Raw genomic sequence first — 55,380 nt, forward strand, 5'->3', positions numbered from 1 at the left:
TGGCTCACGAACAGCAGCTCTACGCCAAGCGCCCGCGCATTTACCGCCTGAACGCCGCCTCGACCATGCGCGACAAAGGCGCCTGGTATAAGGACGAATGGCGCAAGAAAGTCGAGCGCATCGGCAACCTCAACTATCCGGAGGAGGCGCGCCGCCAGCAGATCTACGGCAATTTGCGCTTGCTGGTGTCGATCAACCGCGATGGTTCGCTGTATGAAGTGCAGGTACTGGAGTCGTCCGGCCAGCCCTTGCTGGACCAGGCCGCCCAGCGCATCGTGCGCCTGGCCGCGCCCTTCGCGCCTTTTACGGGCGACTTGAACGATGTGGACCGCCTGGAAATCATCCGCACCTGGAAATTCGCCAAGGGTGACCGCCTTTCCAGCAACTGACCGCCGGATCGTTCCCACGCTCCGCGTGGGAATGCTGCCCCGGACGCTCCGCGTCCTGTTTTAAAGCCGCGACGCTGAGCGTCACCGGATACATTCCCACGCGGAGCGTGGGAACGATCAGCACTGACCCTCGCCACCAGGAAACTCCCAGCTTGTCAGTTCGCCCCTCCAACGCCACACTAGTGGACATGAAAAATGTCAGCCCGACCTACCTCAAGCACCACTTCCTGATCGCCATGCCACATATGGCCGACCCGAACTTTGCGCAGACCTTGACCTACATCGTCGAGCACACGGCCAATGGTGCCATGGGGTTGGTGGTGAACCGCCCGCAGGAGCTGAACCTGGCCGATATCCTTGAGCAGTTGCGGCCGGAAATCGATCCGCCAGCCAGCTGTCAGGATGTGCCGATCTATATCGGCGGGCCGGTGCAGACCGATCGTGGCTTCGTGTTGCACCCCAGCGGGCCGAAGTTCCAGGCCACGGTAGACCTTGAGGGCGTCTCGCTGTCCACGTCCCAGGATGTGTTGTTCGCGATTGCCGACGGCGTCGGCCCCGAGCAAAGTGTGATCACTCTGGGATACGCCGGTTGGGAAGCCGGGCAGTTGGAGGCCGAACTGGCCAGCAATGCCTGGCTGACCTGCCCGTTCGACGCCGACATCCTCTTCAATACCGCCAGCGAACTGCGCCTGGAAGCCGCCGCCGCCAAGCTGCGGGTCAACCTCAGCCTGTTGACCAGCCAGGCGGGGCACGCCTGATGGCTTTGCGTCTGATCCTGGGGTTCGACTACGGCACCAAACAGATCGGCGTGGCAGTGGGCCAGGTGATTACCGGCCAGGCCCGCGAGCTGTGCACATTGAAGGCCCAGAACGGCGTGCCGGACTGGAACCAGGTTGAAGCGCTGATCAAGGAATGGAAGCCCGATGCCGTCGTGGTCGGCCTGCCCCTGAACATGGACGGCACGCCCAGCGAAATGTGCCTGCGCGCCGAAAAGTTCGCGCGCCGCCTCAATGGCCGCTACAACCTGCCCTTCTATACCCACGACGAGCGCCTGACCACCTTTGAAGCCAAGGGCGAGCGCCGTGACCGTGGCGGGCAGAAGGGCAGTTACCGCGACAACCCGGTGGACGCCATCGCCGCCGCCCTGTTGCTGCAGGGCTGGCTGGATGAAAACACCGCTTTATTTGAATCCTGACTGACGCGGCTTGCTGCTTTGCCGCTTTTGTAGGAGCGAGCTTGCTCGCGAAGAACTCACAGGCACCGCGTACATCCAGGCTTCACGCGTTATCGTTGACGTTTTCTCGCGAGCAAGCTCGCTCCTACACACTTAATGAGGAGCCACCATGAGCCTGCCCAATCCCGCCGAACTGATCAGCCAGATGGCGATACGCCTCAAGGCGCACCTGGAACACCGTGCCATCAACGAACCGCGCTTTATCGGCATCCGCACCGGCGGTGTGTGGGTGGCCCAGGCATTGCTGGAAGAGTTGGGCAGCGACTCGCCCCTGGGCACGCTGGATGTGTCCTTCTACCGTGACGATTTCAGCCAGAACGGCCTGCATCCGCAAGTGCGCCCCTCGCAGCTGCCATTCGAGATCGAAGGCCAGCACCTGGTGCTGATCGACGACGTATTGATGAGCGGCCGTACCATACGCGCGGCCATGAATGAGCTGTTCGACTACGGCCGCCCGGCCAGTATCACCCTGGTGTGCCTGCTGGACCTGGAGGCTGGGGAATTGCCGATCAGCCCGGATGTGGTCGGTGCGACGCTGTCTTTGCAAGCCCGCCAGCGGGTAAAATTGTCCGGTCCAACGCCGCTCGAACTCGAACTGCAAGACCTTGCCCTTTAACCCGCCTTGTAAAAGAGTCCCCGCGATGACGCCTCTAGATGCCAAGCGCCCGCTGCAGCTCAATGCTCAGGGTCAGTTGCAACATTTCTTGTCCCTCGATGGTTTGCCCCGCGAACTGCTCACCGAAATCCTCGACACCGCTGACTCGTTCCTCGAAGTCGGTGGCCGGGCGGTGAAGAAAGTCCCGCTGCTGCGCGGCAAGACCATCTGCAACGTGTTCTTCGAGAACTCCACGCGCACCCGCACCACCTTTGAGCTGGCCGCCCAACGGCTGTCGGCCGACGTGATCACGCTGAACGTATCCACCTCGTCGGCCAGCAAAGGCGAAACCCTGCTCGACACCTTGCGCAACCTGGAGGCCATGGCCGCCGACATGTTCGTGGTACGCCACGGCGACTCCGGCGCGGCGCATTTCATTGCTGAACATGTTTGCCCGAATGTGGCGATCATCAATGGCGGCGATGGCCGCCACGCCCACCCGACCCAGGGCATGCTCGACATGCTCACCATCCGTCGGCACAAAGGCAGCTTTGAAAACCTCTCGGTGGCCATCGTCGGCGACATCCTGCACTCGCGGGTCGCGCGCTCGAACATGCTGGCCCTGAAGACCCTGGGCTGCCCGGACATTCGCGTGATCGCGCCAAAAACCTTGCTGCCCGTTGGGGTCGAACAGTACGGCGTGAAGGTCTACACCGACATGGCCGAAGGCCTCAAGGATGTCGACGTGGTGATCATGTTGCGCCTGCAACGCGAACGCATGGCCGGTGGCCTGCTGCCGAGCGAGGGCGAGTTCTACCGCCTGTTCGGCCTGACCACCGCGCGCCTGGCCGGTGCCAAGCCGGATGCCATCGTGATGCACCCCGGCCCGATCAACCGAGGGGTGGAAATCGAGTCGGCGGTGGCGGACGGCCCGCAGTCGGTGATTCTCAACCAGGTGACCTACGGCATCGCCATCCGCATGGCCGTGCTGTCCATGGCCATGAGCGGGCAAACCGCGCAACGTCAATTCGAGCAGGAGAACGCCCAGTGAAGCTCAGCATCCTCGGCGCCCGCGTCATCGATCCGGCCAGTGGCCTGGATCGCGTTACCGACCTTCATCTGGACGCCGGCAAGATCGTCGCCATTGGCGCAGCGCCGGCAGGCTTTCTTGCCGTCGAGAACATCGACGCCAAAGGCCTGGTGGCCGCGCCAGGGCTGGTGGACCTTAACGTCGCCCTGCGCGAGCCGGGCTACAGCCGCAAAGGCAACATCACCAGCGAAACCCGTGCGGCCGCCGCCGGTGGCGTGACCAGCCTGTGCTGCCCGCCGAACACCAAGCCGATCCTCGATACCTCGGCGGTCACCGAGTTGATCCTCGACCGTGCTCGTGAAGCGGGTAATTGCAAAGTGTTCCCTGTCGGCGCCTTGAGCAAAGGCCTGGAAGGCGAACAACTGGCTGAGCTGATCGCCTTGCGCGACGCCGGTTGCGTGGCGTTCAGCAACGGCCTGGAAAGCTTTCGCAGCAGCCGTACCTTGTGCCGTGCCCTGGAATACGCGGCCACCTTCGACCTGACGGTGATCTTTCATTCCCAGGACCGCGACCTGGCCGAAGGCGGCCTGGCCCATGAAGGCGCGGTGGCCAGCTTCCTCGGCTTGCCGGGCATCCCGGAAACCGCAGAAACCGTGGCCCTGGCCCGTGATTTGTTGCTGGTGGAACAAAGCGGCGTACGCGCGCACTTCAGCCAACTGACCAGCGCCCGCGGCGTCGCCCTGATCGCCCAGGCCCAGGCGCGCGGCTTGCCGGTGACGGCAGACGTGGCGCTGTATCAGCTGATCCTGACCGACGAAGCGCTGATCGACTTCTCCAGCCTCTATCATGTGCAGCCGCCGCTGCGCACCCTGGCCGACCGTGAAGGTTTGCGCGCGGCGGTGAAGTCGGGCGTGGTCTCGGCGATTTCCAGCCACCACCAGCCTCACGAGCGCGATGCCAAGCTGGCGCCGTTTGGCGCCACCGAGCCGGGAATCAGCAGCGTCGAGCTGCTGCTGCCGCTGGCGATGACCTTGGTGGAGGATGGCTTGCTGGACCTGCCTACGCTGCTGGCACGGCTGAGCACCGGCCCGGCCCAGGCCTTGCGCTTGCCGGCGGGCCAGCTGGCGGTGGGTGCGGCGGCGGACCTGGTGCTGTTTGACCCGGCCAGCTCCACGGTTGTCGGGGAGCACTGGCTGTCCAAGGGGGAGAATTGCCCGTTCATTGGCCACAGCCTGCCGGCAACGGTGCGGTACACATTGATGGATGGGCGGATCAGCTACCAGGCCTGAAGCGGGCACGGTAAAAAATGTGGGAGGGGGCTTGCTCCCGATCGCGGTGGATCAGCTACAGATAAGCTGACTGATCCACCGCTATCGGGAGCAAGCCCCCTCTCACATTGGTTCTCTATTAGGCTTAAGCAATCAGCGCCCGTTGTTGCGCTCGGCATTGCGGATCGAAATCTGGCTGTTCAACGTCCAGAAGTCATACAGCACCCCCACCAGGAACAAACCACCGGTCAGCAGGTAGATCAGGCCGGTGATCCATTTGCCCTGGTACATCCGGTGCACACCGAACACGCCCAGGAACGCCAACAGAATCCAGGCCACGTTGTACTCGATGGGCCCGGCGGTAAAACGCAGGTCGGCTTCACGGTCCATGGCCGGGATCAGGAACAGGTCGATCAGCCAGCCGATGCCGAGCAGGCCGAAGGTAAAAAACCAGATCGTGCCGGTGACCGGCTTGCCGTAATAGAAGCGATGCGCTCCGGTAAAACCGAAAATCCATAGCAGGTAACCGATCACCTTGCTGTGGGTGTCTTGCTGCGAAGTAACCTGTTGATAGGTGTTCATGAACTACCTCTTTTCACTCAATAGATAAATTTGTTCATTTTTTTTGTGACTTTTTTACGAGCGCCCGACGTACGGCAAATGGTATCTTCCTGCCCTCAAAGCCTTATGCCGCCTGACTTGTGTCGGACAATTGCGACGAATCGTCGCGTTTTTGCTGAATTTGACCCCAAGGTTCAGTCGACAAACGGCCTGAGAACGACACCAAAACCTGTTATAAAGTTGCGCGCAAACCCATAAGAGCCACGCCTAATGCGACCATTTTTCAAGACATGGCTAACCATTTGCCTATTAATGCCACTGGCCGCCCACGCCACCAATCGTGAGCAACGTCTTCCAAACGTTAACGGTTTTACCCCTAAAGTTCATAGCACGCCCAGCACCGCCAAATCGGTAAAGCCGACTGTCAGCCGCCCGACTCAACTGAGCAAGGCCCACGGTAAAACGCTTTCCAGCCAACTGGCCGTGAATACCAAGCAAAGCAGCGATGTTCTCAGCCGTGCCGTCAACGTGCTCGGTACTCCTTATCGTTGGGGCGGCAGCAGCCCAAGTAAAGGGTTCGACTGCAGCGGCCTGGTGAAATATGCGTTCAACGATGTCAAAGCCGTGGATTTGCCGCGTACATCCAACGCCATGGCCGCCGGCCACGGGTTGAAAGTCGATCGCAAAGACCTGAAGCCGGGCGACTTGCTGTTCTTCAAGCTCAAGAGCCGCCAGGTTAACCACGTTGCTATCTATCTGGGCAACGACCGCTTCATCCACGCGCCGCGTCGTGGCAAGTCGGTGAGCATCGACACGCTGAAAAAGCCGTTCTGGGACAAGAACTACGTGATCGCCAAGCGGGTGCTGCCCAAAGAGCAGAACAGCAACCTGCGGATCGTGCAGCGCTGATTCCAGGCTGAAATGCAGTCAATGTGGGAGGGGGCTTGCTCCCGATAGCAGAATGTCATTCAACAGATTTGTTGGCTGATCAACCGCTATCGGGAGCAAGCCCCCTCCCACATTTGGTTTCATTGTTTGCTGAATCTCATATGTCTCCTGGCACCCTCGCCTTTTCCCGTGCGTCGTCCCGACTGATCACGCCCTGCGCGACCAACGCCTTCAAACTCATATCCAGCGTTTTCATCCCCACTGCCCCACCGGTCTGGATGGCCGAGACCATCTGCGCCACCTTGTCTTCGCGGATCAGATTACGAATGGCCGGCGTGCCCAGCATGATCTCGTGAGCCGCTACCCGTCCTCCGCCGACCTTCTTCACCAGCACTTGGGAAACCACCGCCTGCAGCGACTCCGACAGCATCGAGCGGACCATGGCCTTTTCCCCGGCCGGGAACACGTCCACCAGCCGGTCTACCGTCTTTGCCGCCGAGGTGGTGTGCAAGGTGCCAAATACCAGATGGCCGGTCTCAGCGGCCGTCAGCGCCAGGCGGATGGTTTCCAGGTCGCGCAGCTCGCCCACCAGGATCACATCCGGGTCTTCGCGTAGCGCCGAGCGCAGGGCCACCGAAAAGCTGTGGGTATCGCGATGCACCTGGCGCTGGTTGATCAACGCCATTTTCGGCCTGTGGATAAATTCAATGGGGTCTTCCAGCGTGAGGATGTGCTGGCGCCGATGCCGATTCAGGTAATCGATCATCGCCGCCAACGTGGTGGACTTGCCCGACCCGGTGGGCCCGGTCACCAGCACCAGGCCACGGGGTAACAGCGCGATACGCTGGAACACCTCGCCCAAGCCAAGGCTTTCCAGGCTCTGGATGTCGGTGGGGATGGTGCGAAACACCGCGCCAACGCCACGCGCCTGCTGGAACACATTCGCGCGAAAGCGCGCCACGCCAGGCAGCTCGAACGCAAAATCCGTTTCAAGAGATGTTTCGAAATCCTTTTGTTGGTATTGGTTGAGCAAAGGGCTGAGTAAATCCGCCACTTGCGTGCCGGCCAGTATCGGGCTGTCCAGCGGCCAGACCTCGCCATCGATGCGCAGCATCGGCGCCAGGCCGGCCGACAAACGCAGGTCGGAGGCGCCTCGGCGCACGCTGGCCGTCAGTAATTCAGTGATATCCATAGGGCTTTCCATTTCCAGTAGAATGCCGCGGACTCCATATCCACGGGCGCAACTTGAATGTCGACGATAGCAGACAACATCGGCCTGGTTAGCCAGCGCATCCGCGCCGCCGCCGACGCCGTGCAGCGTGACGCAAGCAGCATCCACCTGCTGGCCGTGAGCAAGACCAAACCGGCGCAAGCCGTGCGCGAAGCCTTTGCCGCCGGGATGCATGACTTTGGTGAAAACTATCTGCAGGAAGCCCTGGGCAAACAGGCCGAATTAACCGACCTGCCCTTGAGTTGGCACTTCATCGGCCCCATTCAATCGAACAAGACTCGCGCAATCGCCGAGAACTTCGCTTGGGTGCATTCCGTGGACCGCCTGAAAATCGCACAACGTCTGTCCGAACAACGCCCTGCCGACCTGCCGGCGTTGAATATCTGCATCCAGGTCAACGTCAGTGGCGAAGCCAGCAAGTCCGGCTGTACGCCCGCCGACCTGCCGGCCCTGGCCAACGCCATCAGCGCCCTGCCGCGCCTGAAGCTGCGGGGCCTGATGGCGATCCCCGAGCCGACTGACGATCGCGCGGCGCAGGATGCGGCGTTCGCCACGGTGCGCGAGCTGCAAGCCAGCCTGAACCTGCCACTCGACTCACTTTCCATGGGCATGAGCCACGACCTCGAGTCGGCCATCGCTCAAGGCGCCACCTGGGTGCGGATCGGTACCGCGCTGTTTGGCGCCCGCGACTACGGCCAGCCGTGAAATGGCTGACGTTCATCTAGCTAAGGACCTGTCATGAAAGACATGCGTATTGCCTTTATCGGCGCCGGTAACATGGCAGCCAGCCTGATCGGCGGCCTGCGGGCCAAGGGTCTGGACGCTGTGCAGATTCGCGCCAGCGATCCCGGTGCCGAAACCCGCGCCCGCGTCAGCGCCGAACACGGCATTGAAACCTTTGCCGACAACGCCGAAGCCACCCAGGGCGTCGACGTCATTGTGCTGGCGGTCAAGCCCCAGGCCATGAAGGCCGTGTGCGAAAGCCTGCGCCCGAGCCTGCAGGCGCATCAGCTGGTGGTGTCCATCGCCGCCGGCATCACCTGCGCCAGCATGAACACCTGGCTTGGCGCCCAGCCGATCGTACGGTGCATGCCGAATACGCCGTCCTTGTTGCGTCAGGGCGTGAGCGGTTTGTACGCCACCGCCGACGTCAGCGCCGCACAGCGTGACCAGGCCCAGCAACTGTTATCCGCCGTGGGCATCGCCCTGTGGCTGGAGCAGGAGCAGCAACTGGACGCGGTCACCGCCGTTTCCGGCAGCGGCCCGGCGTACTTCTTCCTGTTGATCGAAGCCATGACCGCCGCCGGCGTGAAACTGGGCCTGCCTACCGACGTTGCCGAGCAACTGGCCGAGCAAACCGCCCTGGGCGCCGCGAAGATGGCGGTGACCAGCGAGGTGGATGCGGCCGAGCTGCGCCGTCGCGTCACGTCCCCGGGCGGCACCACCCATGCCGCCATCGAATCATTCCAGGCCGGCGGCTTTGAGGCCCTGGTGGAAAAAGCACTGGGTGCTGCGGCACACCGTTCCGCCGAAATGGCTGAGCAACTGGGCAAATAGTCGTCACTTACCAAGGTAAACAAACATGCTCGGAATCAATGACGCTGCCATCTTCATCATCCAGACCCTGGGCAGCCTGTACCTGCTGATTGTGCTGATGCGCTTTATCCTGCAACTGGTGCGGGCGAACTTCTACAACCCGTTGTGCCAGTTCGTGGTCAAGGCCACCCAACCGCTGCTCAAGCCGCTGCGCCGGGTGATCCCGAGCCTGTTCGGGCTGGACATGTCGTCGCTGGTACTGGCACTGCTGCTGCAGATCCTGCTGTTCGTGGTGATCCTGATGCTCAATGGCTACCAGGCCTTCACGGTGCTGCTGTTGCCATGGGCGCTGATCGGTATTTTCTCGCTGTTTTTGAAGATCATCTTCTGGTCGATGATCATCAGCGTGATCCTCTCGTGGGTCGCCCCCGGCAGCCGCAGTCCGGGCGCCGAGCTGGTCTACCAGATCACCGAACCGGTGCTGGCGCCGTTCCGTCGCCTGATCCCCAACCTGGGCGGCCTGGATATTTCGCCGATCTTCGCGTTTATCGCGATCCAGCTGATTCAAAGCTGGGTGATTCCACGCCTGGCGTTCTATGCGTTCATGCCTAAAGAACTATTCGGCCTGATCTGACAATACGCTGGAAAATGTGGGAGGGGGCTTGCCCTAATGCCAGTCAGTTAAGGACGAACACTGTACCTGTGGCGAGGGAGCTTGCTCCCGCTGGGCCGCGAAGCGGCCCCAAAAATGGGACTGCTGCGCAGTCCAGCGGGAGCAAGCTCCCTCGCCACAGGTTACTTTTTACCCTTTCTACTTCTTAACTGACTGGCATTAGGGCAAGCCCCCTCCCACATTTTGTATCTGTGTACCGGCGCAGGCCTTTGCTTGCCGCTGGGTCCAGCGGTCTTTAGACTTACGCCTCATTTAAACGAGAGCAGGGTCGATGCCAACTGCCTTCCCCCCCGATTCCGTTGGACTGGTCGTGCCCCAAATGGCGCACTTCAGCGAACCCTTGGCCCTGGCCTGCGGTCGTTCGCTGCCCGCCTACGACTTGATCTACGAAACCTACGGCCAACTCAACGCCACGGCGAGCAACGCCGTGCTGATCTGCCACGCCTTGTCCGGCCACCATCACGCTGCGGGTTTCCACAGCGTCGACGAGCGCAAGCCCGGCTGGTGGGACAGCTGCATCGGCCCCGGCAAGCCCATCGACACCAACAAGTTCTTCGTGGTCAGCCTGAACAACCTCGGCGGCTGCAACGGTTCCACCGGCCCCAGCAGCCTCAACCCGGAGACCGGCAAGCCCTTCGGCGCCGACTTCCCGGTACTCACCGTGGAAGACTGGGTGCACAGCCAGGCGCGCCTCGCCGACCGGCTGGGCATCAGCCAATGGGCGGCCGTGATCGGTGGCAGCCTGGGCGGCATGCAAGCCCTGCAATGGACCATCACCTACCCGGATCGCGTGCGCCACTGCCTCGCGATCGCCTCGGCGCCCAAGTTGTCGGCGCAGAACATTGCCTTCAACGAAGTGGCGCGCCAGGCCATCCTCACCGACCCGGAGTTCCACGGTGGTTCGTTCCAGGAAGCGGGGGTGATCCCCAAGCGTGGCCTGATGCTGGCGCGGATGGTAGGGCACATCACCTACCTGTCCGATGATTCCATGGGCGAGAAATTCGGCCGTGGCCTCAAGAGCGAGAAGCTCAACTACGACTTCCACAGCGTCGAGTTCCAGGTGGAAAGCTACCTGCGTTATCAGGGCGAGGAGTTCTCCGGGCGTTTCGACGCCAACACCTACCTGCTGATGACCAAGGCGCTGGACTACTTCGACCCGGCCGCGAACTTCAATGACGACCTGGCGAAAACCTTCGAGCAGGCCACGGCCAAGTTCTGCGTGATGTCGTTCACCACCGACTGGCGCTTCTCGCCGGCGCGCTCCCGCGAGCTGGTGGACGCCCTGATGGCTGCACGCAAAGACGTCTGCTACCTGGAGATCGATGCACCGCAAGGCCACGACGCCTTCCTGATTCCGATTCCCCGTTATCTGCAGGCGTTCAGTAACTACATGAACCGTATTGCACTGTGAGAACGCCATGAGAGCCGACCTGGAAATCATCCAAGACTGGATCCCCGCCGGCAGCCGCGTGCTCGACCTGGGCTGCGGTGATGGCGAGCTGCTGAGCTGGCTGCGCGACAACAAGCAAGTCACCGGCTACGGCCTGGAAAACGACCCGGACAACATCGCCCAGTGCGTGGCCAAGGGCATCAACGTGATCGAGCAGGACCTGGACAAGGGCCTGGGCAACTTTGCCAGCGACAGCTTCGACATCGTGGTGATGACCCAGGCCCTGCAAGCGGTGCACTACCCGGACCGTATCCTCGACGAAATGCTGCGCGTCGGCCGCCAGTGCATCATCACCTTCCCCAACTTCGGGCACTGGCGCTGCCGCTGGTACCTGGCCACCAAGGGCCGCATGCCGGTGTCGGACTTCCTGCCGTACACCTGGTACAACACGCCGAATATCCACTTCTGCACCTTCGAAGACTTCGAGGCCCTGTGTGGCGAGCGTGAGGCCAAGGTGATCAACCGCCTTGCCGTCGATCAACAACATCGCCACGGCTGGGCGAGTAAGCTATGGCCCAACCTGTTGGGCGAAATCGGTATCTACCGGGTCAGCAGCCCTGGCCTGACCGACCACAAGATTGCCGTCTAATCATTATCAAGAGGGACGCTCATGAGTCGTTTGGCTGTTTTTCTCCTGACCGCCTGCCTGGGCGCCAGCGCCATGGCTGCGGACGCTATCGACGCTAACCGCAAGAAAGACTTCGGCGATATCACCGTTCACTACAACACCTTCACTTCAAGCTTCCTGTCGCCGGAGACCGCCCAGAAGGTCGGCGTGGTGCGCAGCAAGGACAAGGGCTTGATCAATGTGACCGTGATCAAGGGCGTAACCCCCGTCGCCGCCCAAGTGACCGGCACCATCAAGGATTTGGGCGGCAAGAGCGAAATCCTGACGTTCAAGCAGATCGAAGAGAAAGGCGGTGTCAGCTACCTTGCGCCTTACTCCGTGACCCAGCGGGAATACAAGACGTTTACCATCAATGTTGAAACCGGCGGCAAAGCCCATGGTTTCCAATTCAACCAAGAACTGTTTCCGGCCGACTGATGAACCTCACTCAACTCGTACTCGCCAGCCATAACGCCGGCAAACTCAAAGAATTGCAGGCCATGCTCGGTGACGCGGTGAAGCTGCGCTCGATCGGTGAGTTCAGCAAGGTCGAGCCGGAAGAAACCGGCCTGTCATTTGTCGAGAACGCCATCCTCAAGGCGCGCAATGCCGCGCGTCTCTCGGGCCTGCCGGCCTTGGCGGACGATTCGGGCCTGGCGGTGGACTACCTCGGTGGCGCACCGGGCATCTATTCGGCGCGTTATGCCGACGGCAAGGGCGATGCGGCCAATAACGCCAAGCTGCTGGAAGCGCTCAAGGATGTGCCGGACGCGATGCGCGGTGCGCAGTTCGTCTGTGTGCTGGCATTGGTGCGCCACGCCGATGACCCCTTGCCGATCCTCTGCGAAGGCTTGTGGCACGGGCGCATCCTGCATGCAGCCAGCGGTGAGCATGGCTTTGGCTACGATCCGCTGTTCTGGGTGCCGGAGCGCAATGTCTCCAGCGCCGAACTGAGCCCGGCCGACAAGAACCAGATCAGCCACCGCGCCCGCGCAATGGATTTGCTGCGCCAACGCCTGAGCCTGAAATGACCCACCACACCCAGGCGCTGCCACTGATCCACGGCGGCGCGCAAACACCCCGGTCGGCGTTGCCTGTGCTGCCGCCCCTGGCGCTGTACATCCACATCCCGTGGTGCGTGCGCAAATGCCCTTATTGCGACTTCAACTCCCATACCGCAAGCACCGTGCTGCCGGAAGAAGCGTATGTGGACGCCTTGCTGGCGGATCTGGACCAGGACCTGCACGCCGTTCATGGCCGCAAACTGAGCTCGATCTTCTTTGGCGGCGGCACCCCGAGCCTGTTCAGCGCCGCCGCGTTGGGGCGGCTGCTCGAAGGGGTGCAAGCGCGCATCGCGTTTGCCGACGACATCGAAATCACCCTGGAAGCCAATCCTGGCACCTTCGAACAAGAGAAGTTCTTGGCGTACCGCAAGCTGGGGATCAATCGCCTGTCCATCGGCATCCAGAGCTTCCAGCAGGCCAAGCTCGAAGCCCTGGGCCGCATCCACAACGGCGATGAAGCCATTCGCGCTGCGGGTATGGCGCGCCAGGCCGGGTTCGATAACTTCAACCTGGACCTGATGCACGGCTTGCCCGATCAGTCCCTGGACGACGCCCTGGCCGATCTTCGCCAAGCCATAGCATTAAAGCCGACGCACCTGTCCTGGTACCAGCTGACCCTGGAACCCAACACGGTGTTCTGGAACCAGCCCCCTGCGCTGCCGGAAGACGACACCCTGTGGGATATCCAGGAAGCCGGCCAGGCGCTGCTCGCCGAGCACGGCTACACACAATATGAAGTGTCGGCCTATGCCCAACCCGGTCGACCGGCGCGGCATAACCTCAATTACTGGAGCTTTGGCGACTTCATCGGTATCGGCGCGGGCGCCCACGGCAAGCTCAGCCATCCGGACGGGCGCATCGTGCGCACCTGGAAAACCCGCGCACCGAAGGACTACCTCAACCCGGCCAAAAGCTTCCAGGCGGGGGCCAAAGAACTGACCAATGAAGAGCTGCCGTTCGAGTTCCTGATGAACGCCCTGCGCCTCACCGAAGGCGTAGACGCCAGGCTATACACCGAGCGCACCGGCCTTGACCTGGCGAGCCTCGCCGAAGGCCGCCGCGAGGCAGAACAAAGTGGCTTAATGCAGGTCGAACCGTCACGCCTGGCGGCGACCGACCGCGGGCAACTCTTTCTCAATGACCTATTGCAGACGTTTTTGAGCTGATCGCTCTTAAGGAAATCGAATGGATTTGGTACTCGACCTGCTCGCCACCGTATCCCGCTGGAGCCGTAGCAACCTGTCGGAAATCTCCCTGGCGCTGGTCGGCTGTTTGCTGGTGCTGTTCGGCGCTGACATCAAGGGCTGGGTCGAAGCCCGCCTGGGCAGCATCGCCGGCGCGTTGCGCGTCCCCCTGATGGCGTTGGTGTGCATGATCGGCAGCGGCGCGGCGCTGATCTACGCCACGCCTTGGATCGTGCGGGGGCTGAGCCAGTTCAATAACTACAGCCTCGCGCCGGTGCTGGTGGTGGTGCTGGTGTTGATTGGCGTCGTCGCCGACCGCCGCTGACCGCAAACCCAACACAAAACAAATGTGGGAGGGGGCTTGCCCCCGATGGCAGGGTGTCAGACAACACATGTTTGGCTGACCCACCGCTATCGGGGGCAAGCCCCCTCCCACATTTTTACTGCATTTCAACGTTGCAGGCGGGTTACGCCAGCTTCTCGAACTTCAAATCCCACACGCCATGCCCCAACTTCTCGCCACGGCGTTCGAACTTGGTGACTGGGCGCTCTGCCGGGCGCGGTACGCATTTGCCGTCTTCGGCCAGGTTGCGGTAGCCGGGGGCGACGTTCATCACGTCCAGCATGTATTCGGCATAGGGCTCCCAGTCGGTGGCCATGTGCAGGATGCCCCCCACTTTCAGCTTGCTGCGCACCAGTTCCGCGAAGGACGCCTGGACGATGCGACGCTTATGGTGACGGGCTTTGTGCCATGGGTCGGGGAAGAACAGCATAAGCCGGTCGAGGCTGTTGTCGGCAATGCAGCGGTTGAGCACTTCAATCGCGTCGCAGTCGTAGACCCGCAGATTGGTCAGGCCCTGGGTCAGCACGCCGTTCAACAGCGCCCCGACACCTGGGCGGTGCACTTCTACACCGATGAAATCCTGGTCCGGCGCGGCCGCCGCCATTTCCAGCAGGGAATGGCCCATGCCGAAGCCGATTTCCAGGGAACGCGGGGCCGAGCGACCGAACACCTGGTCGAAGTCCACCGGCGCATCGGCCAGGGGCAACACGAACAGCGACGTGCCTTGGTTCAGGCCTTTTTGCTGGCCTTCGGTCATGCGCCCGGCGCGCATCACGAAGCTCTTGATGCGGCGGTGCTTGGACTCGTCGCCTGCTTCCACGGGGTTCGGCGTTTCGTTTGATTCAGTCATCAATAGCTCTTACTTGATCAGGCCATCCAGCGGCGAAGAGGCGCTGGCATAGAGTTTTTTCGGCATGCGCCCGGCGAGGTAGGCCAGGCGGCCCGCGACGATTGCGTGTTGCATGGCTTCGGCCATCATGATCGGTTGCTGGGCATGGGCAATGGCCGAGTTCATCAGCACCGCGTCGCAGCCCAGCTCCATGGCGATGGTAGCGTCGGAGGCAGTGCCCACGCCCGCATCCACCAGCACCGGGATCCTGGCTTCTTCAAGGATGATCTGCAGGTTGTAAGGGTTGCAGATCCCCAGGCCGGAGCCGATCAGGCCAGCCAGTGGCATCACCGCGATGCAGCCGATTTCCGCCAGCTGGCGGGCGATGATCGGGTCATCGCTGGTGTAGACCATCACGTCAAAGCCTTCCTTGACCAGGGTTTCGGCGGCCTTGAGGGTTTCGATCACGTTGGGGAACAGGGTTTTCTGGTCGGCCAGCACTTCCAACTTCACCAGGTTGTGGCCGTCGAGCAGCTCACGGGCCAGGCGGCAGGTGCGCACGGCTTCGATGGCGTCAAAGCAGCCAGCGGTGTTCGGCAGGAAGGTGTAGCGGTCCGGCGACAGCACTTCGAGCAGGTTCGGCTCGCCCTCGATCTGGCCGAGGTTGGTGCGACGTACGGCGAAGGTAACGATTTCGGCGCCCGAGGCTTCGATGGCCAGACGGGTTTCTTCCATGTCGCGGTACTTGCCGGTGCCGACCAGCAGACGGGACTGGTAGGTACGACCGGCCAGGACGAAAGGCTTGTCGCTACGAACGATGCTCATGGGAAATCCTCGTAATGGGGTGAGGTTCTGCAGAATGCGTTACGGCCGGGGCGACTAGCCGCCGCCGATGGCGTGCACCACTTCGACACGGTCACCTTCGCTGAGCGTGGTGCCTTCGTGCTGGCTGCGCGGGACGATATCCAGATTGAGCTCCACTGCGACACGGCGCCCGGTGAGGTCCAGGCGGGTCAGCAGGGCCGCGACGGTTTCACCGTCGGGCAGTTCAAGGTGTTCGCCGTTCAACTGAATGCGCATGCCACGGGCCGCCATCGTTTTTAGGGGCCGGCATTCTAACGCGATTGGGCGCTGAAGGTCAGCTTCAAGCGTCAAGCGGTCAGTTGCAGGCGCCAGGCGAGCAAGCCGAGGAAAAACCAGCCGAGCAGAAACGCCAGCCCGCCGAACGGCGTGATGATCCCGAGTTTGCTGATGCCGGTCAGGGTCAACAGATACAGGCTGCCGGAGAACAGCACGATGCCGACCACAAATGAAATGCCCGCCCAGGTGACCAGTCGGCCAGGAATATGCGCGGCCAGCAGCGCCACGCCAAACAACGCCAGGGTGTGCACCAGTTGGTACGTCACGCCGGTGTGGAAGATCGCCAGGTAGTCGGCGCTCAGACGGTTTTTCAGGCCATGGGCGGCGAACGCGCCGAGGGCGACGCCGGTAAAGCCAAAAAAGGCAGCCAGCATCAGAAAGCTACGCAGCATGAGGAACTCCAGTCAGACTCATCGGGCAGGGTCTGTATAATGGCCCGCTCAACGGGTTCGGCCAAGCCATCTCTATGCTGCGTGTCCTCATCAATCGCTTTCTCAACGTCGTGAAATGGTTCGCCATCGGCAGTGTGCTGCTGGTGCTGCTGTTTCGCGTCGTACCGCCGCCGTTCACTGCGCTGATGTTGGAGCGCAAGGTCGAATCCTGGATCGACGGCGAACCTATTGACCTGCAGCGCAGCTGGGTGGCGTGGGACGAGATTTCCGACGACCTCAAAGTGGCGGTGATGGCCGGTGAAGACCAGCGTTTCCCGCAGCACTGGGGCTTCGACTTTGGCGCGATTCAGGCGGCGATCGTGCATAACGAGCGCGGCGGCACGATTCGCGGCGCCAGCACCTTGAGCCAGCAGGTGTCGAAAAACCTGTTCCTGTGGACCGGCCGCAGCTATCTGCGCAAGGGCCTGGAAGCTTGGTTTACCGGGTTGATCGAAGTGCTGTGGCCCAAGCAGCGCATCCTTGAGGTGTACCTCAACAGCGTGGAGTGGGACGAGGGTGTGTTCGGTGCAGAAGCAGCGGCGCGGCATCATTTTGGAGTAAGCGCCAAAGGGCTGTCGCGTCAGCAGGCCAGCTACCTGGCGGCGGTGTTGCCGAACCCACGGGTGTGGAGTGCCAGCCATCCAACCGCCTATGTGGCGCGGCGCGCGGCGTGGATTCGCCAGCAGATGAGTCAGTTGGGTGGCGAGGGTTATCTGGTCGAGTTGAACAACTCCCGCAAGGCTCCCTGGTCCAACTGACACAATACAAAACAACTGTGGGAGGGGGCTTGCTCCCGATAGCGGTGCATCAGTCACTCATATGTCGACTGACACTCTGCTATCGGGAGCAAGCCCCCTCCCACATTTTGACCGCGTCGCTGATTAGGCGGCGATCGACAGCTTCAGCTTGTTCATCGCGCTTTTCTCAAGCTGACGAATCCGCTCGGCCGACACGTTGTACTTCTGCGCCAGGTCGTGCAGCGTGGCTTTTTCTTCCGCCAGCCAGCGCTGGTAGAGAATGTCACGGCTGCGGTCGTCCAGCACTTCCAGCGCTTCGTGCAGGTTGTGATTGGAGTTGTCGCTCCAGTCGGCGTCTTCCAGTTGACGCGCCGGGTCGTACCGGTGGTCTTCCAGATAGTTGGCCGGCGATTGGAAGGCGCTGTCGTCGTCTGCTTCGGCAGCCGGATCGAAGGCCATATCATGGCCGGTCAGACGACTTTCCATCTCGCGCACTTCACGAGGCTCCACGCCGAGGCTTTCGGCCACGCGGTGGACTTCCTCGTTGTTCAGCCACGCCAGACGTTTCTTCTGGCTGCGCAGGTTGAAGAACAGCTTGCGCTGGGCCTTGGTGGTCGCGACTTTCACGATGCGCCAGTTGCGCAGGATGAACTCGTGGATTTCCGCCTTGATCCAGTGCACGGCGAACGACACCAGGCGCACACCCATTTCCGGGTTGAAACGCTTCACCGCCTTCATCAGGCCAACGTTGCCTTCCTGAATCAGGTCAGCCTGGGCCAGGCCGTAGCCGCTATAGCTACGGGCGATATGTACGACAAAACGCAGGTGGGCGAGCACCATCTGCCGAGCCGCCCCCAAATCCTGCTCATAGTAGAGACTCTCGGCCAGTTCACGCTCCTGCTCGGGCGTCAGCAAGGGAATGCTGTTTACCGTGTGCACATAGGCTTCCAGGTTCGCACCCGGGACCAAGGCATAAGCAGGTTGCAAAGAAGTGGTCATACGAAAAAACCTCCGACTCACATAACTCGTGCAGTTCAGCACTGCGAAAATTGACCGGGGAACCGTAGGACAAGTTCCCTAAACTGCTGACAAGGTCAATACAAACGAAACTACATTACCCTGACATTAACTACTTCGGTGCCAGCTCACGTAAGTGCCGTGCCACCGCAATCCACGCACCGATATACCCCAACAATACCGCGCCAAGCAAGAGGCTCAGACCATCGGCTACCGGCACCCCTGCCAGGGCAAAATCGCTGCCGTACAAGCCGGCAAGCCCGATAACTGCATCGTTCAGCCAGTCCAGGCCAAAAGCCAACACGCCCCAGGACAAAATCCCGGCACCAAAGCCATAAAGCGCGCCCATGTACAGAAAAGGACGACGCACATAGCTGTCCGTGCCGCCGACCAGTTTAATCACTTCTATCTCGGTGCGGCGGTTTTCAATATGAAGACGAATGGTATTACCTATCACCAAAAGTAATGCAGACACCAACAGCACCGTCAAACCGAACACGAAGCGGTCGCCCAGCTTGAGGATCGCGGCCAGGCGCTCTACCCAGACTAGATCAAGTTGCGCTTGTTGCACCTTGGGCATCTCTGCGAGTTTTTGTCGCAGGGCTTCCAGGGCAGGCTTGTCTACTTCATTGGGCGTCACCAGCACCACGCCTGGCAGCGGGTTCTGCGGCAGTTCTTTAAGCGCCTCGCCCAGGCCGGATTGTTGCTGGAACTCTTCCAGCGCCTGATCGCGGCTGATGTATTCGGCATCCGCCACCCCTGGCAGGTTCTTGATCTCGTCGCGCAGGCCCTCGCCGTCCTTGGCGCTGGCGTCGAGGTTCAGATACAGGGAAATCTGCGCCGCGCGCTGCCAGGAACCGCCCAGGCGCTCCACATTATTGAGCAGCAACGACAAGCCCATTGGCAGGCTCAGGGCCACGGCCATCACCAGGCAGGTGAAAAAGCTGCCGATCGGCTGCTTGCCCAGGCGACGCAGGCTGTCGAGCAGGCTGGCGCGGTGGCTTTCGATCCAGGCACGCAACAGGGTGCCAAAGTCCGGGCCGTCGTCTTCGTCGTGTTTTTTCTTTTTCGGTTGCGGGTCGGCCGGTTTCGGCGCCACGCGTTCGGATACTTTAGGGCTGCGTGTTGCACTCATACGCCAGCCTCCCCGTCGCCGATCAGACGGCCGCGTTGCAGGGTCAGCATGCGATGGCGCATGCGCGCAATCAGCGCCAGGTCGTGGCTGGCGATCAACACGCTGGTGCCCAGCCGGTTGATGTCTTCGAACACCCCCATGATCTCGGCCGCCAAACGCGGGTCGAGGTTACCGGTGGGTTCATCCGCCAGCAGCAAGGCCGGGCGGTGGACGATGGCGCGCGCGATACCGACGCGCTGTTGCTGGCCGGTGGACAGGTCGCCGGGGTAGAGGTCGGTCTTGTCCGACAAGGCCACGCGCTCCAGGGCTGAATCCACCCGCTTGACGATCTCGGCCTTGGACAGCCCGAGAATCTGCAGGGGCAAGGCAATGTTGTTGAACACCGTGCGGTCGAACAGCAACTGGTGGTTTTGAAACACCACGCCGATCTGACGGCGCAGGAACGGAATCTGCGCATTGCTGATGGTGGCCAGGTCCTGTCCCGCCAGCAGCAGCTTGCCGGTGGTCGGGCGCTCCATGGCCAGCAGCAGGCGCAACAAGGTGCTCTTACCGGCGCCGGAATGCCCGGTCACGAACAAAAACTCGCCCCGCCGTACTCGAAAGCTCAGCTCATGCAAGCCCACATGCCCGTTGGCGTAGCGTTTACCGACCTGTTCGAATCGAATCATGAACGCTCCCGCTCGGCAAACAGTGCCTGTACAAAGGGTTCGGCTTCAAAGGTGCGCAGGTCGTCGATGCCTTCACCGACGCCGATATAACGAATCGGCAACCCGAACTGCTTGGCCAGGGCGAAAATCACACCGCCCTTGGCCGTGCCGTCGAGCTTAGTCAATGCCAGGCCGGTCAGTTGCACCGTCTGGTTGAATTGTTTGGCCTGACTGATGGCGTTCTGCCCGGTACCGGCGTCCAGCACCAGCAGCACCTCATGCGGAGCGTCGGCATCGAGCTTGCCGATCACGCGGCGGACTTTCTTCAGCTCTTCCATCAAATTGTCTTTGGTGTGCAGGCGGCCGGCGGTGTCGGCGATCAACACATCGATGTTCCGGGCCTTGGCTGCCTGCACGGCATCAAAGATCACCGACGCGGAGTCGGCACCGGTGTGCTGGGCGATCACCGGGATCTTGTTGCGCTCGCCCCACACCTGCAGTTGCTCGACGGCAGCGGCACGGAAGGTATCGCCGGCGGCGAGCATGACTTTCTTGCCTTCGGACTGCAGTTTTTTCGCCAGCTTGCCAATGGTGGTGGTCTTGCCGGCGCCGTTGACGCCTACCACCAGGATCACGAACGGCTTCTTCGGGGTGATCACCAGCGGCGCTTCAACGGGTTTAAGCATGGCGGCCAGCTCGGCCTGCAAGGATTTGTACAACGCGTCGGCGTCGGTCAGCTGCTTGCGGGCGACCTTCTGGGTCAGGCTCTGGATGATCACGGCGGTGGCTTCGACGCCTACGTCTGCGGTGAGCAGGCGGGTTTCGATGTCTTCCAGCAGCTCGTCATCGATGGTCTTCTTGCCGAGGAACAGGCTGGCCATGCCCTCGCCGATACTGGCGCTGGTTTTGCTCAGGCCTTGCTTGAGACGGGTGAAAAAGCCGGTTTTGCTGGTTTCAGCGGCCGGCTCTTCGATGACGGCAGGCGCGGGGGCTTCGACGGCAGGTGGCGGCGGGACGACTGTCGCTACGGGTTCAACCACCGTAGGAATAGGCGGCGCTACGTGCTCAACCTGCACATCTTCAACCAGCGCCACCGGCTCTTCAGCCATCGGCAGTGGCGGCCACGGCTTGTGCTCTGGCTCTGGCTCTGGCTCTGGCTCTGGCTCTGGCTCGACCGCAGGCTGCAGCACCGGCTCGGCCATCGGCAACACCGTCGGCGCCGGTGTTTCAACTACCGACTCGGCTTCTACTATAGGCTCAGGGATAGGTTCAGGTTGAACCTGTGGCTGTTCGACGACGGTTTCCTGCGGCTTTTTGCGCAGCCATCCGAACAGGCCTTTCTTCTCGCCAGCCGCAGCTGGGGTCTTCTTGTCGTCGTTGGAACCAAACATGGAGACGGCTATCTCAAGGTAGCGACGCGCCAGCAGGCGCTTCGGTAAATAAAATTCGATGCGTAACAGACTGTTTTTTAGCCAGCTCGTTCATGCGCAACATTTTGAAGGCCAAAATAGGGCCTCAACAAGACAGCCGTAGTGGCCGTCCCTAGGTCGGATCAGTATCCTAGCACCTCCTCGCCCGCCGACGCTAAGACCAAGCGGGCAGTCCAACAGGTTAAAAAACGAATGAATGCTCTAGCCCGCCGCGCCGCAGGCCTGCTGCTCAGCACAGTTTGTCTGCCCTTTTCAGCTTTGGCTGCCGACCCACAACCCACCCACGAATTCACCCTCGACAACGGCCTCAAGGTGGTCGTGCGCGAAGATCATCGCGCGCCGGTGGTAGTTTCCCAGGTCTGGTACAAGGTCGGCTCGAGCTACGAAACCCCGGGCCAGACCGGTTTGTCCCATGCCCTGGAACATATGATGTTCAAGGGCAGCGCCAAGGTCGGCCCCGGCGAAGCCTCGCTGATCCTGCGCGACCTGGGCGCTGAAGAAAACGCCTTCACCAGTGACGACTACACCGCTTATTACCAGGTGCTGGCCCGTGACCGCCTGGGCGTGGCCTTCGAACTGGAAGCCGACCGCATGGCCAGCCTGCGCCTGCCGGCCGATGAGTTCAGCCGCGAAATCGAGGTCATCAAGGAAGAGCGCCGCCTGCGCACCGACGACAACCCGATGTCCAAGGCCTATGAACGCTTCAAGGCCATGGCCTTCCCGGCCAGCGGCTATCACACGCCCACCATCGGCTGGATGGCTGACCTTGAGCGCATGAAGGTCGAGGAACTGCGCCACTGGTACCAGGCCTGGTACGTGCCGAACAACGCGACCCTGGTAGTGGTCGGCGACGTCACGCCGGACGAGGTGAAAAACCTGGCCCAGCGCTACTTCGGCCCGATCCCCAAGCGTGACGTCCCGCCAGCCAAGGTCCCGATGGAGTTGGCCGAGCCCGGCGAGCGCCTGCTGACCCTGCATGTGCAAACCCAGCTGCCCAGCGTATTCCTCGGTTTCAACGTGCCGAGCCTGGCCACCGCCGAGGACAAGCGCTCGGTACAAGCCCTGCGCCTGATCTCGGCCCTGCTCGACGGCGGTTACAGCGCGCGTATCTCCGAGCAGTTGGAGCGGGGTGAAGAACTGGTCTCAGCCGCTTCCACCGATTATGACGCCTTCACCCGCGGCGACACCCTGTTCATGCTGACCGCCACGCCCAACCAGCAGAAGAAAAAAACCGTCGCCCAAGCCGAAGCCGGCCTGTGGCGCCTGCTGGAAGAGCTCAAAGCCAAGCCGCCGACCGTCGAAGAGCTGGAGCGCATCCGCGCCCAGGTGATTGCGGGCGTGGTCTACCAGCGCGACTCCATCACCGCCCAGGCCACGGCGATCGGCTCGCTGGAGACCGTCGGCCTGTCCTGGAAGCTGATGGACACTGAGCTTGCCGACCTGCAAAGCGTCACCCCAGAAGATATCCAGAAGGCTGCGCGCACCTATTTCACCCGCGAACGTCTGAGCGTCGCCCATGTTTTGCCTGAGGAGACCGCTCATGAGTGACCGCAAGAGCAACCGCCTGATTCTGCCCGGCCTGATCGCCGTCACCTTGATCGCGGCCGGTGCCGTGTACCTGTTGCGCCCGAGCGAGTCGGTCGCCAGCCAGGCACTGGACAAGGCCCAAACGGCCAACACACTGCAATCGCTGGCTGAACTGGACGGCAAGGCGCCGACCAACCGCAAGCTCGACGTGCAAACCTGGACCACCGCCGAAGGCGCCAAGGTGCTGTTCGTCGAAGCCCATGAACTGCCGATGTTCGACGTGCGCATCCTGTTCGCCGCCGGCAGCAGCCAGGACGGCAACGTGCCGGGCCTGGCGTTGATGACCAACGCCATGCTCAACGAAGGCGTGCCGGGCAAGGACGTCAGCCAGATCGCCAGCGGCTTTGAAGGCCTGGGGGCCGACTTTGGCAATGGCGCCTATCGCGATATGGCCCTGGTGTCCCTGCGCAGCTTGAGCGACAGCGACAAACGCGATGCCGCACTCGCGCTGTTCGATGACGTGATCGGCAAGCCGACCTTCCCGGCCGACTCACTGGCACGCATCAAGAATCAGATCCTGGCCGGCTTCGAATACCAGAAACAGAATCCCGCCAAGCTGGCGAGCATCGAGCTGTTCAAGCGCCTGTACGGCGACCATCCGTATGCCCACCCAAGCGAAGGCACGCCAGAAAGCGTGCCGGCGATTACCGTGCAACAGCTGCAGGCGTTCCACGCCAAGGCTTATGCGGCAGGCAATGCCGTGATCGCGGTGGTGGGCGACCTGACCCGCGCCGAAGCCGAAGCCATGACCGCCAAGGTCTCTGCCGCGTTGCCCAAGGGCCCGGCCTTGGCGAAGATTGCCCAGCCAACCGAGCCAAAGGCCGGCCTGAGCCGCATCGAGTTTCCCTCCAAGCAGACCCACCTGCTGTTTGCCCAGTTGGGCATCGATCGCGCCGATCCGGACTACGCTGCACTGTCCCTGGGCAACCAGATTCTGGGCGGCGGTGGTTTCGGCACGCGGTTGATGAGCGAAGTGCGTGAAAAACGCGGCCTCACCTACGGCGTGTACTCCGGCTTCTCGCCGATGCAGGTGCGCGGCCCGTTCATGATCAACCTGCAAACCCGCGCCGAAATGAGCGGCGGCACGTTGCGCCTGGTCGAAGACGTCGTGGCCGACTACCTCAAGACCGGCCCCACCCAGAAAGAGCTGGATGATGCCAAGCGTGAACTGGCCGGCAGTTTCCCGCTGTCCACCGCGAGCAACGCCGATATCGTCGGGCAGCTTGGCGCCATGGGTTTCTATAACCTGCCGCTGAGCTATCTGGAGGATTTCATGAAACAATCCCAGGCCCTGACCGTGGAGCAGGTCAAGGCTGCAATGAACAAACACTTGAGCGCCGACAAGATGGTCATCGTGACCGCCGGCCCGACGATTGCGCAAAAGCCACTACCGCCCCCCACTGATAAACCTGCCGAGCAGCCGCTCGGGGTTCCGGAGCATTAATGGCCAGTTCATCTCGCCCGAAAAAACCTGTCCACAACGTACATAACGGTGTGGGCCAACTGCGCATCATTGGCGGTGAATGGGGCAGCCGCAAGCTGAGCTTCCCCGACGTCGTGGGCCTGCGCCCGACGCCAGATCGCGTGCGCGAAACCTTGTTCAACTGGCTTGCGCCCTACATCGGCGGCGCCAAGGTGCTCGACCCGTTTGCGGGCAGTGGCGCGCTGTTCCTGGAGGCGCTGTCCCGTGGCGCCTCCCAGGCCCAGGCGCTGGATGCGAGCAATGTGGCGGTGTCCAGCCTCAAGGAACACCTGGGCACGTTGCGCTGCACCAACGGCCAGGTTCAGACCGCCGACGCCTTGCGCTACCTGGAAACCCAGGCGGCCAGCGAATACGACGTGGTGTTCCTCGACCCACCGTTCAACCAGAACCTGCTGCCGACCGTGTGTGCATTGCTGGAAGAACGCCAATGGTTGGCGCCGGATGCGTGGGTCTACACTGAAAGCGAGACAGCGCCGTCGACGCTCGGCCTGCCGGGGAGCTGGCGCTTGCACCGTGAGCAGAAGTCCGGGCGGGTTTATTACGCGTTGTGGCACCGCACCCTGTAGGAGCGAGCTTGTCAGGCAGCGAGTATTTCATGACGGCATCTGTGGACCGCTTCACCCCCGCCTTCGGCCTCGGCAACCCCCATCTGCAAACGCTGTGGGGGCCGCTATGGCGTCCCACCACGCATATCGAGCGTCAGCGCGAACGCCTGTGGCTGGAAGACGGCGACTTTCTGGACCTCGACTGGCACGGCCCACATGACGTGCACGCGCCTGTGGTGCTGGTGCTGCACGGGCTAACCGGCTCGTCCAACTCGCCCTACGTCGCCGGCCTGCAAAAGGCGCTCGCGGCCCAAGGCTGGGCCAGCGCAGCCTTGAACTGGCGCGGTTGCTCAGGCGAGCCGAATTTGTTGGCCCGCAGCTACCATTCCGGTGCCAGCGAAGATCTGGCGGCAGCGATTGCCCATCTGCGTGCCAAGCGGCCGTTGGCGCCTTTATATGCGGTGGGTTATTCCTTGGGCGGCAACGTATTGCTCAAGCACCTGGGGGAAACCGGCGACGCCTCCGGGCTGCAAGGCGCGACGGCGGTGTCGGTGCCGTTTCGCCTGGATCAATGCGCGGACCGCATAGGGATTGGCTTCTCGCGGGTGTATCAGAAGCACTTTATGCGCGAGATGCTGGCTTATGTCCGCGTCAAGCAACGCCAGTTTTTGCAGGACGGCCGACAAGACGGGCTCAACGCCCTGGAGGCGTTGGGTCCGTTGGAGAAAATGCGCACGTTCTGGGATTTCGATGGCCGGGTCACCGCGCCGCTGCACGGTTTCCTCAGCGCCGAGGACTACTACCGCCGCGCCTCGAGTCGCTACTACCTGGGCGCTATCCGCACGCCGACGTTGATTATCCAGGCGGCTGATGACCCGTTCGTGTTTGCCCACAGTTTGCCCGAGGCCAGTGAGCTATCAGACTGTACCGAGTTCGAGCTGACGGCCAAGGGCGGGCATGTGGGGTTTGTAGAGGGTTCGCTGAAACGCCCCGGCTACTACCTGGAACGCCGCATCCCCCAATGGCTACTGGCACAACACAGATAAAAATTTGGGAGGGGGCTTGCCCCCGATTGCGGCCTGACAGCCGACCAGGATGTCGGATCAGGGCGAGTACATATCCGTTGCTGCGGTAACGGCGGCTTAGGGTTCCGCCCTGACGGCGGGTCACTTTGGAAAAGAGCCCCAAAGTAACCAAAGGGCTCTTGCCCCACCACTCGGCACCTCGCCCCGGCTCGGTGTGCCCGTAATCCGACAGTGATTTGGGGGGCCGCCGCCACGCGCCATCCATGGCGCGGGGCGGCTAAACCGGCATCCCTGCCGGTTTACCCCCCAAATCAATATCGAATTCAGGCCAGCGTGGTTTAACGGGGCGCCTAGATCAAAAGCAAGATCAAGAGCGACTCGCTTCGCATCGTGGTTACCGTAGGCTGCTACAAAATTGTGTAGATACCTATGGCTATCGGGGGCAAGCCCTAATGCCAGTCAGTTAAGGACGAACACTGTACCTGTGGCGAGGGAGCTTGCTCCCGCTGGGCCGCGAAGCGGCCCCAAAAATGGGACTGCTGCGCAGTCCAGCGGGAGCAAGCTCCCTCGCCACAGGTTACTTTTTACCCTTTCTACTTCTTAAACTGACTGGCATTAGGGCAAGCCCCCTCCCACATTTTGATCGGGTTCGCAGGCCGATTGCTCAGTCGCCAGTGGCAATTTCCCGCGCTGGATCCGTAATCCACTCACTCCAAGATCCCGCATACAACTTGCCCAACGGATACCCCGCCAAGCCCAACGCAAACAGGTTATGACACGCTGTCACACCCGAACCGCAATACGCCACCAGCTCATCCGGCGACCGGCCCTGCAACTGCGCAGCAAAACGCTGTTTGAGCTGCTCAGCCGGCAAAAAGCGCCCATCACTGCCCAGGTTTTCATTGAAGGCCGCGCATTGAGCGCCTGGAATATGCCCGGCGATCGGGTCGATTGGCTCCACATCGCCACGAAAACGCGCCTGGGCGCGAGCATCGATCAACGTCATGTCCGGTTCGCCCAGGCGTTTCTGTAACTGCTCGGCATCGAGCACCAATCGATTATCCGGCGTACCGGCAAACGTGCCTGGTTCAACCACCGGCGCATCCAGGCTCAATGGGAAGCCCGCCGCGTGCCACGCCTTGAGGCCGCCATCCAGGATAAACACACCCTCGCGCTTGCCGAGCCAGGCCAGCAACCACCATGCCCGAGCCGCAAAGGCCCCTGGGCCGTCGTCATACAGCACCACGTCGGTATCAGCGCTGATGCCCCATGCCTGCAATTGCTGAATGAAGGCGTGCGCCGCGGGCAGCGGGTGACGGCCGGTCACGCCCTTGATCACCGGGCCGCTGAGATGGCGCTCCAGGTCGGCATATTGCGCCCCTTCGATATGCCCTTCGGCATAGCTGCACAGGCCGTAATCCGGGTCTTCCAGGGCGAAACGGCAATCGAGGATCACCAGCCCGGCCGACGTTTGGCGCTCGGCTAATGCCTGGGGGCTGATCAGTTGGGCAAGCGGCATGATTGACTCCTGTGCATACAAAGGGGAAAGGTCTTACTTCACTTCTTCCAATGCCTGGTTCAATGGCACGTAAAACTCTTTGAACAACCCATCCACCGCCGTTTTTGCCTGAGGCGTGACAAACCCTGCCTCCAGCACCAGCACCTGATAGACCCCACGTTTTATCGCTTCGGCGCTCAAATGAGTGGAATTTTCATTGGTGGTGCACAGGAAACGCACCCACGAGGTGAGGATGATCCAGGCATTGAGGGTCAGGGCCTCGGTTTGCACCGGGTCCATCGTGAGGATGCCGGCGTCGACAAAGCCCTGGTAGATTGCCCCGCCCTGGATCAGGCAGCGCTGGGAGAACCGCCGATAGCCCGTGGCCAGCTCGGGGTCGCTTTCCAATAAATGTTCGAGGTCGCGGTGCAGGAAGCGGTAGCGCCACATGCCGGCCAGTACCGCCTGCAGGTAAAAGCGTTTGTCTTCCACCACCATCGCCCGCCCCTGAGGCGGGCGTAGGAAACTGTCCACCAACGCTTCGTATTCACGGAACAGCACGGCGATAATCGCCTGCTTATTGGGGAAGTGGTAGTACAGGTTGCCCGGGGAAATCTCCATATGGGCAGCGATATGGTTGGTGCTGACACTGCGCTCGCCCTGCTGGTTAAAAAGCTCCAGGCTGGTTTGCACAATTCGCTCGCTGGTCTTTACTCGTGGTGCCATAGGGCTCAGCTTCCAAACACAGGATGAGGCATCTTACGGCCTATCCGGGTCAGGATAAATCTGGTTGTTACTGCAATGTTATTTGACAATTTAGAGTAATGACTCTAAAAATCCAGGCAGACCTATAACAACCGGGACCGCGCCATGTCTGCCAACGTTGCCTACCTGCAGCAATCCCAGGCGCTGGATCAACTCCAGATCCTGTTCGACGCCCAACGTCGCGCCTATGCCGCCAACCCGATGCCGCCGGCCGCGCAACGCCAGCAATGGCTCAAGGCCCTGCGCGATGTGCTCAGCAATGAACGCCAGGCGCTGATCAATGCGATCAGCCAGGACTTCAGCCATCGCAGCGCGGACGAAACCCTGTTCGCCGAACTGATGCCCAGCCTGCACGGCATTCACTACGCGAGTAAACACCTCAAAGGCTGGATGAAACCTTCTCGGCGTGCTGTAGGCATTGCCTTTCAGCCCGCGTCGGCCAAAGTCATTTACCAACCGCTGGGTGTGGTCGGCGTCATCGTGCCGTGGAACTACCCGCTGTACCTGGCTATCGGTCCGCTGGTCGGAGCCTTGGCCGCCGGCAACCGGGTAATGCTCAAGCTCAGCGAATCCACGCCGGCCACCGGCGAACTGCTCAAGGCATTGCTGGCAAAAATCTTCCCCGAGGACCTGGTGTGCGTGGTGCTCGGCGAAGCTGATGTCGGCGTGGCGTTTTCCAGGTTGCGTTTCGATCATTTGCTGTTCACCGGCGCCACCAGCATCGGCCGGCATGTGATGCGGGCCGCCGCCGAACACCTCACCCCGGTCACCCTGGAGTTGGGCGGCAAATCGCCGGCCATTGTTTCCGCCGACGTGCCGCTCAAGGACGCCGCCGAACGTATCGCCTTCGGCAAGGCCTTGAACGCCGGGCAAACCTGCGTGGCGCCCGACTATGTGCTGGTGCCGGAGGAACGTGTGGGCGGTTTTGTCGAGGCTTACGCCAACGCGATTCGCGGGTTTTATCCGACCCTGGCCGACAACCCGGACTACACCGCCATTATCAACGAGCGGCAACTGGCCAGGCTCAATGCCTACGCCAAGGATGCCACCGACAAGGGCGCCACCCTGATTCCTCTTTACGACCAGGGCCAGGCACGCCGTATGGCCCATAGCCTGTTGCTGAATGTGAGCGACGACATGACGGTCATGCAGGACGAAATCTTTGGTCCGCTATTACCGATCGTGCCCTATCGCGGCATCGACCAGGCCTTTGCCTACATCAACCAACGCCCTCGCCCGCTGGCCCTGTATTACTTCGGCTACAACAAACGCGAACAGGACCGTGTGCTCCACGAGACCCACTCCGGTGGCGTGTGCCTGAACGACACCCTGCTGCACGTGGCCCAGGACGACATGCCATTCGGCGGCATCGGCCCCTCTGGCATGGGCCACTACCACGGCCACGAAGGTTTCCTGACCTTCAGCAAGGCCAAGGGCGTGCTGGTCAAACAGCGTTTGAACGCGGCGAAGCTGATCTACCCGCCCTACGGAAAAACCATTCAGAAGTTGATCCAGAAGCTGTTTATTCGCTGATAACCTCACCTGCGGGACAATAAAAACAATGAACCCCAGCCTGACTGAAACACCTGCGCTGTCGCGGCGCGGCGTCTTGAAAATCGGCCTGTGCGCCAGCGCGTTCCTGGCCACCGCCGGGCTGGGGGCGAGCCTCAGCGGCTGCTCGGGCAGCACGCCGGCCAGCGGCTTTGCGCTGTTGCGGACCAGTGACCTGCCATTTTTGCGCGCGGTGATCCCGGTACTGCTGGAAGGCGCAGCCAGCGCCCAGGCCGTCAGCGCCGGGATTGAAGACACCCTGAAAAAGCTCGACTACAGCCTGCAGCACCTGTCACCCGAGATGTTCAAGCTCACCCAGCAGCTGTTCGATGTGCTCGGCATGGGCATTACCCGAGGCCCGCTGACGGGTATCTGGGGCAGTTGGGAAAACGCCAGCGCGGAGCAGATCCGCAACTTCCTGCAGCGTTGGGAAAACAGCTACCTGAACCTGCTGCGCATGGGCCAGGGCTCGCTGCTCAAGCTGGTGACCATGGCCTGGTACTTCCGGCCCGAGTCCTGGGCCCATTGCGGCTATCCCGGCCCGCCGAAAATCTGATTTGCATCCCCAACAATAAAAACCAGAGACGAACCTGATGCCCGTACCCGATCTATTCCGCGACGGCATGGCCCGCGGCTGGAAAACCCACAACGGCGCCGCCCTCGACAGCGACCTGACCCTGGAAGCCGACGTAGCCATCATCGGCAGCGGCGCCGGTGGCGGCACCACCGCCGAAATCCTCAGCGCCGCTGGCTACAAGGTGCTGTTGATCGAAGAAGGCCCACTCAAGACCAGCAGCGATTTCAAGCTGCTGGAAGACGAAGCCTATGCCAGCCTGTACCAGGAAGGGATCGGCCGCATGAGCAAGGACGGTGCGATTACCATCCTGCAGGGCCGGGCGGTGGGCGGCACCACGCTGATCAACTGGACCTCCAGCTTCCGCACACCGGATGCCACCCTCGCCCATTGGGCCAGCGACTACGCGGTGAAGGGCCATAGCAGCGCCGAGATGGCGCCGTGGTTCGAGACCATGGAGCAGCGCCTGGGCATCGCGCCATGGGCCCTGCCGCCCAATGCCAACAACGACGTGATCCGCAAAGGCTGCGAAAAGCTCGGCTACAGCTGGCACGTGATCCCGCGCAATGTGCGCGGTTGCTTCAACCTGGGTTATTGCGGCATGGGCTGCCCGGTCAATGCCAAGCAATCGATGCTGGTGACCACCATCCCCGCCACGCTGGAGAAAGGCGGCGAGCTGCTCTACCTGGCTCGCGCCGAGCGCCTCAAATACAGCGGCGACATGATCAGCAGCCTGGAATGCGTGGCCATGGATGAGCGCTGCGTGGCGCCTACCGGCCGCAAGATCACCGTGAAGGCCAAACACTACGTACTCGCGGGCGGCGGCATCAACAGCCCGGCATTGCTGATGCGCTCGGGCGCGCCCGACCCGCATTCACGCCTGGGCAAACGCACCTTCCTGCACCTGGTGAATTTCTCCGCCGGGTTGTTCGACGAGGTGATCAACCCGTTCTACGGTGCGCCGCAGTCGATCTATTCCGACCACTTCCAGTGGCAGGACGGCACCACCGGTAAAATGTCCTACAAACTAGAAGCTCCGCCCCTGCATCCAGGACTGGCTACCACCCTGTTCGGCGGCTACGGCGCGCAGAACGCCCTGGACATGAGCCAATTGCCCCACACCCACGCCATGCTCGCGCTATTGCGAGACGGCTTTCACCCCGACAGCCCTGGCGGCGCAGTGGAATTACGCGGTGACGGTACGCCGGTGCTCGACTATCAGGTCTCGCCCTATGCCTGGGACGGCCTGCGCCGGGCCTTCCACAGCATGGCCGAGATTCAGTTCGCGGCGGGCGCCAAATCGGTCAAGCCCCTGCATCACGACGCCCGGTACGTGAATAACCTGGCAGATGCACGTAGTTTGATCGACGGTTTGAGCCTCGAACTGCATCGCACCACCCTGGGCAGCGCCCATGTGATGGGCGGTTGCGCCATGGGCGAAGACCCGACAAACGCAGTGGCCGATAGCCTCGGTCGCCATCACCAACTGCGCAACCTGTCGATTCACGACGGCTCTCTGTTCCCCACCAGCATTGGGGCAAATCCCCAATTGTCGGTGTATGGATTGACTGCCCAACTGGCGTCGGCTTTGTCCGAACGTCTGAAAACAGCGTGAAAAATCGCAGGATTCACGGCATCTATCTACATAAGTCGACTTGGCCGACCGGGATGGCTGCGATACCATCCGGTTCCCCAACGGACTCCGCCAGGACGACGCGATGAACCGAGTGTTGTACCCAGGTACCTTCGACCCGATTACCAAAGGCCATGGCGATCTGGTCGAACGCGCCTCTCGCCTGTTCGACCATGTGATCATCGCGGTTGCCGCCAGCCCCAAGAAAAACCCGCTGTTCCCGTTGGAACAACGCGTGGAGCTGGCCCGTGAGGTCACCAAGCACCTGCCTAACGTAGAAGTGGTGGGCTTTGCGACGCTGCTGGCGCATTTTGCCAAGGAGCAGAATGCCAATGTGTTCCTGCGTGGCCTGCGCGCGGTGTCGGATTTCGAATATGAATTCCAGCTGGCCAACATGAACCGCCAACTGGCGCCGGACGTGGAAAGCCTGTTTCTGACGCCGTCGGAACGTTACTCGTTCATTTCCTCGACGTTGGTGCGCGAAATCGCTGCTTTGGGCGGAGATATCACCAAGTTCGTGCATCCGGCCGTTGCGGATGCGCTGACGCTACGCTTCAAGAAGTAAGACCGCTCAACCGGCGCCCGCTCGCGCTGCGGGCGCCAATGCGGCACAATTGCGCGCATTAGTTTTCAGATGCCTTGGCTGACGGCCCTGGCAGGAGTTTTCATGTCCCTGATCATCACCGACGATTGCATCAATTGCGACGTCTGCGAACCCGAGTGCCCGAACGCTGCAATTTCCCAGGGCGAAGAGATCTACGTGATCGACCCCAACCTGTGCACCCAGTGCGTCGGCCACTACGACGAACCCCAGTGCCAGCAGGTGTGCCCGGTGGATTGCATTCCATTGGATGAAGCCCATCCGGAGACGGAAGAGCAGTTGATGGAGAAGTACCGGAAGATTACCGGTAAGGCTTGAGGCTATTCAGCGCCTGTAAGGGCCTCATCGGGAGCAAGCCCCCTCCCACATGTGAACGCATTTCAAATGTGTGAGGGGGCTTGCTCCCGATGGCGGCATCAGCCATCACACAGCAATCAGCTCTGGCACTTGGGACAAAACACACTCGCCCGCTGCCCCAGCACCACATTGCGCAACTCGGTCCCGCAGACCTTGCACGCCGCGCCGCCCCGGCCATAAACGAACAACTCCTGCTGGAAATACCCCGGCTGCCCATCGCCACCGATAAAGTCGCGCAACGTGGTACCGCCGCGCTCGATGGCAGCCGCCAGCACGCGCTTGATCTCGATCGCCAGCTTCAGATAACGCCCCCGCGATATACCGCCCGCCGCGCGACGCGGATCGATTCCCGCCGCAAACAGCGCTTCCGTCGCATAGATATTGCCCACGCCCACCACCACCGCGTTATCCATGATGAACGGCTTCACCGCCATCGACCGCCCACGGGACAGCTGGAACAAGCGCTCGCCATCAAACAGCGCGGTCAACGGCTCCGGCCCCAGGCGGATCAGCAGCGCGTGGTTGTGCGGGTCCTGGCTCCAGAGCATCGCGCCAAAGCGCCGGGGGTCGGTGTAGCGCAGGGCCAGGCCGGATTCCAGCTCGATATCCACATGTTCATGCTTGGCCGCAGGCATGCCGACTTCAACCAGGCGCAGGTTGCCCGACATGCCCAGGTGGCTGATCAAGGTGCCCACTTCGGCATTGATCAACAGGTACTTGGCGCGCCGCTCCACCAGCACGATGCGCTGCCCGGACAGGCGCACATCGAGGTCGTCGGGAATCGGCCAGCGCAGGCGGCGCTCACGCACCACCACCCGGCTGACGCGCTGGCCCTCCAGGTGAGGGGCAATCCCGCGCCGGGTGGTTTCGACTTCTGGTAACTCAGGCATGTGTACCTCGGGAAGAAAGGCTCAGTGCGCGCCCAGCTCGCGGATCGACAACTTCAGGCTTTCGAAGTCGTAGTCCGACAGGCCCACGTAATCCAGTACCAGATGGCCGATCGCCTCCCATTCACGGTCGACGGTCTGGTTGCCCAGCACGCGATAGGACGAACAAATGTGCTCGGCCATTTTCAGGATCGCCAGCAGGTTTTTAACGGCAGGGTTGCGCGACGATTCATCGCTGAAAATCGCCAGGGCGTTGTGGTGATTGGCGATGGCGTCGGTCACATGCTCCGGCAGGCGCCAGGATTTGGCGGTGTAGTATCCCACCACGGCATGGTTGGTGTTGAACGCGTTGTTCTCGGTGTCGACCACGCGGCAATCCGGGCCGGCATTGGCGTAGCCCTGCTCCAATACCGTCATGTAGTTGGGGAACCGCTTGAGCATCAGCGGTACGCCGCAATCGTGGAACAGGCCCAGGGCATAGGCTTCGTCGACCGCTTGAGCGCCGGTGCGCTTGGCCAGGGTCAGGCAGGTCATGGCCACGTCCTGGGCCGTGTCCCAGAAGCGGTTGAGCGTGACGATGGTGTCATCGCTCATCTCGCCTTTGATCGACAACGCATTGATCAGGTTGATCACCGAGCGGCTGCCCAGCAGGTTCACCGCGCGCTGGATCGAGGCGATCTTGTTGCTCAGGCCGTAATACGGCGAGTTGACGATTTTCAGCAGCGCGCCGGACAGGCCCGGGTCTTGGGCGATCAGTCGGGCGATCACTTCCAGGTCCGGGTCGGGCATGTACTGTTCCATCTGCAAATCCACCATGATTTGCGGCTGGGGCGGCACGCTGATGCCTTGCAGCACCTGCTGAATCTGTTCGGCGGAAAGCTCTTGGGACATAAGTACACACTCTGGGCTAGGCGGGGATTCTAACCCTTATGCAGACGTGGCCGACACTCAAATGCCAGATTGAAACCGGACTTAATGTGGGAGGGGGCTTGCTCCCGATAGCAGTGGATCAGTCAGCTCATCTGTTTCTGACATACCGCTATCGGGAGCAAGCCCCCTCCCACATGTCCGGCGGCGCCGCCAAGTCATACACAACACGGTATACTCCCGCTCTTTTTTCCGGAGCGACGTCATGTCCCTGCCAAGCCTGCGTCTCAAAGCCAACGCCGATCGTCGTTTGCGCAACGGCCACCTGTGGGTCTACAGCAACGAAATCGACGTGGCCGCCACCCCACTCCACGGCTTCCAGGCAGGTGACCAGGCTATCCTGGAAGCGGCCGGCGGCAAGACCCTCGGCATCGTGGCCATGAGCCCGAACAACCTGATCTGCGCCCGCCTGCTGTCGCGCGACATCAAGTTGCCGCTGGACAAGTCGCTGCTGGTGCACCGCATCAACGTCGCGCTGTCGCTGCGTGATCGCCTGTTCGACAAGCCGTTCTATCGCTTGGTCTACGGTGATTCCGACCTGCTGCCGGGCCTGGTGGTCGACCGTTTCGGCGACATCCTCGTCGTGCAGATTGCCTCGGCGACCATGGAAGCCCATAAAGAAGACGTGATCGCCGCCCTGACTCAAGTGCTCAAGCCGAGCGGCATCCTGTTCAAGAACGATTCCGCCGCGCGCGACGCCGAAGGCCTCAACCGCTACGTCGAAACCGTGTTCGGCCTGGTGCCGGAGTGGGTAGCGCTGGAAGAAAACGGCGTGAAATTCGAAGCCCCGGTGATCCAGGGCCAGAAAACCGGCTGGTTCTACGACCACCGCATGAACCGCGCACGCCTGGCGCCGTATGCCAAGGGCAAGCGCGTACTCGACCTGTACAGCTACATCGGCGGCTGGGGCGTGCAAGCCGCGGCTTTCGGCGCCAGTGAAGTGTTCTGCGTCGACGCCTCCGCTTTCGCCCTCGATGGCGTCGAGCGCAATGCCGCGCTGAACGGCGTCGCCGAGAAAATGACCTGCATCGAAGGCGACGTGTTCGAAGCGCTCAAAGAACTCAAAGCCAGCGAAGAACGCTTCGACGTGATCGTCGCCGACCCACCGGCCTTCATCAAACGCAAGAAAGACATGAAAAACGGCGAAGGCGCCTACCGCCGCCTCAACGAGCAAGCCATGCGCCTGCTCAGCAAGGACGGCATCCTGGTCAGCGCCTCGTGCTCCATGCACCTGCCCGAAGACGACCTGCAAAACATCCTGCTGACCAGCGCCCGCCACCTGGACCGCAATATCCAGATGCTCGAACGCGGCGGCCAGGGCCCGGACCATCCGGTGCACCCGGCAATTGTCGAGACGCGCTATATCAAGAGCATTACCTGCCGGTTGTTGCCGAACAGCTAAGACCGGAACCTCCCCTGTAGGAGCGAGGGCTAGCCGCCCGCTCCTACAGGAAAGGCGTACACCACTATGGGACGCCGCCCACAGTAGTTTTGATTGAATTCCACTTTTCGCAGACTAGTATCGTTTTCTGGTTTTACTCCGGAAAATAAAAACAATGTCTGGACCCACCCTCTCCCGCTCTATCCTCATCACCTGCATTTCCCTGATCAGCTTCTTCCCGATCAATATCCTGCTGCCCTCTTTCCCCGCACTGGCAACCCGGTTCGACACGCCCAGCGCAGACATCGCGCTGTCGATCAGTCTGTTCACGCTGGTGTTTTCGATCTCGCAACTGGTCGCCGGCCCGCTGTCGGATAAATGGGGGCGCAAGGAAGTGCTGCTCGGCTGCATCACGCTGTCGATCTTCGGGGCAATAGGCTGCGCAATGGCCTCGGATTACCTGACGTTCCTGCTGTTTCGCACGGTGCAGGCCATGGGCTGCGGCTTCTTCGTACTGGGTCACGCGCTGGTGGAGGACCTGTTCGACGAACAGGACCGCGCCCGGGTACGCCTCTATTACATGACCCTGAGCGGCTCGTTTGTTGCCCTGTCGCCACTGATCGGCTCCTGGCTGCAAACCACCTTCGACTGGCAAGGGAGCTTTTATGGGTTTGCGCTCATGGCCTTGGGCATGTTGATCCATGCGTTTTGCGTCCTGCCTTCCAAGGCTGCCGGCCAGCATCGCGCGACCATCTCGATCCTAGGCACGCTCAAAGCCGTCGCCACCAATCGCGACTTCCTGCGCTATTGGTGGATCGCCGCCCTGGTGTTTGCCTGCTACTTCGCCTTGATCAGCGTGACACCGCTGATTTTCATGGACGCGCTAAAGCTGTCCGAATATCAATATGCGCTGGTGCTGATGGTGTACGGCGTGGCCTACCTGCTCGGCGGCGTTGCTGCCTCGTACCTGCAAAAACGTATGGCGCTGTCCCGGCAAATCAATATCGGCCTCGGATTACTGCTCGTCGCGGGTATTCTGCTGACGCTGATCGTCATCTTTGAAGCCATTACCACGGCAACCCTGCTCATCCCGATGCTGATCAGCGCACTGGCAGTCACCCTGGTTCGCCCCGCTGCCATTTCGGCGGCGATGTTGTTGTTTTCCAGCAGCGCGGGGACCGCGGCGTCGGCGGGTAATAGCATCATGTTCCTCACCGCCGCCATCAGCAGCGCAGCACTTGCGCAAACCGGCAGTCATTTGCTGATCACGATTGCCTTGAGCTTTATCATTTTCAGTCTGTGGGGTTGGCTGACCAATGCGCAGATCAGGCACTGACGCTTTCCCCTGTAGGAGCGAGCTTGCTCGCGAAAAACTCATACACGACGCGGGCTACCTGATAGCGCTGCGTTATCGTTGACGTTCTTCGCGAGCAAGCTCGCTCCTACAAGTGAAGGTGCGTCATATCCAGATGGCATCCCATAGCGGGTATTGACCAATGTGCTCGACCAAACCAGCACGCAAAGGATTCGCGACGATATAGCGGGCCATTGCTTTCAAGTCCTCCTCGCGACGCAGTGCCCGATCGAAATAGCCTTTTTGCCAAAGCGTCCCGTAAGAGCACCTCGCACTGTTGATCGCGCGGGCACTTCGCGACTTGGTGATTCGCATCAGTCTTGGCAAGTCGCCATTGTGCAGTTCGACCAACCAATGAAAATGGTCAGGCATCACGACCCAGGCCAGCGAGGTCGCCTCACCGTCTTCCTGAGCTTTCCTGAATTCGCTGACGAGCAGGCGACCCGTGCGCCAGTCCTGAAAAATTGATTGTCGTTGGTAGGTAACAGCCGTGATCAGGTACACGCGGCCCGATTCTGAATAGCGCCCATTGCGCAGCCGATGAGCATTTTGCTGGGTGGACATTCCTTCGTCCTCTTCTGTGATTGGAAGAGAAACGGTAGAGGGCGCAGTGTTTACTGGCCTTTAAACAGTAGTTCTGAATATTTCTCGCGCCTGTAGGAGCGAGCTTGCTCGCGAAAAACCAACAGGCGACACGGACTACCTGATAGCGCTGCGTTATCGTTTACGTTTTTCGCGAGCAAGCTCGCTCCTACAGGAAGACGGTGTAGAATCGGGCCTATTCATCGCCAGTCATCCCCCGGCGGGTTTATGAGCTCAAGGCCAATGCGCACGGCGATCCCGTCACGTTTGCGGCAACTTCCGGACACCAGTGCCATTTTTCGGGTGTTCCAGACGTCAATAGAAGCTCACTCCCCTTTGATACCTGATTAGCCGCCCGGAGTGCTCCATGCCAGATTACCGCTCGAAAACATCCACCCACGGCCGCAACATGGCCGGCGCGCGCGCACTGTGGCGTGCCACGGGGATGAAAGATGACGACTTCAAGAAGCCGATCATCGCGATTGCCAACTCGTTCACCCAGTTCGTCCCCGGCCACGTCCACCTCAAGGACCTGGGCCAATTGGTCGCCCGCGAGATCGAACGCGCCGGCGGCGTGGCAAAGGAATTCAACACCATCGCCGTGGACGACGGCATCGCCATGGGCCATGACGGCATGCTGTACTCGCTGCCGAGCCGCGAGATCATCGCCGATTCCGTGGAGTACATGGTCAACGCCCACTGCGCCGACGCCATCGTGTGCATCTCCAACTGCGACAAGATCACCCCCGGCATGCTGATGGCCGCCCTGCGCCTGAACATCCCGGTGATCTTCGTCTCCGGTGGCCCGATGGAAGCCGGCAAGACCAAGCTTGCCTCCCACGGCCTCGACCTGGTCGACGCCATGGTCATCGCCGCCGATTCCAGCGCTTCTGACGAGAAGGTCGCGGAATACGAGCGCAGCGCCTGCCCGACCTGCGGTTCATGCTCCGGCATGTTCACCGCCAACTCGATGAACTGCCTGGTGGAAGCCCTGGGCCTGGCCTTGCCGGGCAACGGCTCGACGCTGGCCACCCACAGCGACCGTGAGCAACTGTTCCTGCAGGCCGGCCGCACCATTGTCGAGCTGTGCAAGCGCTACTACACCGAGAACGATGAGTCTGTATTGCCGCGCAATATCGCCAACTTCAAGGCGTTCGAAAACGCCATGACCCTGGACATCGCCATGGGCGGTTCCACCAACACCATCCTGCACTTGCTGGCTGCCGCCCAGGAAGCCGAGATCGACTTCGACCTGCGCGACATCGACCGTCTGTCCCGTCACGTGCCGCAACTGTGCAAGGTCGCGCCGAACATCCAGAAATACCACATGGAAGATGTGCACCGCGCCGGCGGGATCTTCTCGATCCTGGGCTCCCTGGCCCGTGGCGGCCTGCTGCACACCGACCTGCCGACCGTGCACAGCACGTCCCTCGCCGAAGGCATCGCCAAGTGGGACATCACCCAGACTGACGACAAAGCTGTGCACACCTTCTTCAAGGCAGGCCCTGCAGGCATTCCGACCCAGACCGCGTTCAGCCAGTCGACCCGCTGGGACACCCTGGACGACGACCGTGAAAACGGCTGCATCCGCAGTGTCGAGCACGCCTATTCCCAGGAAGGCGGCCTGGCCGTGCTGTACGGCAACATCGCCCTCGACGGCTGTGTGGTGAAGACTGCCGGTGTGGACGAGTCCATCCACGTGTTCGAAGGCCGCGCCAAGATCTACGAAAGCCAGGACAGCTCAGTGCGCGGCATCCTGGCTGACGAAGTCAAAGAAGGCGACATCGTAATCATCCGCTACGAAGGCCCCAAAGGCGGCCCGGGTATGCAGGAAATGCTCTATCCAACCTCGTACCTCAAGTCCAAAGGCCTGGGCAAAGCCTGCGCCCTGCTCACCGACGGCCGCTTCTCCGGCGGCACCTCGGGCTTGTCTATCGGCCACGCTTCGCCGGAAGCCGCTGCCGGCGGCGCGATCGGCCTGGTGCAGGATGGTGACAAGGTGCTGATCGACATCCCGAACCGCTCGATCAACCTGTTGATCAGCGATGAAGAACTGGCGGCACGCCGGGTCGAGCAGGACAAGAAAGGCTGGAAGCCGGTGGAGAAGCGTCCGCGCAAAGTCACTACCGCGTTGAAGGCTTACGCCCTGTTGGCGACCAGTGCCGATAAAGGTGCCGTGCGTAACAAGGCGATGCTAGACGGGCTGTAAGCCTCGCCCATAAAAATGCCCCGCACTTGGCGGGGCATTTTTTTGCCTGGACAAAACCTCCAGCACACAGAAGATCAAAATGTGGGAGGGGGCTTGCTCCCGATAGCAGAGTGTCAGGCAATATATGAGCTGCCTGACCCACCGCTATCGGGAGCAAGCCCCCTCCCACATTTACCGATGTACACCCGTGATTACTGAATATCCTCCGGCTTGACGATCACCCAATTCTTGTCCGCCGTCACCGGCAACCCTTCCTTGGCCTGCGCCGCCGCATGCTTGGCCATCATGCCGTTGAGCTGGGTCATGTATTTGTCCTTGCGGTTGATCCACAAGTGAATGCCGCCCTTGGCCACGTCCACATCGTGGAACAGCATGTAACCGTCGCTGGTCGGGGTGTCGCCGCCGACAATCACCGGTTTTTTCCACTCGTCGATGTACGTGAGGATCGCCGCGTGTTTGCCGGCCATCCAGGTCGCCGGGGTCCACAGGTACGGCGTGAGTTCCAGGCCAAGGTTGGCCTTCTCGTCATACTTGCCGGCGGCGATCTGTTTGCGCGCGGTGGTCAGTTCGCCCGTGCTGCGGTCTTTGAGCAGGGTGGTCACGCCGATGACATTTTCGGGTTTGACGTTGTAGCCGTACTTCGGATCGGCGGCGACCATGCGCACCAGTTCCTCCGAGGCGGCAGTCATCACATACACGTCGATGCCGTTTTCCATCAGCTTGTTGTACAGCTCGGCCTGGCCGGTGAAGACTTTTGGTGGCTGCACTTCGGATTTCTTCACCGCGTCGCCTTCAAAATAGGTGACGGGCACAGGCTTGCCGGAGGCCATCAACTCGTCGACCTGGACCTTGAGTTCCTTGAGGGTGAAGCCGGAAAACACCTGGGCCACCCACGGGTAGCACACCATGTCGTCCACTTCGCAGAGGCGATAGTAGTAGCTGAACAGGCTTTCCTTGTGGTCGGCGGTGTCTTTGAACGGCATCAGCTTGAGCGAAGGGTCGAGGCTGTCGCGGGTGATCAGGCCCTTGTTTTCCATGTACGGCAGCAAGGATTCTTCAAGGTCGTAGCGGTAGCTGGTGTTGTCCATGTCGAACACCGCGAAATTGCCCTTGTTGGCATTGGCAGCGATCATCTCGTTCAATTGTTTGGCGGCAGGCGCCGGCCAGTGTTTCAACTCGGTGGCGGCCAGCGCCTGGCTGGCGAGCCCAAGGCAGAGAGCGGCGGCAAGTAATTTCGGCGCGAGCTTCATAAGCGTTCCTTCCTGAGTGAAAGACATCGACGCTAACAAATCTGTGTGACAGTACTCGCGTTGAGCACGACGGCCTGCGTTCTGATTCCGCCAAGGGCATACGCGACAGCGTCAAACGCTTATTCCAAAAACGACAGTGACCATTCCATATCGGTATTAAATCAATATATTTCAAGCTGTTAGGCTCTCCGGTTCGCAATCGCAGGCTCACGCGATTGGCTGCCTTCTCAACGGAGCTTCAATGAATCTTCCCCTGATTCTCAACTTACTGGTGTTCGTAGCCCTGTTGCTGGGCCTGGCACAAACCGGCCGCACCCACTGGAGCCTTGCCAAGAAGGTGCTGTTCGCCTTGGTGCTTGGCGTGGTATTCGGTGTGGTGTTGCATGCCATCTATGGCGCCGGCCACCCGGTGCTCAAGGCTTCCATCGGCTGGTTCGACCTGGTCGGCAATGGCTATGTGCAACTGCTGCAAATGATCGTGATCCCGCTGGTGTTCGCGTCGATCCTCAGTGCCGTGGCGCGTCTGCACAACGCCTCGTCCCTGGGCAAGATCAGCTTCCTGACCATCGGCACCCTGCTGTTCACCACCGCGATTGCCGCGCTGATCGGTATCGGCCTGACCAACCTGTTCGGCCTGACCGCCGAAGGCCTGGTCGCCGGCACCCAGGAAATGGCGCGCCTGCAAGTGATCCAGAACGATTACGCGGGCAAGGTCGCCGACCTGAATATCCCGCAATTGCTGCTGTCGTTCGTGCCGGCCAACCCGTTCGCCGACCTGGCCCGGGCCAAACCGACGTCGATCATCAGCGTGGTGATTTTCGCCGCATTCCTGGGGGTTGCCGCGCTGCAATTGCTCAAGGATGACGTGGAAAAAGGCCAGAAAGTGCTTAACGCCATCGACACCCTGCAAGCCTGGGTGATGCGCCTGGTGCGCCTGGTCATGAAGCTGACCCCATACGGCGTACTGGCGCTGATGACCAAGGTGGTCGCCAGCTCCAACCTGCAGGACATCATCAAGCTCGGCAGCTTTGTCGTGGTGTCGTACTTGGCCCTGGGCCTGATGTTCGTGGTGCACGGCCTGTTGCTGTCGCTGGCCGGCGTCAACCCGCTGCGCTTCTTCCGCAAGGTGTGGCCGGTGCTGACGTTTGCCTTCACCAGCCGCTCCAGCGCCGCCTCGATCCCCTTGAGCATCGAAGCGCAGACCCGTCGCCTGGGCATCCCGCAGTCAATCGCCGGTTTCGCCGCTTCGTTTGGCGCGACCATCGGCCAGAACGGCTGTGCCGGGCTCTATCCTGCGATGTTGGCGGTGATGGTGGCGCCGACTGTCGGCATCAACCCGCTGGACCCGCTTTGGATCGCGACATTGGTGGCGATTGTGACCTTGAGCTCGGCCGGCGTTGCCGGGGTTGGCGGTGGTGCAACCTTCGCGGCACTGATCGTGCTGCCGGCCATGGGCTTGCCGGTGTCACTGGTGGCGCTGCTGATTTCCGTGGAGCCGCTGATCGATATGGGCCGCACGGCGCTGAACGTAAATGGCTCGATGACGGCGGGGGCGATTACCAGCCAGCTCATGGGGCAGACGGATAAAGCGTTGCTCGATGCCGATGAGCATGCTGAGTTGGCGCAGGTCTGATAGGACGCTATCGGGGGCAAGCCCCCTCCCACACTTTGATTTGTGAATACATTCAAATGTGGGAGAGGGCTTGCCCCCGATGCTTTTAGGCCTTTTCCCAAACTTCGAAGTTGTAAGCCGGTTTATCACCCTCTGCCGGGTTCTCCAGATTCGACACCAACTTCCACTGGCTCTGATCAAACTCCGGAAACCACGCATCCCCTTCCGGGCTCAACGCCACCCGCGTCAAGTACAGGCGATCGGCATGTTCCAGCCCCTGCGCATACAGCTGCGCGCCGCCGATCAGCATCAGCTCATCCACGCCCTGCTCCAGTGCCCACGCCTCGGCGCGTTCAACCGCAGCTTCCAGTGACGCAAATACTTGCGCACCTTCAAGCACCAAGTCGGTCTGACGGCTGACCACGATGTTCAGGCGCCCCGGCAACGGTCGGCCCAGGGAATCCCAGGTCTTGCGCCCCATGATGATCGGCTTGCCCAGGGTGGTGGCCTTGAAATATTTGAAATCCCCCGGCAAATGCCAGGGCATGCTGTTGTCGACGCCGATCACGCGGTTTTCACCGAGGGCTGCGATCAGGCTTAAAGGGAGAGTTTTTTTCATGGCGACGAGAATACCAGAGCTGCGAGTCAGCGGTTATGCTCCAACCTCACGAACACAACAGGATGGCGCGTGACTGCACTGAACCCGCTGCACACACTCTGGCTGACCGAAACCGTGCGCCTGCGCGAAGAACACGCCGGCCCCCTGGAAGACCTCGAAGCCAACCGCCTGGCCCGCTCGGCCGGTGGCGACCTGCCAACGCGTATCGCGCAGCGTGCGCTGCACCTGGCCGAACGCGACGGCCTGACCGGCGCGCTCAGTCGCTGGCTGCAAGGCGCGCGCCTGGCCGTGGTACTGCTGGCGATAGTCGCGGTTATCAGCGGCGCCGGCCTGGCGTTTGCCGCGCTGGGCAACGGCATGGCCCCGGTGAATGTGTTCTGGGCCCTGGGCAGCCTGCTCGGCCTGAACCTGATCCTGCTGCTCAGTTGGGCGCTGGGCCTGGTGTTTGCCGGCGAACACAGCGCCAGCCTCGGTCGCCTGTGGCTGTGGCTCAGCGAAAAACTTGCGCGCGACGCCAAGGCCGCGCAGCTGGCACCGGCACTGCTGCTGTTGCTGCAGCGCCAGAAACTCAACCGCTGGGCAGTCGGTGTGCTGGTCAACAGCCTGTGGTTGCTGGCGTTGCTCAGCGCCCTGCTGGTTTTGCTGATGCTGCTCGCCACCCGGCGTTACGGCTTCGTGTGGGAAACCACCATCCTGGGGGCGGATACCTTCATCGCCGTCACCCAGGCCCTCGGCACCCTGCCCGCCCTACTCGGCTTCAACGTACCGACGGTCGAGATGATCCGCGCCAGCGGCGACTCCGCGCTGAATATCGAAAGCGCCCGCCAGGCCTGGGCCGCCTGGCTGGTGGGAGTGTTGCTGGTCTACGGCCTGCTGCCTCGGCTGATCCTCGCACTGCTGTGCCTGTGGCGCTGGAAACGTGGGCGCGCGGCCTTGGGCCTGGACCTCACCCAGCCCGGCTACGCCCAACTGCGCGAGCGCCTGATGCCGAGCAGCGAGCGGCTGGGGGTCAACGATGCGGCGCCCGAACACCTGCACCAGGTGGCAGGCGGCGTCAGTGAACTGCACAGCGACGGCGCGCTGCTGGTTGCCATCGAACTGGACGACCAGCGCCCCTGGCCGCCCAAACTTCCCGGCACGGTAAAGGACGCCGGCATCCTCGACAGCCGTGAATCGCGCAACAAACTGCTGGAGCAGCTCACACGGTTCCCGCCCGCGCGCCTCGCCATCGCCTGCGACCCGCGTCGCTCGCCCGACCGTGGCAGCCTGGCGCTGATCGCCGAACTGGCGCGCAGTGCCGCGGCCACACGGGTGTGGCTGCTGCAAGCGCCGCCCGGCCAGGCGCTGGATGCCGAGCGCCTGGGCGACTGGCACAGCGCGCTGCAACAGCTTGAGCTGCCCTTCGCCGACTGCGCACCGTTGAACTGGCTGGAGAGCGGTCATGACTAAACCCCTGAAGCTCGCCGTAGTCGGCCATACCAACGTGGGCAAGACCTCACTGCTGCGTACCCTGACCCGCGATGTCGACTTTGGCGAAGTCTCCCATCGCCCCAGCACCACGCGGCATGTCGAAGGTGCGCGCTTGTCGGTGGACGGCGAAGCCTTGCTGGAGCTGTACGACACACCCGGCCTGGAAGATGCCATCGCCCTGCTCGATTACCTGGAACGCCTCGACCGTCCCGGCGAACGCCTGGATGGCCCGGCCCGCCTGACGCGGTTCCTGGAAGGCAGCGAGGCGCGCCAACGCTTCGAACAGGAAGCCAAAGTGCTGCGCCAACTGCTGGCCTCGGATGGCGGCCTGTACGTGATCGACGCCCGCGAGCCGGTACTGGCCAAGTACCGCGACGAGCTGCAGGTGCTGGCCAGCTGCGGCAAGCCGTTGCTGCCGGTGCTCAATTTCGTCAGCAGCAGCGAGCACCGCGAACCGCAGTGGCGTGAAGCCCTGGCTCGCCTGGGCCTGCATGCGCTGGTGCGCTTTGACAGCGTGGCGCCGCCGGAAGACGGCGAACGGCGATTGTATGAAAGCCTGGCCCTGCTGCTGGAAAACTCACGGCCGCAGTTGGAGCGGTTGATCCTCGACCAGCAAGCCCAACGCCAGGCGCGCCAACAAAGCGCCGCACGCTTGATCGCCGAATTGTTGATCGACTGTGCAGCGTGCCGGCGCAGCGTAATGACCGCAGATGAGCCGCACGCGATCAGCGAACTGCGCAAGGCCGTGCGCCAACGCGAACAAAAGTGCGTGGATTCCCTGCTCAAGCTGTTCGGCTTCCGCCCGCAGGACGCCGCCGCCAGCGACTTGCCGCTGCTGGACGGGCGCTGGGGCGACGACCTGTTTAACCCCGAAACCCTCAAACAACTCGGCGTGCGCGTGGGTAGCGGAATCGCCGCAGGCGCGGCAGCCGGCGCGGGCGTGGACCTGCTGGTCGGCGGCTTGACCCTCGGCGCTGCCGCCATCGCCGGTGCGATTGCCGGTGGCGCGCTGCAGACCGCACGCAGTTATGGCGGCCGCCTGCTCGGCAAAATCAAAGGCCAGCGCGAGCTGACCGTCGACGACAGCGTGCTGCGCCTGCTTGCCCTGCGCCAACGCCAGTTGCTCAAGGCCCTGAACCTGCGCGGCCATGCGGCGATGCACGGCATCAAGGTCGATACGCCCCAGGATAAAACCTGGCGCGAAGGCAAGCTGCCAGACGCCTTGAACAAAGCGCGCGCCTATCCGCAATGGTCATCGCTCAACCCCCACTCCAGGTTGAGCCAGGCCGAGCGTCAGGAGCAAATCGAGGCGCTGGCTCAGCGATTGGACGAAGCCTGATCCGCCATTAGCACGCCGGCCCCCACAGTGCCGTGATATTTCGCTCGGCCATGGCCGGCCCCACACTCATGCCCACACCGGTATGCATCAGCGCAATGCTAATGCCGGCAGCCGCCTGCACAAACGAAAACGGCGCGGGCCCACGCGAGCCATATACGCCCTGCCAACGCTCCAGCACCTGGAGTGTGCAGCCCAGGGTCTGCTCGGCCAGCTCGATCAGCCAGTCATCGACCTGCTCGGCGTTGAACGGCGATGCATCGCTGCCGTAATCATGGGAATCGCCGATGATCAGGTCGCCATGGGGCGTAGGGCTGATCAGCAGGTGAATGCCGTGCTCATGCAGGTGCGGTGCTTCGCGCAGGATCTGCGCCTGCACCGGCGCAGCTTGCGGCAAGTCGGCGAACGCGCCGTAATGCACGCAACTGAGGCCGGTCAACACGGCGTGTTGCAGGTTCAGCTCAAGCCTCGGCCGCGCACGTAACATTTGCAGGCGGCAGATTTGTGGGTTGAGCGGGGCAATCGATTCGGCCAGCAGGGTCTGGTAGTCGTGCCCGGAACAGACAATGATCTGCTCGCCGCGAAAACGCCCCGCCGTGCTGTGCAACTGGCCTGGCTCGACGTGGCGCACCAGGGTGGAAAAGTGAAACTCCACGTTCAGTTCCTGGGCCAGGTAGTTGATCAGCGCCGGGATCGCTTCGCGCGAATACAGTTGCTGATCGTCCTTGCCATGCAGCGCGGCGCGGTGATGGCGGAACTGGCCGCCGTACAGGTCGTTCAACGCCGCGCCTTGCAGCAACGCCACGTTGTAGCCGTGCTCGCGGGCACGCCCGGCGCAGAAGGCTTCGAGCAGGTGCTCTTCGGCTTCGGTACGGGCGAACAGGTAGGAGCCATTGCGCTTGAGCTGAAAGCCGCAGGCCTGCGCCCAGTGTGCCCAGATATCGCGGCTTTGCCGCGCCAGGTCGAGCATCGGCCCCGGCGGTTGGCCAGTGACCAGCGCCTGGCCGAAGTTGCGCACCGAGGCGCCCAGCGGGGTGGCGCTGCGTTCGAAAACCCTGACTTTGAGCCCGCGCCTGGCAGCGGCGTAGGCATGGGAGAGGCCGAGGATGCCGGCGCCGACAATTAACAGATCACTACTCATACTGTCCTCTCGTTCCCGCGCTCCGCGTGGGAATTCATCCAGTGACGCTCCGCGTCACGACCTTCAAGAGCGGACGCGGAGCGTCCGGAGCGACGTTACCACGCGGAGCGTGGGAACGATCGGTACCCTTACTGCCCCGCCACCTTCTCCGACTTGCCGTCATAGCGCTTGCGCCATTGCGCCAGGATGCTGTCGCGGTTCTTCGAGGCCCAGGCAAAGTCGTTCTTGATCAACCGCTGCTCGTAATCGGCGGGCAATTCGGTCTGTGGCTTGGCAATCCCTGGCTGGGCCAGCACCGCGAAGTTGTCCTTGTACAGCTCCATCGCCGCCGGGCTGGCGGAGAAGTCCGCGAGTTTCCTGGCGGCATCGGCGTGGGCCGTGCCCTTGATCACCGCCGTCGCCTCGATTTCCCAGCCCAGGCCTTCCTTCGGCAGGATGATGTCCAGCGGCGCCCCCTGGCGCTTGAGCTGTACGGCCGGGTATTCAAACGAAATACCGATCGGAAACTCCCCGGACGCCGCCAGCTTGCACGGCTTGGAGCCGGAGTGAACGTACTGGCCGATGTTCTGGTGCAGCTCGTCCATGTACTGCCAGCCCTGCTGCTCACCAAAGGTTTGCAACCAGGCGCTCACGTCCAGAAAGCCGGTACCGGAGGACGCCGGGTTGGGCATCACGATCTTGCCCTTGTACTCAGGCTTGGTCAGGTCCTGCCAACTCACCGGTTTGCTCAGGCCCTGTTTCTCGGCTTCGACGGTGTTGAAGCAAATGGTCGCCGCCCACACATCCATGCCGACCCAGGCCGGTGGGTTGGCGGCGTCGCGGTAGTTTTTGCCGATCTTGTCCAGGTCCTTCGGCGCGTAACGATCGAGCATGCCTTGTTGATCGAGGATCGCCAGGCTGGAGGCGGCCAGGCCCCACACCACGTCGGCCTGCGGGCGGTCCTTTTCAGCCAACAGCTTGGCGGTAATGATGCCGGTGGAGTCGCGCACCCACTTGATCTGGATATCCGGGTTGGCCTGCTCGAAGGCCTTTTTGTAGGTCTTCAACTGCTCGGCTTCAAGGGCCGTGTACACGGTCAACTCGGTGTTGGCGAAGGCATTCAGGCTGAATGCGGTGAGTACGGCAGCGACCAGCGCCAGTGGCTTGAACATCGAATACCTCCTTTGAAGGATCATTGCCCGGGCGCGGTCTGGCGCCAGGCTTGGGAGCGGCGCAAGGCGCCACGTGAGGCCCACGCCAGCAGCAGCGAGACGCCGCCTGAGGTGAACAGAATCAGGGTCGACATGGCCGCCGCGCCGCCCACATTGCCGGCGTCGTCCATGTTCAATACGGCGACGGCGGCGAGGATGGTGTCGGGGCTGTAGAGAAAGATCGCAGCGGAGACGGTGGTCATCGCCGACACGAACAGGTAACGCAGAATATCCAGCAGCGCCGGCAGGCAGATCGGCACTGTCACTTTCAAGTAATGGCGATAGAGCGGCGCCTTGAGGGACAACGCGGCGGCTTCGAATTCCACGTCCAGTTGGCGCAGCGCAGTGGTGGCGGTCATTTGCGCAGTGGTCAGATAGTGAGCAATGGTGCACACCACCAGCAGTGCCATGCTGCCGTAGAACACATGCAGCGGGTTGCCGCCGAGGTTGAAAAAAAATACGTAGCCCAGGCCCAGCACCAGGCCCGGTACGGCCATCGGCACAAAGCTGAGCAGGCGCAGGGCCAGGTTCAGGCCCTGCTGGCCCTTGGTTTTTTCCATCAGGTAGGCGCCGGTGAAGATCAGCGCACTGCCGATCAACGCCGTGCACAGCGCCATGGTCAGGCTGTTGCGATAGGCCAGCCAGCCGCCGCCGGCAGTGTCTTCGAACTGGTAGTGGTTCAAGGACAGCGACAGGTTGTAGGGCCAGAACTTGACCAGCGAGGAATACACCGCCATGCCGAACACCAGCAGCAGCGCCGCACAGATCAGCAGCACGATAGCCAGGTAGCAGCCGTCCCTGGAACGCGACGGCAGTGGTTGAAATACCTGGGCACGCCCGCTCATGGCGTCGCCGTGACGGCGCCGCAACCACGCATCCACACCAAAGCTGAACAGCGCCGGCAACAGCAGCACCATGCCGATCAACGCACCGCGGCCGAACTGCTGCTGGCCGACCACCGCCTTGTAGGCTTCCAGCGCCAGCACCTGGTAGTCCCCGCCCACCACCACGGGCACGCCGAAGTCGGTGATGGTCAAGGTGAACACCAGGCAAAATGCCGCGAACACCGCCTGGCGCGTGGCCGGCCAGGTAATGCTGCGAAACGCTCGGGCCGGGCTGGCGCCCATGCTTGAGGCCGCGTCGAACAAGCGCGCATCCGCCAGCGACAAGGCCGACAGCAGAATCATCAGGGCGTGTGGGAAGGTGTAAATCACCTCACCCAGCACAATGCCCCAGAAGCCGTAGATATTGTCCGAGAGCAACCCGCGCAACAGCCCCTGGTTGCCGAACAGATACACCAGTGCAATGCCCGGCAACATCGATGGCGCCATCAAGGGCAGCAGCGACACGCCGCGCCAGATCACCTTGCCGGGGATCAAGGTGCGCTGCAGCGCGTAGGCAAACAGATAGGCCAGCGGTACGACGATGGCCGCGACGCTCAGGGAAACTTTCAGGCTATTGCCGAGCAACCAGTGGAAGTTGGCACTGGTCAGCAGCTCGCGTGCGGCGGTCAGCCCGCCACCCTGCCCGGCTTCGCTGCTGAAGCCACGCCAGAAAATCGCCAGCAGCGGCAGCAACACCGCCACGACCAACAGGCCCAGCCACACTAATTTGCCGCCGACCACAAACAGGCGGTCGCCCGTTTCAGCCCGGGAAATAGTGCGCGGCAGTGTCATCACCGTCTCCATGACCATTTCAGGCAAACACCTGCAAACTGCGCGGCGGCAGGGCCACCAGAATGTCCTGGGCCCCCAGGCGCGGCATGGCTTCCGGGGCCAGCTCGGCCAGCAGCGGGTGGCCCGGTAACTGCTCCAGCTCAAAACTCATGCGGCAGCGATTGCCCAGGAACGTGATCTCGCGGACTTTGGCCGGGAACAGGTTTTCCTCATGCACCGGCGGGTTCACGCTGATCGCTTCCGGGCGGCAGAACAGCCGGCCGGACTTGGCGATGCCGGCGTCATCGGCCAGGCGCACATTCATCCCACCGACCTGGGCATGGCTGGCGCTGTTGCGGCTGAACGGCAGCCAATTGCCCTGGCCGACGAACTCCGCCACGAACGGCGTGGCCGGGCGGTCATAGATTTCCTGCGGCGTGGCGTACTGCTCGACCTTTCCGTTGTGCATGACCGCGATGCGGTCGGCCATCAACATGGCCTCGTCCTGGTTGTGGGTGACCATCAGCGTGGTGATGCCCAGGCGGCGCTGAAGTTGGCGCAACTCGGTACACAGATGCTCGCGCACCCGCGCGTCGAGGGCCGACATGGGTTCATCCAACAGCAATAACGACGGCGCCGGCGCCAGGGCCCGAGCCAGCGCGACCCGTTGCTGCTGGCCCCCGGACAGCTGGCCGGGGAATTTCTTTTCGCTGCCGAGCAGGCCGACCAATTCGAGCATTTGCCCGACACGCTTGCGCACCTCATCACGGCCGCAGCCGGTGAGGCCGTAGCCGATGTTCGCTTCAACGGTCAGGTTGGGAAACAGCGCGTAGGACTGGAACAAAATGCCGTAGTCCCGCGCCTGGGGCGGCAGCCGGGAAACATCGCGGTCACCCAGGTAAAGTTCGCCGCTGTCCTGGCGCTCAAGCCCGGCGATGCAGCGCAGCAAGGTGGTCTTGCCGCAGCCGGACGGGCCCAGCAGGCACACCAGCTCGCCGGCGGCGACGTCCAGGGACACGTTGTCCAACGCGGTAAAGGCGCCGAAGCGTTTCTGGATACCGCGCACCTTCATCGGCGCGCCGGGTTGGGTCAGGGCTGTGTTCATGGTGGCACCTCATCGAACTGATGGGGCCATGCTAGGGGGGAATGCGTCGTTGGTGTGGCAGGAAGGCTAAAGGGGGTGATAGTGGTATTGGTGGATTTGTGTAGGATTCTTAGAAATGTGGTGCCGGGTCCCGATCGTTCCTACGCTCCCGCGTAGGAATGCAGCCCGTGACGCTCTGCGTCACCTGTGGGCGGCAGTGACGGGACGCGGAGCGTCCCAGGAGGCATTCCCACGCGGAGCGTGGGAACGATCAGCTCGCTCCTACAAGGGTGACATTTCCTGGGCCAGGCCAAGGAAAGCCGCCGGCAACCGGGCACCTTTACGCTCCTTGAGGCAGTACAGATACTCCGGAATCTGCGGCGCATTCTCGATGGTCAGCACCTTCAGCTGCGGATCATGCGGCACCTCCTGGCGTGCGATGATGCTGATGCCGATATTGCGCAGCACTGCCTCGCGAATCGACTCACGGCTGCCGATCTCCAGCAACGGCCCGTACCCCACGCCCGCGTTCTTCAGCATCTCTTCCGTCAGCCTGCGGGTGGTAGAACCCGCTTCACGCATCAGCAAGGTATGCCCGATGAGCGCGCTCAACGGTACGTGATCAAGCTTGGCCAACGGGTGATTGCGGTGTACCGCCAACACCAGCGGGTCCGTGCCCAGCACGCGGCGCACCAGACGCGGGTCTTCCACCAACTGCGACGAGGCGGCGACGTCGACGCGGTAGTCGTCCAGCGCTTCGAGCACCTGCTGGGAATTGCCGATTTCCACCGACACCTCCACGTGCGGCAGGCGTTCGCGAAAGGCTTTGACCAGGTCCAGAATGTAGTACGGCGCGGTGGCGGCAATCCGTAAGGCGCCCTGGACCTGACCGTTGTTGCGCAGGAAAAACTCGATGTCCGCTTCCTGCTGCAACAGCACCTTGACCATCGGCAACAGTCGCGCGCCTTCATCGCTGACCGTCAGGCGGCGGCCGCCACGGTAGAACAGTTCAACGCCGTAGTGGCTTTCCAGGTTGCGGATCTGGGTAGTGACCGTAGGTTGGCTCAGGCCGAGCTTTTTCGCCGCCTGGGTAATGCTGCCCAGGCGGGCGACCATGAAAAACGCCTTCAGCTCAGCACTCAGCACACCACCCTCTCATCGTCTATTTGCGCAACAGGCGCAAGCCATTGAATACCACCAGCAGGCTGACGCCCATGTCGGCGAACACCGCCATCCACATCGTCGCCATGCCCAGGAAGGTGACCGCCAGGAAGATCGCCTTGATCACCAGCGCCAGGGCGATGTTCTGCTTGAGGATACTCGACGTTTGCCTGGAGAGCCGAATGAATGCCGGGATCTTGCGCAGATCATCGTCCATCAGCGCGACATCGGCGGTCTCGATGGCGGTGTCGGTGCCCGCCGCAGCCATGGCAAAGCCGATTTCGGCGCGTGCCAGGGCCGGGGCGTCGTTGATGCCGTCGCCGACCATGCCGACGCGGTGGCCCTGCCCGTAGAGCGTTTCAATGGCGTGCAGCTTATCGGTGGGCAGCAGGTCGCCCTGGGCCTGGTCGATACCGACCTGGGCGGCAATCGCCTGGGCGGTGTGGGTGTTATCGCCGGTGAGCATCAGGGTCTTGACGCCCAGCTCGTGCAGTTGCCGGATGGCTTCGCGGCTGCTGTCCTTGACCGTGTCGGCTACGGCGAACAGGGCCAGCGGGCCCGACTTGTCGAGCAGCAGCACCACGGACTTGCCTTGTTTTTCCAGGGCGAAGAGTTTCTCTTCCAGGGCCGGCGAGCACAGCCCGAGGTCTTCCACCAGACGGTGGTTGCCCAGGTGGTAGGTTTCGCCGTTTATGTCTCCGCGCACGCCACGACCGGGCAATGCCGCGAAGTTATCCACAACGTAGGACACCAGATTTTTATCCACCGCCGCGTTGGCGATCGCCAAAGACACCGGGTGGTCGGAACGACCGGCCAAACTCGCGGCCAGCGCCGGCGCGCTGTCCTGCACGGTGGCGAACAGCGGCACGTAGTCGGTTTGCACCGGCTTGCCGTGGGTGATGGTGCCGGTCTTGTCCAGGGCAAGGTAGTTGAGCTTGTAACCGCCCTCCAAGTACACGCCGCCCTTGATCAGAATGCCTTTGCGCGCCGCCGCCGCAAGGCCGCTGACAATGGTCACCGGGGTGGAAATCACCAAGGCGCACGGGCACGCGACCACCAGCAACACCAGGGCGCGGTAGATCCAGTCGAACCAGACGCCCGCCATGAACAGCGGCGGTATGACCGCCACGCCCAGGGCAAACAGGAACACCGCGGGTGTATAGACCTTGGCGAAGCGGTCGACAAAACGCTGGGTCGGCGCCCGGGCGCCCTGGGCCTGCTCCACCGCGTGGATGATCCGCGCCAACGTGGAGTTGTTGGCCGCTGCGGTCACCTTGTATTCCAGGGAACCGGCCTGGTTGATCGTACCGGCGAAGACTTTATCGCCCACGGTTTTTTCGATCGGCAGGCTTTCACCGGTGATCGGCGCCTGGTCGATAGTGGATTGACCGGCCGTCACCTCACCGTCCAGGCCAATGCGTTCGCCAGGCTTTACCCGCACGATGGCGCCAGGACCGATACTTTTGACCTCTTGCTCCAGCCATGAACCGTCCGCCTGGCGCACCGTGGCCTGCTCCGGGGTCATTTGCATCAGACCGCTGATGGCATTGCGCGCACGGTCCAGGGACTTGGCCTCGATCAACTCGGCCACGGTAAACAGGAACATCACCATCGCCGCTTCCGGCCATTGGCCGATCAGCACGGCGCCGGTCACGGCGATACTCATCAGCGCGTTGATGTTCAGGTTCAGGTTTTTCAGGGCAATCCAGCCCTTTTTGTAGGTGGTGAGGCCACCGCTGAGGATCGACACGAGCGCCACCAGGGCAATCACCCAGGTCGGCGCCACGCCAGTGAAATGCAGGACTTCCGCGCCCAATGCGCCCACGCCCGAGACTGCCAGCGGCCACCAGTGCTTCTTGGCGGGCGGCGCGGCGGCGGGGGTGCCTTCTTCGATCGGGTCGGCCTGCATGCCGATGGATTTGATGGCGTCGATGATCGGCGCAGTGCTCGGCAAGTCGTGGGTGACGCCGAGGATGCGGTTGATCAGGTTGAATTCCAGCTGCTGCACACCGGCGAGCTTGCCCAGTTTGTTCTGGATCAGCGTTTGTTCGGTGGGGCAGTCCATCGCTTCGATGCGAAAGGTGCTCAGGCGCGAGCCGGCGGTGGGGGCGTCGCTCAGCTGTACTTTTGCAGGCGCCGGAGTGCCGGAGCAGCACCCGCCGCCGTGGTCATGCACCGGCTTGAGCGTTTGCTCGCCGTGATCATGCTCGTGATCGTGCTTATGCGGGGTGTGGAGGGAATCGCTCATGCTGTCGCGTCCGTAAAAGTGCCTGTTGCCAAGTAAAGACCCTGTAGCCACTATAGGGTCAAGCACCCATTTGGAGATTGCTGCGATGAAGATCGGCGAACTGGCCAAACTGACCGACTGCCCGGTGGAAACCATCCGTTATTACGAGAAGGAAAGTCTGCTGCCACCCCCGGCGCGCACGGAGGGCAACTACCGGGTGTACACCCAGGCGCACACCGAGCGGCTGATCTTTATCC

General features: G+C 62.0%; 55 protein-coding genes and 1 pseudogene (2 of these 56 running past the window's edge). 33 read left to right on the plus strand and 23 right to left on the minus strand.

Features of this window, described 5'->3' with window-relative positions:
* The 6 genes from C4J88_RS25460 to C4J88_RS25490 all read left to right on the plus strand — a co-directional run.
* A protein-coding gene (locus C4J88_RS25460) for an energy transducer TonB (protein ID WP_124405543.1) crosses the window boundary here: on the plus strand, positions 1 to 389 show its 3' end. 517 nt of this gene lie to the left of the window's left edge; the window shows 389 of its 906 coding nt (coding positions 518-906); its start codon lies beyond the left edge, outside the window; its stop codon occupies positions 387 to 389.
* A gap of 188 nt (positions 390 to 577) precedes the next feature.
* Complete coding sequence (locus C4J88_RS25470) at positions 578 to 1,147, plus strand: YqgE/AlgH family protein (RefSeq protein ID WP_124408415.1); 570 nt, start codon at positions 578 to 580, stop codon at positions 1,145 to 1,147.
* Positions 1,147 to 1,584: a Holliday junction resolvase RuvX gene (ruvX, locus tag C4J88_RS25475; protein ID WP_003213744.1), complete on the plus strand. Its 438-nt coding sequence runs from the start codon at positions 1,147 to 1,149 to the stop codon at positions 1,582 to 1,584. Before C4J88_RS25470 ends, ruvX begins: the two co-directional genes overlap by 1 nt.
* A 148-nt stretch (positions 1,585 to 1,732) precedes the next feature.
* Complete coding sequence (gene pyrR / locus C4J88_RS25480; RefSeq protein ID WP_124408416.1) at positions 1,733 to 2,239, plus strand: bifunctional pyr operon transcriptional regulator/uracil phosphoribosyltransferase PyrR; 507 nt, start codon at positions 1,733 to 1,735, stop codon at positions 2,237 to 2,239.
* A 25-nt stretch (positions 2,240 to 2,264) separates the two neighbouring features.
* Positions 2,265 to 3,269, plus strand: coding sequence for an aspartate carbamoyltransferase catalytic subunit (locus C4J88_RS25485; protein ID WP_124364800.1), 1,005 nt, complete (start codon positions 2,265 to 2,267; stop codon positions 3,267 to 3,269).
* Positions 3,266 to 4,537 carry a dihydroorotase gene (locus C4J88_RS25490; protein WP_124408417.1) on the plus strand — a complete coding sequence of 424 codons (1,272 nt, stop codon included), beginning with the start codon at positions 3,266 to 3,268 and terminating at the stop codon, positions 4,535 to 4,537. The genes C4J88_RS25485 and C4J88_RS25490 overlap by 4 nt, the downstream gene beginning before the upstream one ends.
* Positions 4,538 to 4,669: 132 nt before the next feature.
* Here C4J88_RS25490 and C4J88_RS25495 read toward each other — a convergent pair whose 3' ends face one another.
* Complete coding sequence (locus tag C4J88_RS25495; protein WP_124368690.1) at positions 4,670 to 5,098, minus strand: NINE protein; 429 nt, start codon at positions 5,096 to 5,098, stop codon at positions 4,670 to 4,672.
* 249 nt (positions 5,099 to 5,347) lie between these two features.
* Between C4J88_RS25495 and C4J88_RS25500 the strand changes: the two genes are divergently transcribed.
* Entirely contained in the window at positions 5,348 to 5,986 is a 639-nt protein-coding gene (locus tag C4J88_RS25500) for a C40 family peptidase (protein WP_124408418.1), read from the plus strand.
* Positions 5,987 to 6,122: 136 nt separating this feature from the next.
* Here the strand turns inward: C4J88_RS25500 and C4J88_RS25505 are convergent, their stop codons facing one another.
* Positions 6,123 to 7,157 carry a type IV pilus twitching motility protein PilT gene (locus tag C4J88_RS25505; RefSeq protein ID WP_124408419.1) on the minus strand — a complete coding sequence of 345 codons (1,035 nt, stop codon included), beginning with the start codon at positions 7,155 to 7,157 and terminating at the stop codon, positions 6,123 to 6,125.
* Between the two features lie 57 nt (positions 7,158 to 7,214).
* Between C4J88_RS25505 and C4J88_RS25510 the strand changes: the two genes are divergently transcribed.
* The 9 genes from C4J88_RS25510 (at position 7,215) to C4J88_RS25550 (ending at position 14,035) form a co-directional block, all read left to right on the plus strand.
* Entirely contained in the window at positions 7,215 to 7,901 is a 687-nt protein-coding gene (locus C4J88_RS25510; protein ID WP_124408420.1) for a YggS family pyridoxal phosphate-dependent enzyme, read from the plus strand.
* Positions 7,902 to 7,934: 33 nt separating this feature from the next.
* Positions 7,935 to 8,753 (plus strand): pyrroline-5-carboxylate reductase, encoded by an 819-nt coding sequence (gene proC, locus C4J88_RS25515; protein ID WP_124408421.1) that lies wholly within the window; start codon positions 7,935 to 7,937, stop codon positions 8,751 to 8,753.
* 25 nt (positions 8,754 to 8,778) lie between these two features.
* On the plus strand, positions 8,779 to 9,366 hold the full coding sequence (locus C4J88_RS25520) for a YggT family protein (RefSeq protein WP_124364807.1): 588 nt from the start codon (positions 8,779 to 8,781) through the stop codon (positions 9,364 to 9,366).
* Between the two features lie 310 nt (positions 9,367 to 9,676).
* Positions 9,677 to 10,816, plus strand: coding sequence for a homoserine O-acetyltransferase (locus tag C4J88_RS25525; RefSeq protein ID WP_124408422.1), 1,140 nt, complete (start codon positions 9,677 to 9,679; stop codon positions 10,814 to 10,816).
* 7 nt (positions 10,817 to 10,823) lie between these two features.
* Positions 10,824 to 11,444: a methionine biosynthesis protein MetW gene (metW, locus tag C4J88_RS25530; RefSeq protein WP_124364809.1), complete on the plus strand. Its 621-nt coding sequence runs from the start codon at positions 10,824 to 10,826 to the stop codon at positions 11,442 to 11,444.
* Positions 11,445 to 11,465: 21 nt separating this feature from the next.
* Positions 11,466 to 11,900 carry a DUF4426 domain-containing protein gene (locus C4J88_RS25535; RefSeq protein WP_124372171.1) on the plus strand — a complete coding sequence of 145 codons (435 nt, stop codon included), beginning with the start codon at positions 11,466 to 11,468 and terminating at the stop codon, positions 11,898 to 11,900.
* Positions 11,897 to 12,493 (plus strand): RdgB/HAM1 family non-canonical purine NTP pyrophosphatase, encoded by a 597-nt coding sequence (rdgB, locus tag C4J88_RS25540; RefSeq protein WP_164487752.1) that lies wholly within the window; start codon positions 11,897 to 11,899, stop codon positions 12,491 to 12,493. Before C4J88_RS25535 ends, rdgB begins: the two co-directional genes overlap by 4 nt.
* Positions 12,490 to 13,692: a radical SAM family heme chaperone HemW gene (gene hemW / locus C4J88_RS25545; RefSeq protein ID WP_124408424.1), complete on the plus strand. Its 1,203-nt coding sequence runs from the start codon at positions 12,490 to 12,492 to the stop codon at positions 13,690 to 13,692. The genes rdgB and hemW overlap by 4 nt, the downstream gene beginning before the upstream one ends.
* A gap of 19 nt (positions 13,693 to 13,711) precedes the next feature.
* Positions 13,712 to 14,035: a DUF3392 domain-containing protein gene (locus tag C4J88_RS25550; protein ID WP_016972961.1), complete on the plus strand. Its 324-nt coding sequence runs from the start codon at positions 13,712 to 13,714 to the stop codon at positions 14,033 to 14,035.
* 142 nt (positions 14,036 to 14,177) lie between these two features.
* Here C4J88_RS25550 and trmB read toward each other — a convergent pair whose 3' ends face one another.
* From trmB to C4J88_RS25570, 4 genes are all read right to left on the minus strand, one after another.
* Positions 14,178 to 14,903 (minus strand): tRNA (guanosine(46)-N7)-methyltransferase TrmB, encoded by a 726-nt coding sequence (trmB, locus tag C4J88_RS25555; protein WP_124408425.1) that lies wholly within the window; start codon positions 14,901 to 14,903, stop codon positions 14,178 to 14,180.
* Positions 14,904 to 14,912: 9 nt separating this feature from the next.
* Complete coding sequence (locus tag C4J88_RS25560; RefSeq protein WP_124364814.1) at positions 14,913 to 15,707, minus strand: thiazole synthase; 795 nt, start codon at positions 15,705 to 15,707, stop codon at positions 14,913 to 14,915.
* A gap of 54 nt (positions 15,708 to 15,761) precedes the next feature.
* On the minus strand, positions 15,762 to 15,962 hold the full coding sequence (gene thiS / locus C4J88_RS25565) for a sulfur carrier protein ThiS (protein ID WP_124408426.1): 201 nt from the start codon (positions 15,960 to 15,962) through the stop codon (positions 15,762 to 15,764).
* Between the two features lie 71 nt (positions 15,963 to 16,033).
* Complete coding sequence (locus C4J88_RS25570) at positions 16,034 to 16,414, minus strand: DUF423 domain-containing protein (protein WP_124364815.1); 381 nt, start codon at positions 16,412 to 16,414, stop codon at positions 16,034 to 16,036.
* Positions 16,415 to 16,488: 74 nt separating this feature from the next.
* On the opposite strand from C4J88_RS25570, the gene mtgA reads away from it, so the two are divergent.
* Positions 16,489 to 17,211 (plus strand): monofunctional biosynthetic peptidoglycan transglycosylase, encoded by a 723-nt coding sequence (gene mtgA / locus C4J88_RS25575; protein WP_124408427.1) that lies wholly within the window; start codon positions 16,489 to 16,491, stop codon positions 17,209 to 17,211.
* A 123-nt stretch (positions 17,212 to 17,334) separates the two neighbouring features.
* Here the strand turns inward: mtgA and rpoH are convergent, their stop codons facing one another.
* From rpoH to ftsY, 4 genes are all read right to left on the minus strand, one after another.
* On the minus strand, positions 17,335 to 18,189 hold the full coding sequence (gene rpoH, locus C4J88_RS25580) for an RNA polymerase sigma factor RpoH (protein WP_003176698.1): 855 nt from the start codon (positions 18,187 to 18,189) through the stop codon (positions 17,335 to 17,337).
* A 130-nt stretch (positions 18,190 to 18,319) separates the two neighbouring features.
* Positions 18,320 to 19,342, minus strand: coding sequence for a permease-like cell division protein FtsX (ftsX, locus tag C4J88_RS25585; RefSeq protein WP_124408428.1), 1,023 nt, complete (start codon positions 19,340 to 19,342; stop codon positions 18,320 to 18,322).
* Positions 19,339 to 20,010 carry a cell division ATP-binding protein FtsE gene (gene ftsE / locus C4J88_RS25590; protein WP_003213784.1) on the minus strand — a complete coding sequence of 224 codons (672 nt, stop codon included), beginning with the start codon at positions 20,008 to 20,010 and terminating at the stop codon, positions 19,339 to 19,341. The genes ftsX and ftsE overlap by 4 nt, the downstream gene beginning before the upstream one ends.
* Positions 20,007 to 21,380, minus strand: a complete 1,374-nt coding sequence (ftsY, locus tag C4J88_RS25595) for a signal recognition particle-docking protein FtsY (protein ID WP_124408429.1) — start codon at positions 21,378 to 21,380, stop codon at positions 20,007 to 20,009. The genes ftsE and ftsY overlap by 4 nt, the downstream gene beginning before the upstream one ends.
* 231 nt (positions 21,381 to 21,611) lie before the next feature.
* Between ftsY and C4J88_RS25600 the strand changes: the two genes are divergently transcribed.
* Genes C4J88_RS25600 through C4J88_RS25615 form a run of 4 tightly spaced genes read left to right on the plus strand, consistent with a single transcriptional unit; the run spans position 21,612 to position 26,080 of the window.
* Positions 21,612 to 22,967 carry a pitrilysin family protein gene (locus C4J88_RS25600; RefSeq protein WP_124408430.1) on the plus strand — a complete coding sequence of 452 codons (1,356 nt, stop codon included), beginning with the start codon at positions 21,612 to 21,614 and terminating at the stop codon, positions 22,965 to 22,967.
* Positions 22,960 to 24,450: a pitrilysin family protein gene (locus C4J88_RS25605; protein ID WP_124368706.1), complete on the plus strand. Its 1,491-nt coding sequence runs from the start codon at positions 22,960 to 22,962 to the stop codon at positions 24,448 to 24,450. The genes C4J88_RS25600 and C4J88_RS25605 overlap by 8 nt, the downstream gene beginning before the upstream one ends.
* Positions 24,450 to 25,055, plus strand: a complete 606-nt coding sequence (gene rsmD, locus C4J88_RS25610) for a 16S rRNA (guanine(966)-N(2))-methyltransferase RsmD (RefSeq protein WP_124364821.1) — start codon at positions 24,450 to 24,452, stop codon at positions 25,053 to 25,055. The genes C4J88_RS25605 and rsmD overlap by 1 nt, the downstream gene beginning before the upstream one ends.
* A 29-nt stretch (positions 25,056 to 25,084) precedes the next feature.
* On the plus strand, positions 25,085 to 26,080 hold the full coding sequence (locus tag C4J88_RS25615; RefSeq protein WP_124408431.1) for a hydrolase: 996 nt from the start codon (positions 25,085 to 25,087) through the stop codon (positions 26,078 to 26,080).
* A 643-nt stretch (positions 26,081 to 26,723) separates the two neighbouring features.
* Here the strand turns inward: C4J88_RS25615 and C4J88_RS25625 are convergent.
* Positions 26,724 to 27,578 carry a sulfurtransferase gene (locus C4J88_RS25625; RefSeq protein ID WP_124408432.1) on the minus strand — a complete coding sequence of 285 codons (855 nt, stop codon included), beginning with the start codon at positions 27,576 to 27,578 and terminating at the stop codon, positions 26,724 to 26,726.
* A gap of 33 nt (positions 27,579 to 27,611) precedes the next feature.
* Entirely contained in the window at positions 27,612 to 28,283 is a 672-nt protein-coding gene (locus tag C4J88_RS25630; protein ID WP_124368709.1) for a TetR/AcrR family transcriptional regulator, read from the minus strand.
* A 129-nt stretch (positions 28,284 to 28,412) separates the two neighbouring features.
* Here C4J88_RS25630 and C4J88_RS25635 point away from each other — a divergent pair.
* From C4J88_RS25635 to C4J88_RS25655, 5 genes and pseudogenes are all read left to right on the plus strand, one after another.
* A pseudogene (locus C4J88_RS25635) lies at positions 28,413 to 29,855 on the plus strand (coniferyl aldehyde dehydrogenase); the annotation flags it as partial.
* A 28-nt stretch (positions 29,856 to 29,883) separates the two neighbouring features.
* Positions 29,884 to 30,429 carry a twin-arginine translocation pathway signal protein gene (locus C4J88_RS25640; protein WP_124408434.1) on the plus strand — a complete coding sequence of 182 codons (546 nt, stop codon included), beginning with the start codon at positions 29,884 to 29,886 and terminating at the stop codon, positions 30,427 to 30,429.
* Positions 30,430 to 30,466: 37 nt separating this feature from the next.
* Entirely contained in the window at positions 30,467 to 32,062 is a 1,596-nt protein-coding gene (locus tag C4J88_RS25645) for a GMC family oxidoreductase (protein WP_124408435.1), read from the plus strand.
* Between the two features lie 103 nt (positions 32,063 to 32,165).
* Complete coding sequence (coaD, locus tag C4J88_RS25650; RefSeq protein ID WP_049711086.1) at positions 32,166 to 32,645, plus strand: pantetheine-phosphate adenylyltransferase; 480 nt, start codon at positions 32,166 to 32,168, stop codon at positions 32,643 to 32,645.
* A gap of 102 nt (positions 32,646 to 32,747) precedes the next feature.
* A complete protein-coding gene (locus C4J88_RS25655) occupies positions 32,748 to 32,999 on the plus strand; it encodes a YfhL family 4Fe-4S dicluster ferredoxin (RefSeq protein ID WP_003195146.1) in 252 nt (83 codons plus the stop codon).
* A gap of 116 nt (positions 33,000 to 33,115) precedes the next feature.
* Here the strand turns inward: C4J88_RS25655 and mutM are convergent, their stop codons facing one another.
* Entirely contained in the window at positions 33,116 to 33,928 is an 813-nt protein-coding gene (gene mutM / locus C4J88_RS25660) for a bifunctional DNA-formamidopyrimidine glycosylase/DNA-(apurinic or apyrimidinic site) lyase (RefSeq protein ID WP_124368712.1), read from the minus strand.
* 21 nt (positions 33,929 to 33,949) lie between these two features.
* Entirely contained in the window at positions 33,950 to 34,762 is an 813-nt protein-coding gene (locus C4J88_RS25665; protein ID WP_177412950.1) for an HDOD domain-containing protein, read from the minus strand.
* A gap of 295 nt (positions 34,763 to 35,057) precedes the next feature.
* On the opposite strand from C4J88_RS25665, the gene C4J88_RS25670 reads away from it, so the two are divergent.
* The gene (locus C4J88_RS25670) at positions 35,058 to 36,254 is read left to right on the plus strand and encodes a class I SAM-dependent rRNA methyltransferase (protein WP_053127951.1); all 1,197 of its coding nucleotides are present in this window, start codon (positions 35,058 to 35,060) and stop codon (positions 36,252 to 36,254) included.
* Between the two features lie 154 nt (positions 36,255 to 36,408).
* Positions 36,409 to 37,569, plus strand: a complete 1,161-nt coding sequence (locus tag C4J88_RS25675; RefSeq protein WP_124408437.1) for an MFS transporter — start codon at positions 36,409 to 36,411, stop codon at positions 37,567 to 37,569.
* Between the two features lie 123 nt (positions 37,570 to 37,692).
* Here the strand turns inward: C4J88_RS25675 and C4J88_RS25680 are convergent, their stop codons facing one another.
* Positions 37,693 to 38,151, minus strand: coding sequence for a transposase (locus C4J88_RS25680; protein ID WP_124408438.1), 459 nt, complete (start codon positions 38,149 to 38,151; stop codon positions 37,693 to 37,695).
* Positions 38,152 to 38,536: 385 nt separating this feature from the next.
* On the opposite strand from C4J88_RS25680, the gene ilvD reads away from it, so the two are divergent.
* Positions 38,537 to 40,378, plus strand: coding sequence for a dihydroxy-acid dehydratase (gene ilvD / locus C4J88_RS25685; protein WP_124408439.1), 1,842 nt, complete (start codon positions 38,537 to 38,539; stop codon positions 40,376 to 40,378).
* Between the two features lie 191 nt (positions 40,379 to 40,569).
* On the opposite strand, the gene C4J88_RS25690 is transcribed toward ilvD, so the two are convergent.
* The gene (locus tag C4J88_RS25690; RefSeq protein ID WP_124405572.1) at positions 40,570 to 41,628 is read right to left on the minus strand and encodes a haloacid dehalogenase-like hydrolase; all 1,059 of its coding nucleotides are present in this window, start codon (positions 41,626 to 41,628) and stop codon (positions 40,570 to 40,572) included.
* A 241-nt stretch (positions 41,629 to 41,869) separates the two neighbouring features.
* On the opposite strand from C4J88_RS25690, the gene C4J88_RS25695 reads away from it, so the two are divergent.
* Positions 41,870 to 43,261 (plus strand): L-cystine transporter, encoded by a 1,392-nt coding sequence (locus C4J88_RS25695; RefSeq protein ID WP_124408440.1) that lies wholly within the window; start codon positions 41,870 to 41,872, stop codon positions 43,259 to 43,261.
* A gap of 85 nt (positions 43,262 to 43,346) precedes the next feature.
* Here the strand turns inward: C4J88_RS25695 and C4J88_RS25700 are convergent, their stop codons facing one another.
* Positions 43,347 to 43,859: a dihydrofolate reductase gene (locus C4J88_RS25700; RefSeq protein ID WP_124372190.1), complete on the minus strand. Its 513-nt coding sequence runs from the start codon at positions 43,857 to 43,859 to the stop codon at positions 43,347 to 43,349.
* A 69-nt stretch (positions 43,860 to 43,928) separates the two neighbouring features.
* On the opposite strand from C4J88_RS25700, the gene C4J88_RS25705 reads away from it, so the two are divergent.
* Entirely contained in the window at positions 43,929 to 45,308 is a 1,380-nt protein-coding gene (locus tag C4J88_RS25705) for a DUF2868 domain-containing protein (RefSeq protein WP_124408441.1), read from the plus strand.
* Positions 45,301 to 46,668 carry a DUF3482 domain-containing protein gene (locus tag C4J88_RS25710; RefSeq protein ID WP_124408442.1) on the plus strand — a complete coding sequence of 456 codons (1,368 nt, stop codon included), beginning with the start codon at positions 45,301 to 45,303 and terminating at the stop codon, positions 46,666 to 46,668. The genes C4J88_RS25705 and C4J88_RS25710 overlap by 8 nt, the downstream gene beginning before the upstream one ends.
* Before the next feature lie 7 nt (positions 46,669 to 46,675).
* Here C4J88_RS25710 and C4J88_RS25715 read toward each other — a convergent pair whose 3' ends face one another.
* The 6 genes from C4J88_RS25715 to C4J88_RS25745 all read right to left on the minus strand — a co-directional run bounded on the left by C4J88_RS25715 (position 46,676) and on the right by C4J88_RS25745 (position 55,144).
* Entirely contained in the window at positions 46,676 to 47,806 is a 1,131-nt protein-coding gene (locus C4J88_RS25715) for a TIGR03364 family FAD-dependent oxidoreductase (RefSeq protein WP_124408443.1), read from the minus strand.
* 128 nt (positions 47,807 to 47,934) lie between these two features.
* Entirely contained in the window at positions 47,935 to 48,957 is a 1,023-nt protein-coding gene (locus tag C4J88_RS25720; RefSeq protein ID WP_124364839.1) for a putative 2-aminoethylphosphonate ABC transporter substrate-binding protein, read from the minus strand.
* Positions 48,958 to 48,977: 20 nt separating this feature from the next.
* Complete coding sequence (locus C4J88_RS25725; RefSeq protein WP_177412953.1) at positions 48,978 to 50,684, minus strand: putative 2-aminoethylphosphonate ABC transporter permease subunit; 1,707 nt, start codon at positions 50,682 to 50,684, stop codon at positions 48,978 to 48,980.
* A 7-nt stretch (positions 50,685 to 50,691) separates the two neighbouring features.
* Positions 50,692 to 51,756 (minus strand): putative 2-aminoethylphosphonate ABC transporter ATP-binding protein, encoded by a 1,065-nt coding sequence (locus C4J88_RS25730; RefSeq protein ID WP_124408445.1) that lies wholly within the window; start codon positions 51,754 to 51,756, stop codon positions 50,692 to 50,694.
* A gap of 261 nt (positions 51,757 to 52,017) precedes the next feature.
* Positions 52,018 to 52,881 carry a LysR family transcriptional regulator gene (locus C4J88_RS25740; RefSeq protein ID WP_124368725.1) on the minus strand — a complete coding sequence of 288 codons (864 nt, stop codon included), beginning with the start codon at positions 52,879 to 52,881 and terminating at the stop codon, positions 52,018 to 52,020.
* A gap of 16 nt (positions 52,882 to 52,897) precedes the next feature.
* On the minus strand, positions 52,898 to 55,144 hold the full coding sequence (locus tag C4J88_RS25745) for a heavy metal translocating P-type ATPase (RefSeq protein ID WP_124408446.1): 2,247 nt from the start codon (positions 55,142 to 55,144) through the stop codon (positions 52,898 to 52,900).
* Between the two features lie 85 nt (positions 55,145 to 55,229).
* On the opposite strand from C4J88_RS25745, the gene cadR reads away from it, so the two are divergent.
* A protein-coding gene (gene cadR, locus C4J88_RS25750; protein ID WP_124368727.1) for a Cd(II)/Pb(II)-responsive transcriptional regulator crosses the window boundary here: on the plus strand, positions 55,230 to 55,380 show its beginning. Its footprint extends 290 nt past the window's final position; the window shows 151 of its 441 coding nt (coding positions 1-151); its start codon is at positions 55,230 to 55,232; its stop codon lies off the right edge, out of view.

It is taken from the genome of Pseudomonas sp. R4-39-08, from assembly GCF_003852275.1.
In the GTDB taxonomy this organism is placed as follows: domain Bacteria; phylum Pseudomonadota; class Gammaproteobacteria; order Pseudomonadales; family Pseudomonadaceae; genus Aquipseudomonas.

What these genes read in the sequence shown, in the direction of transcription:
- C4J88_RS25470 (WP_124408415.1), top strand. Translation starts at nt 578, where the DNA reads ATGAAAAATGTCAGCCCGACCTACCTCAAGCACCACTTCCTGATCGCC.
- ruvX (WP_003213744.1), top strand. Translation starts at nt 1,147, where the DNA reads ATGGCTTTGCGTCTGATCCTGGGGTTCGACTACGGCACCAAACAGATC.
- pyrR (WP_124408416.1), top strand. Translation starts at nt 1,733, where the DNA reads ATGAGCCTGCCCAATCCCGCCGAACTGATCAGCCAGATGGCGATACGC.
- C4J88_RS25485 (WP_124364800.1), top strand. Translation starts at nt 2,265, where the DNA reads ATGACGCCTCTAGATGCCAAGCGCCCGCTGCAGCTCAATGCTCAGGGT.
- C4J88_RS25495 (WP_124368690.1), bottom strand. Translation starts at nt 5,098, where the DNA reads ATGAACACCTATCAACAGGTTACTTCGCAGCAAGACACCCACAGCAAG.
- C4J88_RS25500 (WP_124408418.1), top strand. Translation starts at nt 5,348, where the DNA reads ATGCGACCATTTTTCAAGACATGGCTAACCATTTGCCTATTAATGCCA.
- C4J88_RS25505 (WP_124408419.1), bottom strand. Translation starts at nt 7,157, where the DNA reads ATGGATATCACTGAATTACTGACGGCCAGCGTGCGCCGAGGCGCCTCC.
- C4J88_RS25510 (WP_124408420.1), top strand. Translation starts at nt 7,215, where the DNA reads ATGTCGACGATAGCAGACAACATCGGCCTGGTTAGCCAGCGCATCCGC.
- proC (WP_124408421.1), top strand. Translation starts at nt 7,935, where the DNA reads ATGAAAGACATGCGTATTGCCTTTATCGGCGCCGGTAACATGGCAGCC.
- C4J88_RS25520 (WP_124364807.1), top strand. Translation starts at nt 8,779, where the DNA reads ATGCTCGGAATCAATGACGCTGCCATCTTCATCATCCAGACCCTGGGC.
- C4J88_RS25525 (WP_124408422.1), top strand. Translation starts at nt 9,677, where the DNA reads ATGCCAACTGCCTTCCCCCCCGATTCCGTTGGACTGGTCGTGCCCCAA.
- metW (WP_124364809.1), top strand. Translation starts at nt 10,824, where the DNA reads ATGAGAGCCGACCTGGAAATCATCCAAGACTGGATCCCCGCCGGCAGC.
- C4J88_RS25535 (WP_124372171.1), top strand. Translation starts at nt 11,466, where the DNA reads ATGAGTCGTTTGGCTGTTTTTCTCCTGACCGCCTGCCTGGGCGCCAGC.
- hemW (WP_124408424.1), top strand. Translation starts at nt 12,490, where the DNA reads ATGACCCACCACACCCAGGCGCTGCCACTGATCCACGGCGGCGCGCAA.
- C4J88_RS25550 (WP_016972961.1), top strand. Translation starts at nt 13,712, where the DNA reads ATGGATTTGGTACTCGACCTGCTCGCCACCGTATCCCGCTGGAGCCGT.
- trmB (WP_124408425.1), bottom strand. Translation starts at nt 14,903, where the DNA reads ATGACTGAATCAAACGAAACGCCGAACCCCGTGGAAGCAGGCGACGAG.
- C4J88_RS25560 (WP_124364814.1), bottom strand. Translation starts at nt 15,707, where the DNA reads ATGAGCATCGTTCGTAGCGACAAGCCTTTCGTCCTGGCCGGTCGTACC.
- thiS (WP_124408426.1), bottom strand. Translation starts at nt 15,962, where the DNA reads ATGCGCATTCAGTTGAACGGCGAACACCTTGAACTGCCCGACGGTGAA.
- C4J88_RS25570 (WP_124364815.1), bottom strand. Translation starts at nt 16,414, where the DNA reads ATGCTGCGTAGCTTTCTGATGCTGGCTGCCTTTTTTGGCTTTACCGGC.
- mtgA (WP_124408427.1), top strand. Translation starts at nt 16,489, where the DNA reads ATGCTGCGTGTCCTCATCAATCGCTTTCTCAACGTCGTGAAATGGTTC.
- rpoH (WP_003176698.1), bottom strand. Translation starts at nt 18,189, where the DNA reads ATGACCACTTCTTTGCAACCTGCTTATGCCTTGGTCCCGGGTGCGAAC.
- ftsX (WP_124408428.1), bottom strand. Translation starts at nt 19,342, where the DNA reads ATGAGTGCAACACGCAGCCCTAAAGTATCCGAACGCGTGGCGCCGAAA.
- ftsE (WP_003213784.1), bottom strand. Translation starts at nt 20,010, where the DNA reads ATGATTCGATTCGAACAGGTCGGTAAACGCTACGCCAACGGGCATGTG.
- ftsY (WP_124408429.1), bottom strand. Translation starts at nt 21,380, where the DNA reads ATGTTTGGTTCCAACGACGACAAGAAGACCCCAGCTGCGGCTGGCGAG.
- C4J88_RS25600 (WP_124408430.1), top strand. Translation starts at nt 21,612, where the DNA reads ATGAATGCTCTAGCCCGCCGCGCCGCAGGCCTGCTGCTCAGCACAGTT.
- C4J88_RS25605 (WP_124368706.1), top strand. Translation starts at nt 22,960, where the DNA reads ATGAGTGACCGCAAGAGCAACCGCCTGATTCTGCCCGGCCTGATCGCC.
- rsmD (WP_124364821.1), top strand. Translation starts at nt 24,450, where the DNA reads ATGGCCAGTTCATCTCGCCCGAAAAAACCTGTCCACAACGTACATAAC.
- C4J88_RS25615 (WP_124408431.1), top strand. Translation starts at nt 25,085, where the DNA reads ATGACGGCATCTGTGGACCGCTTCACCCCCGCCTTCGGCCTCGGCAAC.
- C4J88_RS25625 (WP_124408432.1), bottom strand. Translation starts at nt 27,578, where the DNA reads ATGCCGCTTGCCCAACTGATCAGCCCCCAGGCATTAGCCGAGCGCCAA.
- C4J88_RS25630 (WP_124368709.1), bottom strand. Translation starts at nt 28,283, where the DNA reads ATGGCACCACGAGTAAAGACCAGCGAGCGAATTGTGCAAACCAGCCTG.
- C4J88_RS25640 (WP_124408434.1), top strand. Translation starts at nt 29,884, where the DNA reads ATGAACCCCAGCCTGACTGAAACACCTGCGCTGTCGCGGCGCGGCGTC.
- C4J88_RS25645 (WP_124408435.1), top strand. Translation starts at nt 30,467, where the DNA reads ATGCCCGTACCCGATCTATTCCGCGACGGCATGGCCCGCGGCTGGAAA.
- coaD (WP_049711086.1), top strand. Translation starts at nt 32,166, where the DNA reads ATGAACCGAGTGTTGTACCCAGGTACCTTCGACCCGATTACCAAAGGC.
- C4J88_RS25655 (WP_003195146.1), top strand. Translation starts at nt 32,748, where the DNA reads ATGTCCCTGATCATCACCGACGATTGCATCAATTGCGACGTCTGCGAA.
- mutM (WP_124368712.1), bottom strand. Translation starts at nt 33,928, where the DNA reads ATGCCTGAGTTACCAGAAGTCGAAACCACCCGGCGCGGGATTGCCCCT.
- C4J88_RS25670 (WP_053127951.1), top strand. Translation starts at nt 35,058, where the DNA reads ATGTCCCTGCCAAGCCTGCGTCTCAAAGCCAACGCCGATCGTCGTTTG.
- C4J88_RS25675 (WP_124408437.1), top strand. Translation starts at nt 36,409, where the DNA reads ATGTCTGGACCCACCCTCTCCCGCTCTATCCTCATCACCTGCATTTCC.
- C4J88_RS25680 (WP_124408438.1), bottom strand. Translation starts at nt 38,151, where the DNA reads ATGTCCACCCAGCAAAATGCTCATCGGCTGCGCAATGGGCGCTATTCA.
- ilvD (WP_124408439.1), top strand. Translation starts at nt 38,537, where the DNA reads ATGCCAGATTACCGCTCGAAAACATCCACCCACGGCCGCAACATGGCC.
- C4J88_RS25690 (WP_124405572.1), bottom strand. Translation starts at nt 41,628, where the DNA reads ATGAAGCTCGCGCCGAAATTACTTGCCGCCGCTCTCTGCCTTGGGCTC.
- C4J88_RS25695 (WP_124408440.1), top strand. Translation starts at nt 41,870, where the DNA reads ATGAATCTTCCCCTGATTCTCAACTTACTGGTGTTCGTAGCCCTGTTG.
- C4J88_RS25700 (WP_124372190.1), bottom strand. Translation starts at nt 43,859, where the DNA reads ATGAAAAAAACTCTCCCTTTAAGCCTGATCGCAGCCCTCGGTGAAAAC.
- C4J88_RS25710 (WP_124408442.1), top strand. Translation starts at nt 45,301, where the DNA reads ATGACTAAACCCCTGAAGCTCGCCGTAGTCGGCCATACCAACGTGGGC.
- C4J88_RS25715 (WP_124408443.1), bottom strand. Translation starts at nt 47,806, where the DNA reads ATGAGTAGTGATCTGTTAATTGTCGGCGCCGGCATCCTCGGCCTCTCC.
- C4J88_RS25720 (WP_124364839.1), bottom strand. Translation starts at nt 48,957, where the DNA reads ATGTTCAAGCCACTGGCGCTGGTCGCTGCCGTACTCACCGCATTCAGC.
- C4J88_RS25725 (WP_177412953.1), bottom strand. Translation starts at nt 50,684, where the DNA reads ATGGAGACGGTGATGACACTGCCGCGCACTATTTCCCGGGCTGAAACG.
- C4J88_RS25730 (WP_124408445.1), bottom strand. Translation starts at nt 51,756, where the DNA reads ATGAACACAGCCCTGACCCAACCCGGCGCGCCGATGAAGGTGCGCGGT.
- C4J88_RS25745 (WP_124408446.1), bottom strand. Translation starts at nt 55,144, where the DNA reads ATGAGCGATTCCCTCCACACCCCGCATAAGCACGATCACGAGCATGAT.